We start from the raw sequence: 46965 nt of genomic DNA, 5'->3' as shown, positions 1-46965 counted from the left end.
GGGGTTCTGCTTGGGGGTTGGGAACGGCTTGAGGGGTGGGCCGGCTCAGCCGGTGACGGCCCCGGCGGTGAGGCCGGCCACGAGCCGGCGCTGCAGGACCAGGAACACGGCAAGCATCGGGAGCGTCAGCAGTGTGGTGGCGGCCAGCAGCACGCCCCAGTTCTGGATGCCCTCGAGGTCCTGGAGGTGGGTCAGGCCCACCGGCAGGGTCATCAGGTCAGGGCTCTTGGCCACCAGGGAGGGCCAGAGGTACTCGTTCCACTCGCCGACCAGGGTCACCAGGGTGACCGCGGCGATGGTGGGGACCGAGATCGGTACGACCACCCGGAACAGCCGGCGCAGGTGCCCGGCACCGTCCAGCTCCGCGGCCTCGAGCAGGGACCTGGGCAGCTGCATGAACTGCTGCCGGAACAGGAACGTCCCGAACGCGCTGGCCAGGCCGGGCAGGATGATGCCCAGGTAGGTGTTCGTCCAGTCCAGGCCGGCCACCAGGACGTAGTTCGGGATGATCGTGATCTGGCCCGGGATCAGCAGTGTGAACAGCACGAGCATGAACGCGAGCTTCTTGAACGGGACGTCCACGAAGACGAGGGCGTAGGCACAGGCCAGGCCGAGAACCACCTTGAGGAAGGTGCTGGCCACCGTGATGAACACGCTGTTGAAGATCATCCGGCCGATCGGGATCGAGTTCGCGACTGCGATGAAGTTGTCGAAGTTCCATTCCTGCGGCAACCACTGGATCGGCCAGGTGGAGATCTCCGGGTTCGACTTGAAGCTGGCCAGCAGCATCCAGATCAGGGGGAACGCCATGACTAGCGCGGCCAGTACGAGCGTCACGTAGAGGCCGCCGTCCAGGGCGATCGCGCCCGGGCTGCGCCGACGTCGACGGCGTTCGGGCGGCTTGGGTGGTTGCGGCGTCTCCGCTCTGGTGCGCTGATCGCCCGCTGTGGCCGGAACGACCGGAGCCGCCGGGGTGTCGGTGGTGCTCGTGCTCACTGGTAGTGCACCCGCCTCTCGACGAACTTCATCTGGATGGCCGTGACCACGAGCAGGATCACGAAGAGGATCGTGGCGACCGCGGAGCCGTACCCGCCGCGGCCGATCTGGAAGCCCTCGACGTAGACCTGGTACATGAGCGTCTTGGTGGAGCCGAGCGGGCCACCGTTCGTCATCGAGCGGATCAGGTCGAAGGACTGCAGCGCGCTGAGCGTGAGCGTGATCAGCAGGAAGAAGGTGATCGGCCCGAGCAGCGGCAGCACGATCGCCCGGAACACCCGCCAGGTGCCTGCGCCGTCGAGTGCGGCGGCGTCACGCAGGTCCTGTGGCACGGACTGCAGGCCCGCCAGGTAGATCAACGCGACGTACCCGATGTGCTTCCACAACGTGACGATGATGATCATGATCAGCGGCCACGGCTCCTGCGTGAACCACGGCGGCGAGGAGAGCCCGAACCAGCCGAGCACCGTGCGGAGCAGTCCGATGTTCGGGTTGAAGATGTACATCCAGAGGAACCCGACGGCGATCCCGGACAGGACCTACGGGGCGAACGTGACAGTGCGGACGATCCCGCGTCCGAACAGCTTGCGGTTCAGGGCGAGCGCCAGGGCCAGGCCGATCGCCATGCCGCCGGCCACGGTGGCGACCGTGTAGAGCAGGGTCGTGAAGACGATCCGTGCGGACTCCGGGTCGTTGAACCATTCGACGTAGTTCCCGAACCCGATGAATTGCGCGAAATCGGAGCCGATGTTCCAATTGAGCATCGAATAGTAGAAGCTCAAGAACATCGGGCGATATGTAAATATCAGAAGCAGCGCAAGGTTCGGTCCCGCGAGCAGCGCGAAGACGCCAATATTACGCCAGAGTTTCTTTCTCCGAGCCGTCCGCCGCCCGGGCGGTGCAGCACTGGAGAGCGCGTGCGAACTCATGGAGATGCATTCCGATCGTGACGGTGGTGTTTCTCGATGGCGCCGCAATCAGAAGGCGCGCCGTGCAATTCCAGTGAGGACGCTACCCCCGGCGTTCGCGCGGGGTCGACCTTCCGAAGCCCTTCGGACCGCTTGTTCCGTCAACGTTCACCTGCCGTCATGGATCGGACACCGTGCCGTCGACGTCGTCCCGCGAATCGGACCGGCACCGCGCTCCCGTGCCACGACGCGCTCCCCGGGGAAGCGTCCTCGACCGCGATAGCCTGCGTTGGTGAGTGTGATCGCGGACCTCCGCACCGTCCTCGTCCACCGGGACTTCCGCAAGCTGTTCTCGGTCCGCCTCGTCTCGCAGTGCGGCGACGGCATGTTCCAGGCAGGGCTGGCCACACTCTTCTTCTTCTCGCCGGAGAACCTCGCGACGGCGGGGGCCGTTGCCGCTGCCTTCGCGGTGCTGCTGCTCCCGTTCACGATCGTCGGCCCGTTCGCCGGGCCGCTGCTCGACCGGTGGCGACGGCGTCAGGTGCTTGCCGTCGGCAACGCCATCCGGGTGGCGCTCGGCCTGACACTCGCGATCCTTATGGCCACGCAGGGCGTCGGCCCGGCGGTGTACGTCCTTGCGCTGCTCACGCTCGGCGTGAACCGGTTCCTGCTCGCGGCGCTCTCGGCAGGGCTGCCACGGGTGGTCCCGCGCGAACAGCTCCTGATGGCGAACACCCTGACGCCGACCCTCGGCGCGGTCTCGGCCGTGGTGGGCGCCGGGATCGGCTTCGGGATCGGCTGGCTCGTCCCGTCCGGCCCGGGCAAGGACGGCCTCGTGCTCGCCACCGCTGCGGTCCTGTTCGGCTGTGCCGCTCTGCTCGCGCTGCGGATGGGCCCGGATCTGCTCGGTCCCACAAGGGCGGCACGCACTCGTGGCGGGTTCGCGGCGCTCTCTGCAGATGTCCGCGCCACGGTCCGCGACCTGGTTGACGGCGCCACCTACCTGGTCCGCCGCCGCACCCCTGGCATGGCGCTGGCGGTGATGGCGCTGCACCGGTTCCTGTACGGCCTGAACTTCATAGCGCTCATCCTGATCTCCCGGAACCTGCTCTCCGATCCCACCGACGCCGACGCCGGCCTGGCGATGTTCGGGGTGCTCGCCTCGGTCTCGTTCGCCGGGAACGGGCTGGCCATCGTGGCCACCCCGATCGCACACGAGCGGATGTCACCCTCGACCTGGATCGTCGTATGCCTCGGCCTGGGCGCCGTCAGCCAGATCCTGATGGCGGCGGCACCCGAGTTCGCCGTGATCGCAGCCGCTGCGGTACTGATGGGCCTGGCCGTCCAGGGCGCGAAGATCGCCGTCGACACGATCGTGCAGCGGGACACCCACGACTCGTTCCGCGGCCGCGCGTTCTCCCTCTACGACATGCTCTACAACGCCGCGTTCGCCGGGGCCGCGGCACTGGCCGCGGCTGCGCTGCCGGACACCGGCTGGTCGAGGCCGGTGTTCGCGGCCCTCGCGGTCGCCTACGTGGCGATCGCCGTGGCCTACCGGCGTGGGGTCCGCCGGGTGCACGATCGTCCGGTGCCGGTGCTCGACGGCGAGCGCACCTCGGTCTGACGCCGCACCTCTGCCGGCGCATCCGCGGGGCGCGGCCGACGATGAGTTCGCCGCGCTCGATCGGTCTACCTCGACAACCGACCCGATCGAGAGCAGGCAGGATGACCATGCGGCTGACCGTGCACGAGTTCCTCACTCTGGACGGCGTGATGCAGGGCCCGGTGGCCCGGACGAGGACGCCACCGGCGGCTTCACCCAAGGCGGCTGGATGGTGCCGTTCGGCGACGAGGACTTCGGTGCGATCGTGGACACGTGGTTCGCCGCGACCGGCGCCTTCCTGCTCGGCCGGACCACCTACGACATGATGCAGGAGTACTGGTCGAGGATCACCGACCCGGACAACGCCGTCGCCGTCGCGCTGAACACGCTGCGCAAGCACGTGATCACCTCGCATGGCACGACGGCCCGGTGGGCGAACAGCGACGTGGTCCGGGCCGACAGCGACGCCGACGTCGTCGAAGCGGTCCGCGCGCTCAAGGCCGGGCCGGGTCAGGGTGAGCTCCAGGTGCACGGCAGTCATCGGCTCGCCCGGACCCTGCACGTCGCCGGGCTCGTCGACACCTACCGGCTGATCACGTTCCCGGTCGTCGTGGGCAGTGGCAAGCGCCTGTTCGAGCCGGGGGACGACCCAACGGCGTTCACCATCCTCGAGACCCGGACCACTTCGGCCGGCGGCGTCTACCAGGTGCTCGAGCCCAGCGCCGCCGCACCTGCGCGCGCGGAGTACGTCGTAGGAGAGGACGGCAAGGAGTCCATCCGCTGGGATTGAGGCGACCCGACGCTCTCAGGACACGTCCACGCCGGCGTCCCGGAAGGGAGCGAGCGCGATCTCGAACACCTCGGGCGCCACGCGGTCGCGGTGCCAGATCAGCCGCGCAGCCAGCATCGTCGTTGCGATGGCACCGCTGATCGTCGCGACCCCGGCCTGCGTCCTCAGCTCATCGCCGCGTGGGCGGAGCCGGCTGCGAACGTACGTGTCGAGCGCGGAGGACTCGGAGGCGGACAGCAACGGACCTCGTGTCCCATAGAGCTCGGCCACCTCATCGGAGTCGAGGTGGGCGTCTTCGATCACCTGGAAGCGAGTGCCGTCGAGCGTCGTGGCCCGATCGATGAAGTCGGTCACAGCGAGGGGAAGTGCAGCCATTCCGGTCTCCTCTTGGCGGTCCGGGGGCGCGACGTCACGCCTCGTGGACTGGTCAGCCGGCCCCGCGGGCCGCCCACCAGGAGCGCAGTTCGGCCTCGGCCCGCTCGGGGCCGAGCGGGCCGTGCTCCATCCGGAGCGCGAGCAGGTGCTTGTACGCGGCGCCGACGTCCCGGCCGGCGGGGATCTGGAGGATCTCCATGATCTGCGTGCCGTCGAGGTCCGGGCGGATCGCCTTGAGCTCCTCCTCGGCGGATAGTGCCGCGATCCGGCGCTCGAGGTCGTCGTAGGCGTGTGAGAGCCTGGCCGCCTTGCGCTGGTTCCGGGTGGTGCAGTCGGCCCGGGTCAGCCGGTGCAGGCGCTCGAGCTGATCGCCGGCATCGGTGATGTACCGGCGCACCGCCGAGTCCGTCCAGGCCGCCTCCCCGTATCCGTGGAACCGCAGGTGCAGCGCCACCAGGTGGGAGACGGCCTTGATGGTCGCCTTGTCGAAGCGCAGCTCCCGCAGCCGCTTCGTGGCCAGCTTCGCGCCGACGACCTCGTGATGGTGGAAACTCACGCCGCCGCCCGGCTCGAGCCGCCGGGTCGCCGGCTTGCCGACGTCGTGGAGCAGCGCCGCGAGGCGCAGGACCAGGTCCGGACCAGGTACGGGGCCGTCCGGACCGGTCTCGAGGTCGATGGCCTGGTCGAGCACGGTCAGCGAGTGCTCGTAGACGTCCTTGTGCCGGTGGTGCTCGTCGATGGTCAGCTGCATGCCGGGCAGCTCGGGCAGCACGTACTCGGCCAGGCCGGTGTAGACCATGAGTTCGAGGCCACGCCGAGGAGCAGCCGACATGAGCAGCCGGACGAGCTCGGCCTGGACCCGCTCGGCCGAGACGATCGTGATCCGCTCCGCCATCGCCGTCATCGCCTTCAGCACAGACTCGTCGACGTCGAACCCGAGTTGGGCGGTGAACCGGGCCGCGCGCATCATCCGCAGCGGGTCGTCGTCGAACGACTGTTCGGCGGTGACCGGGGTGCGCAGCAGCCCGTTCGCGAGGTCGGTGAGTCCGTCGAACGGGTCCACGAACGTCAGGTCCGGAAGCCGGACCGCCATCGAGTTGACGGTGAAGTCCCGGCGGGAGAGATCGCCGTCGAGCGAGTCGCCGTACGCCACCTGCGGCTTGCGGGACGTCGGGTCGTAGGCCTCGGTGCGGTACGTGGTGACCTCGACGATGACGTCCCCGCGCCGGGCTCCGATGGTGCCGAACTCCCGGCCCATGTCCCAGTGGGCGTCCCCCCACGCGGCCAGGATCCGCTCCGTGTCGTCCGGGCGCGCGGAGGTCGCGAAGTCCAGGTCGACACCGGCCCGGCCGAGGAAGGCGTCCCGCACCGGGCCGCCGACCAGTGCGAGCTCGTGGCCGGCGTCCGCGAACGCCGTCCCGAGCTCGATCGCGTCGGGTGCGTACGCGGCGAGCACACCGAGGGCGACGCGCAGCAGTTCCGCGGGAGACTCTCGGGGCGGTATGGGTGACGTGGGGGGCACAACCGTCAAGCGTGCCACGTGCGGGCCCGGCGCTGCCAGCCGGTGCCGACCGATCCGCCGCAGATCGGTGCCCACGCGGCCCGAAGACGCGTGCCGGGTACCCCACCTTCGCGTGGCCTTGATTACAGTGTCGTTATGTCCGCCGCAGCTCCGACCCCTCGACCGCGGGCGCCACGGCCCCCGGTCACGCGTCTGCGGCGCACCCACGCGCACTCGCTTCCGGTGGTCGACGAGACCTCCGCCGGCGGCCTCGTGGTGCGGGTCGTCGGTGGCGAGGCGTACACCGCGGTGATCGCGCGCCGCAACCGCGCGGGCAGGCTGGAATGGTGCCTGCCGAAGGGGCACTTGGAGGGCGCCGAGACCGCGGAGGAGGCCGCGGTCCGCGAGATCGCGGAGGAGACCGGGATCGAGGGACAGGTGCTCCGTCACCTCGCCACGATCGACTACTGGTTCGCGGGCTCGGACCGGCGCGTGCACAAGGTGGTCCACCACTATCTGCTCGAGGCGCTCGGCGGCGACCTCACCACGGAGAACGACCCCGACCATGAGGCCGAGGCGGTGGCCTGGGTGGCGCTGACCGATGTCGCGGCCCGGCTGGCCTACCCGAACGAGCGCCGGGTCGTGGCAACCGCCCGGGACATGCTCACCGGGCGCTCATGACGATCCACCGCGTGAGCCTGGGATGACGCGCCGAGAACCCCGCACCTTCCACGTGCGGGCCGCGCTCGTGGCGTGCCTGCTCGGGATCCTCGCCGCGGTCGGCCCACTCGCTCCCGCCGTGACCGTGCCGGCCGCCCATGCCGCGCCCGGGGACGTCACCGTCGACATCACCGGCACGACCCCGGCCGTGCTCCGACCCGGTCTGGATCTCGTGGTCACCGGCACGATCACGAACGAGACGGACGAGGTTCTCACGGATCCGTTCGTGCGGCTGCGGATGCAGACGCAGGTCCCGGACTCCCGCAACGGCCTGGCCCGGTGGCTGAACGATGACGCCACGTCCGGCCGGGTCGAGACCCTGACCCTGGCGAACCTCGGCCAGGACGTCCAGCCCGGCGCCACCGCACCCTTCACGGTCTCGATCCCGGCCGACCGCTCACCGTTCGGCGGCACCCCGGCCTGGGGTCCCCGCGGCTTCGAGATCGTCGTGTCCGACGGCGGCGTCACCGGGCGAGCCAGGTCCGTCCTGCTCTGGTACCCGGAGGCGATCGAGTCCGCCGGACCCACCGAACTGACCTTGCTGCTACCACTGACCCCCACGGCGCAGGAGTGGAGTACCGCCGCCGAGGAGGGGGTTCTCGTCGGACAGGTGGCCGCGGATCGGATCACCGCCCTGGTCGAGGCGACCCGGGACCTGCCGGTTGCGTGGGGCCTCGACCCCGTCCTCCTCGAACTGCCGACCGGCCCGGCACCGTCCGGCGAGGGTTCCGACGGGCAGGAGCCGACCCAGGGCGCCGGTCAGACCGAGCCGACGGACGAGGAGACCACGGGCACCCCGGACGACGGGGCGACGACCGACACCCCAGGCACGGCGGATCCGACGACCGAACCCCCGCCGTCGGGTACTGCGCCCGACGACGGCGCCACCGAGGGTGACGACGAGGAACGTGACGACCCGATCCTGACCGCCGCGCAACTGCCCGCATTCGTGCAGCTGCTCTCCGGCGCCAGCGCCCAGCGGGACGTCGTCGCCCTGTCCTACGGGGACGCGGACGCCATCACCATGGCCCGCGCGGACGAGCGCACGCTCATCGACGCGGCCGCCGACCGGACCGCCGCGCTGCTGGCCGAACGAGAGGTGACCGTCCTCGACGACGTGATCTGGCCGGCGGCCACCGATGAGTCGACGCTCGACGCGATCGCCCGGTCCGGGTCGGACACGGTCGTGCTCCCCGCCGACGAGGTGCCGACCACCGGGGATCTGACCTACACGCCGTCGGGCCGGACCGAGCTCACCACAGCGGGCGGGGACGCCGAGGCGGTGCTCTGGGACGGACCGCTCTCCGACACCCTCACCGACCCGGCCCTGACCACGGCGGAGGCGCAGCAGTCCTTCCTCGCGCAGACCGCCGTGATCACGCGGGAGCGTCCGAACGATCCGCGCGGGCTCATGGCCGCACTGCCGCGCGATCTCGGCACCGACCCGTCCGAGATCGAACGCCTGAGCACCATCCTCGACTCGCTCGCGGAGGCGCCCTGGCTCGAAGTCACCAGCCTGCGCAGCCTGCTCGGCCGCTCCGTCGGCACGGAGGGCCGGTCATACGAGCCGGCCCCACCCGACGGTGACCGTCTGACCACCGCGGAACTCGCCCGGCTGGGCGAGACGTGGACGGAACTCGATGCCTTCAACCAGGTGCTCGCCGATCCGGGCGCCCTCACGAACGGGCCGGCCGTCGCCCTGCTGAGCACGCCTTCGGCCGCGCTCATCGAGGTGCCGCGGGTGCGCACCGCGCTCGCCGACGGTGCCACGGACGCCGTCGCCGAGCTGCGCTCGATGATCACCGTCCAGGCCGGTAGCAGCGTCCTGCTCATCTCGGACGCGAGCGAGGTGCCGATCACGATCGACAACGCGCTCGACGCGGACGCGGAGGTCGTGATCCAGCTCGACCCGAACGATCCGCGCCTGCAGGCCGACGACGTGGTACCGGCGACCATCCCGGCGAACGGCACCACCACGGTGCGGATCCCGGTGACGGCGGTCGCGAACGGGGACGTCACCGTGGTGGTCCTGGTGCTGCCCGAGGCGGGTGGCACGCCCGTGGCCGAACCATCGTCGTTCGACGTCCGGGTCCGCGCCGACTGGGAGAGCACCGGGCTGACGGCAGCCGTCGTGGTGCTCGGCGTGGCGTTCGTGTTCGGTCTGTCCCGCACCATCCGCCGGGGCGGGCGGCGGTACCCACCCGAGGCCGCGGCCGCACTCGCCGAGACCGAGACCCAACCACCCACAGACACCGAGGACCCCCGATGAGCGAACCGCGCGGAGGACTGGCCGGTTCGGCAGCGCTGATGTTCTCCGGGACGCTCGTATCCCGGATCCTCGGCCTGGTCCGCAACGCCCTGCTGGTGGCGGCGATCTTCTCGGCCGGCGGCGCCGCGGACGCGTTCTCGGTGGCGAACAAGCTTCCGAACATCATCTACATGCTGCTCGCCGGCGGGATCCTGAACGCCGTCCTGGTGCCACAGATCGTTCGGGCGATGCGCCGCAAGGACGGCGGCCAGGAGTACGTGAACCGGCTACTCACCCTCGCCGGGGCGTTCCTGCTCCTTGTGACGGTGGTCCTGACCCTCGCCTCCAGCCTGCTGGTCACCCTGTACGCGGCGCAGTTCCAGAACGGGCCCTGGGGAGCGCTGTCGGTCTCGTTCGCGTTCTGGTGCATCCCCCAGCTCTTCTTCTACGGGATGTACGCACTGCTCGGACAGGTCCTGAACGCCCGCTCGGTGTTCGGCCCGTACATGTGGGCCCCGGCCGCGAACAACGTCATCGCGATCGCCGGGCTCGTGACCTACCTGATCGTCTTCGGCGGCTTCGACGAGGCCAACCCGCCCCCGGTCGAGGCCTGGGACGCCGGCCGGATCGCGCTCCTCGCGGGGAGCGCGACGCTCGGCGTTGCCGTACAGGCACTCGTCCTGATCATCCCGCTGGCTCGCAGCGGCTTCCGGTTCCGGCCGGTCTGGGGTCTGCGCAACACGGGCCTGGCCACCGCCGGCCGGGTGGCGACGTGGGCGTTCGCCGCACTCGCCGCAGGCCAGGTCGGGTACTTGGCGGTGTCCAACCTGGCGGCGTCGGCCGGTGTCGCCAGCGACAACGACCTCGGCGTGGCCGGCAACGCGGCCTACGACAACGCGTTCCTGATCTTCATGCTGCCCCAGTCGCTGATCACCGTGTCCCTGGTGACGGCGATGTTCACGCGACTGTCGGAGCAGGCCGCGTCCGCCGACACCCGCGCGGTCCGGGACAGCCTGTCCTTCGGGCTGCGTACCCTGGCCGTGTTCACGGTCTTCGCGGCGGCAGCGCTCATGGTGCTGGCCATCCCGGTCACGCAGGTGATCCAGTTCGACACCGCCTCGTTCCCGGCGTACCGGGGCGTCGGCGGCGTGCTCGTCGCGATGCTCGCCGGCCTGCCGGCGATCGCGATCTGGACGATGGCCCAGCGGGTCTACTTCGCGTTCGAGGACACGAAGTCGCTGTTCCTGATCCAGGTTCCGATGGCGGTGATCCTCATCGTCGGCAGCGTGCTCAGCTACTTCCTGCTGGACGTGCAGTGGTGGGTCGCCGGTGCCGGTGCGGCCACGACCGTCGCGAACACCGTCGGCGCCCTGGTCGCCTACCTGGCACTGCGCCGGCGGCTGCCGAGCCTCGACGGCAGCCGGGTCTTCCTCACCCACCTGCGGGTGTTCATGGCCGCCGTGCCCGCCGCCCTGATCGGGTGGGGTCTGCTGCACCTGTGGGGCGTCGAGACGGGGTTCGCCGGGGCGCTGCTGCGGGTGCTCGTGCTCGGCGCGCTGATGCTGGCGATCTACCTGATCCTGCTGCGCCGGTTGCGGGTGGGAGAACTCGATGCACTGATGCGCCGGGTGTCCTCGATGGCGGCCCCCGCGACCCGGCCACTCGCCGCGCTGGCGACGCGCGTCCCGATACCTGCGCCGTTGCGTACCATGTGGGGAAAGATCAGCGGAGTTCCACAGCGTATCGGAGGCGCCCCCGTGAATCGAGGCACCGCCACGGACCTGGTGGTCGGATCAACCATCGCGGACCGGTACGTCCTGCTCGCGCGGCTCACGGCCCCCCTGGCGCAGAGCAGCTACTGGACCGCACGGGACGAGATCCTGCAGCGCGACGTCCGGATCGTCACCCTTGGCGGGCCGCATCGCGAGGAGGCGCTCGACGCCGCCCGCCGCGCCGCGCTGGTCGGGGACGAACGCCTAGCCAGGATCCTGCGCGTGGGTACCTCCGACGGTTTGGGCTACCTCGTCACCGAGTTGTCGGACACCCCGTCCCTCGCAGACCTCGTCCGCTCCGGTCCGCTGCCCGCGGCCGCGGCTCGCGCCATCGCAGGGGAGGCCGCCGGTGCGGTGGAGGCGGCCCGCAAGCGCGGCGTCCACCACCTGCACCTTCGACCGGGGTCGCTGTTGGTCGGCGAGCGCGGCGTGGTGCTCACCGGTCTCGCCGTGGACGCGGCCCAGCTCGGCATCGACGGCGGCGACGCGCGCACGGCGGCACGCACGGACAGCGTCGACCTCGTCGCACTGCTGTACACGGCGCTGACCGGCACCTGGCCGGGCGAACCCGCTCGTGCCGGCGGGCTGCCCCTCGCGCCGCGTCACGGCGGCGCGCCGGTGCCGCCCGGAGACGTGGTCGAGGGCATCCCGCACGACCTCGACACGCTGTGCTCCGTCACGTTCGGTCCGCACGAGGACGGCCCGTACACCCCGGGCGAGCTGGTCCGTGACCTCGCGCCGTGGGACGACCTCGACCCGAGCGTGCTCGCGGCGGCTCGAACCGCGGACGACGGCGGACCTTCCGTGCCGCCGTCGGCCGTGGGTCGTGGAGTCGCGCCGCAGGGCGCGGTACCGGATCGGTCATCGTCGGCCGGCGCGGCTGGCGGGGCCGCCGTGGCCGGCGCCGCGGGTGCGGCTGCCGTCGGCGCCACCGCTGCAGCTGGCGCGGAAGCGCCGGTCGGACCCGGGAGCACCGCACGCTACGCAACTACCGGGGCCGACGCCGGTCAGACCGACGCCGGTTTCCCGGTGCCCGACGCGGACCCTGGAACAGTCGGCCCGCCGGACGCGACCACCCAGCTGTTCCCGGTGCGTGGACCCGTGGACCCGAGTACGTGGACCTTGAAGCCGCCGCCCGAGCCAGGCCGGCAGCGCCCCTTCGACGATCTGGTGCGAGTGGACGAGCAGACCCCCGACCGTACCCAGATCATCGACAGCTACCACGCCCGTCATGAGCACGCGGGCACGGGCGCGGCAGACCCGGTCTCGCAGGAGTCGTCGCTGTGGCAGCGTCTCGGCGCCAAGGGCCGTGCCCTCGTCGGCACGGTCACCGGAGCGCTCGCCGGCGCCGGAGCCGGCGCGGGCGCCCGCTCCGCCGAGACCGGGGCAGACGCCGCCGGCGCGTCCGGGATCGCGGGCGCCACGACGCCGTTCGACGGCGGGCCGGCTGCCATCGACGGCGCTCCCGCCATCGGGGCCGGACCACGTCCCGCACCGGCTGCCGTGCAGGCGGGCTGGGACCTGCCCGCCGAACCCGGGGGCGGTGCCGACGTCGACGGGGCACAGGCCGGGATCGACGGCGCGCCACTCGCTCCCGCGATCGGCGCCGGTCCGCTCCCGACCCCCGGTGCGCCGTTGGCGGGCTGGGACCTGCCACACGAAGGGGCGGACGATGCCCTCGACGGTGCCCCGGACGCAGACCGCTCCCGCTCCGCCGTCGGCGCCGGGGCCGTGGCCGCCGTCGCCGGTTCGCAACGCGCCATCGGTGCCCTGAAGGAGAACGCGCGAGCGGTCGGAGAACGGTTCCGACGTCCCGAGACCGACGCAGACGCCGAGCCGAGCGAGCCCCGCCCACGGTTCAACCCGACCCCGATCGTCATCTTGCTGATGATCGCCCTCGTCATCCTCGCGGGGTTCCTCGCCTTCAACTCGCTCAACGAGGCACGCACGTCCTACGCACCTACGACCGACCCGACGGCGACAGTGCCGAGCGAGGGCACCGACCCCGCGGCCACGACGGAGCCGACCCAGGAACCGACCACACCACCACCGCCCGTCGTCGCCACGTTCGTCTCGGCCCGCTCGCTCGACCCGGCCTCCGGTGTCGGCGACAACGAGGACACGGCCGGCCGGGCGATCGACGGCAACCCCGAGACCACCTGGAACTCGCTCCGGTACAACAACCCGAACTACGGGATCAAGGACGGCCTCGGGTTCGCCGTCGAGCTCGAAGCTCCCACGCTGATCACGACCGTCACCCTCGACGTGCACGGCAGCGGCGGCATCGTGCAGATCCGCAACACGGACCCGAGCGCACCCAATGGCGGCGAGGTCCTCGCGGAGGGCCCGATGGGACCGAACACGACGTACACCCTGTCCACACCCACCGAGCTCAGCTCGATCGTCCTGTGGTTCCCTGAACTGCCGGTCGCGGAGTCCGACGGCCGGAACCGGATCGAACTCGCGGAGATCACGGTCGGCTGAGCCGCTCCAAGGAACAATGCCGGGGCGGCCGTGGTTCACCTCAACAGCACCACCCACCACCCACCGAAGGACCGAGCATGACCGAAGCCACGCCCACCGTCCACGACGTCGTCATCATCGGCTCCGGGCCGTCCGGCTACACGGCTGCCGTCTATGCGGCCCGCGCCGGCCTCGCCCCGATCGTGTTCGCCGGCTCGGTGACCGCGGGCGGTGCCCTGATGAACACCACGGACGTCGAGAACTTCCCCGGCTTCCCCTCGGGCGTGCTCGGGCCGGAGCTCATGGAGAAGATGCAGGAGCAGGCCGAACGCTTCGGTGCGGACGTGCGCTACGAGGACGTGACCTCGGTGCGGCTCGCCGGTGACATCAAGACCGTCACGACCGAGGAGGGCGAGGACGTCCTGGCCCGCGCGGTAATCCTGGCCACCGGCTCGGCGTACAAGGAGATGGGCCTGCCCGAGGAGAAGCAGTTCTCCGGTCGCGGCGTCTCCTGGTGTGCCACGTGCGACGGCTTCTTCTTCAAGGACCAGGACATCCTGGTGGTCGGCGGTGGCGACTCCGCGATGGAGGAGGCGCTGTTCCTGACCCGGTTCGGCAGGACGGTCACGGTGGTGCACCGCCGCGACGAGCTCCGCGCCTCGAAGATCATGGCCGAGCGGGCGCTGAACGATCCGAAGATCACCTTCGCCTGGAACAGCGAGATCGTAGCCATCCACGGCGACGCCAAGGTCAGCGGGGCCACGCTGCGCGACACCGTGACGGGTGCGATGCGCGAGGTCGGCGCGAGCGGCATCTTCGTGGCGATCGGGCACCTACCGCGCACGGAGCTGCTCGCCGGGCAGATCGACCTCAACAGCGAGGGCTACGTCGACGTCGAGCACCCGAGCACCCGCACGAACCTGCCGGGCGTTTTCGCGGCGGGCGACGTCGTCGACCACCACTACCGCCAGGCCATCACGGCCGCCGGGACCGGCTGCGCCGCGGCACTCGACGCCGAACGCTACCTGGCCGCGCTGGACGCGACGAACTCCGGGGACCCCGTCGGCGCGTTAGCCGCGGCCCTGGCCGAATGACCACTCCCATTCCCACACTCGAGATCCGAGGACACGCATGAGCAACAACGTCACCCACGCCACCGACGACTCTTTCGGTCAGGATGTCCTGCAGGCCGACCAGCCGGTGATCGTCGACTTCTGGGCCAGTTGGTGCCCGCCCTGCCTCCAGTTCGCCCCGATCCTCGAGGAGATCGCCGACGAGTACGCCGGCAAGATCAAGGTCGTCAAGGTGGACGTGGACGCCAACCCCGATGTAGCCCGGGACTACAACGTGGTCTCGATCCCCACGATCAACGTCTACACCGGCGGTGAGCTGTCCAAGTCCCTGGTGGGCTCGCGCCCGAAGAAGAAGTTCCTCGACGAGATCTCCGAGTACATCGCCTGACCTGCCGGGCCGTGGCGCCCGCCGAGCCGTTAGCTCTCCGACCCCCCGAGACGTGAAACACTCGGGGGGTCGGTCGTTCCCGGACCGGCGACCCATTTTCCGGAAGGCAACCGCAATGAACGAACGCAGCCAGCAGGCACCCGTCGAGCCGACGCCCACCGTCGCCGCCGCCGCCGCTGCTGCCTTCGCTCCCGCGGCCCGGCCCGCAGCCGCGGCACCGACCGACGCCCGCGGCAACACACCCGCCCGCGGCACGCGCCTGGACCCGTGGTTGGGCAACTACGCCGACCGGACCCACGGCATGAAGGCCTCCGAGATCCGGGCCCTGTTCGCCGTCGCGAACCGACCCGAGGTCGTCTCCCTTGCCGGCGGTATGCCGTTCCTGGCCGGGCTCCCGCTGGACAACATCGCCGACCTGACCCAGCGCCTGCTCACCGAACGGGGCGCCGTCGCGCTGCAGTACGGCTCGGGACAGGGCGAGGAGGCGCTGCGTGAGCAGATCCTCGAGGTGATGTCCCTGGAGGGCATCCAGGCGCACTCCGACGACGTCGTGGTGACCACCGGCTCGCAGCAGGCGTTGGATCTGGTCACGCGAATCTTCGTCGACCCGGGCGACGTCGTCGTCGCGGAGGCGCCCAGCTACGTGGGCGCTCTCGGCGTGTTCCGTGCCTACCAGGCGGATGTCGTGCATGTGGACATGGACGACGCCGGGCTCATCCCCGAGGCCCTGGAGGAGACCCTCGCCCGGCTCGGCGCCCAGGGGCGCCGGGTCAAGCTGCTGTACACGGTCCCGAACTTCCACAACCCCGCGGGTGTGACGCTCTCCCTCGAGCGACGCCCGCGGATCGTCGAGATCGCCAAGCGGCACGGCGTCCTGGTGCTCGAGGACAACCCGTACGGGCTACTCGGCTTCGACGGCGACCCGTTGCCTGCGCTGCACTCATACGACCCGGAGGCGGTCGTCTACCTCGGCTCGTTCTCGAAGACGTTCGCACCCGGGTACCGGGTGGGCTGGGCGGTGGCCCCGCACGCCGTCCGCGAGCGCCTCGTCCTGGCCAGTGAGTCGGCGATCCTGTGCCCGTCGATGATGAGCCAGCTCTCGGTCTCCACCTACCTGAGCACCTGCGACTGGCGAGGGCAGGTCAAGTCCTTCCGTGAGGTCTACCGGGATCGTCGCGACGCCATGCTCGCCGCCCTGGCCGAGCACATGCCGACCGCCACCTGGACCGTGCCCGCCGGCGGGTTCTACACCTGGGTCACGTTGCCCGCCGGCCTCGATGCGCAGGCGATGCTCCCGCGCGCCGTCACCGGCCTCGTCGCGTACGTGCCGGGCACAGCCTTCTATGCGGATGGTCAGGGCCAGGACCACATGCGGCTCTCGTTCTGCTATCCCACACCCGAACGCATCCAGGAAGGCGTCCGCCGCCTCGCGACCGTCGTCAACGACGAGTACGACCTGGTGCGGATGTTCGGAACCGGGGCCGCCACCCAGGTGGTCCGCGGGACCCAAGCCCCCTCCCCGAACCAGGCCTGAGGACGCATCACCATGGACGCCGCCGCACCCGACGCTGCCGGAGCACCCCTCGAGCTGCTGATCCTCGCAGGGGGCTTGTCCCACGAGCGGGATGTCTCGCTACGGTCCGGGCGACGGGTGGCGGAGGCGCTTCGGGCGCTCGGGATGTCCGTCAGCGTCCGCGACGTCGATGCGGGGTTGCTCGGCTACCTGGAGTCGGCGCGGCCGGACGTCGTGTGGCCGATCCTGCACGGTGCCACGGGCGAGGACGGCTCGATCCGGGACCTGCTCGAGCTGGTCGGCGTGCCCTACGTGGGTACCGACTCGGCCGGCTCCCGGATCGCCTGGAGCAAGCCGGTCTCGAAGACGCTGATGGCACGGGCCGGCGCGCGCACCCCGGAGTTCGCGAGCCTGCCACAGTCGCTGTTCCGGGAGGTCGGCGCACAGGCGGTTCTCGACATCGTGCTCGATCAGCTCGCGCTACCGCTGGTGGTCAAGCCGGCCAAGGGGGGCTCCGCGCTGGGGGTGTCCGTGGTGACCGATGCCAAGGAACTGCCGCGGGCGATGGTCACCTGCTTCTCCTACGGGGAGAACGCCCTGCTCGAGCGCGTGATCGTCGGTACCGAGCTGGCGGTGTCCGTGGTCGATGTGGGTGATGGTCCCGTCGCACTGCCCGCAGTGGAGATCTCCACCGAGGGTGCCTACGACTACGACGCCCGGTACAACCCCGGCCGGACCGAGTACTTCGCGCCCGCGCGACTGACCCCGGAGGCCGAGCGCGCAGCGGCCGACCTTGCCGTGCTGGCGCATCGCACGCTGGGCCTGAGCCACCTCTCCCGGACGGACATGATCGTGGACGCGAACGGCGTGCCGTGGTTCCTCGAGGTGAACGTCGCCCCGGGCATGACCGAGACCTCGTTGCTCCCGCAGGCGGCCCAGGCCGGCGCCCGGCCACTGGGTGACCTGTATCGGAGCATCGTGGCCGCGGCCCGGGTCACCCAGCGGGACTGACAGCGGCTCGGGTCAGCCCCGCAGTGTCACTCTGCACTCGGCTGGAGCACGCCCGGGTCGTCGGGGGTGAGCGCGTTCAGGATGCGATTGAGATCTTGCACACTCGCGAACTCGATGTTGATGCGGCCTTTACGTTGACCAAGATGCACCTTGACCTTCGTGTCGAGGCGGTCCGAGAGCCGGCTGGCGAGGTTGTCGAGGGCCTCGCTGTGGTCGCCCGCCCGCGGGCGACGGCGCATCTCCGGCTGGGTCGGATCGTCGCCGAGGGTGACTATCTCCTCGGTCGCTCGGACACTCAGCCCTTCGGCGACGATCCGTTGCGCGAGGCGCTCCATGGCGCCACCGTCGGGCAGCCCGAGAAGGGCGCGAGCATGGCCTGCGGACAGGACCCCGGCCGCAACCCGTCGCTGTACCAGCGGCGGCAGCTTCAGCAGTCGGAGAGTGTTGGAGATCTGTGGCCGTGACCGGGCAATCTTGGTTGCCAGCTGGTCGTGAGTGCACCCGAAGTCGTCCAGGAGCTGCTGATAGGCGGCTGCTTCCTCGAGCGGGTTCAGTTGCGCGCGGTGCAGGTTCTCCAGGAGCGCGTCCCGGAGCATGTCATCCTGGGCCGTGTCCCGGATGATCGCGGGAACAGTGTCATTGCCGGCAAGCCGGGATGCACGCCAGCGGCGCTCACCCATGATCAGCTCGTAGGTGGGACGCCCCTCGACGTCGTAGCCCGAGGGGCGCACGACGACCGGCTGCAGGACGCCGACCTCACGGATGGAGCCCGAGAGCTCCTCGAGCTCGTCCTCGTCGAACACCTGACGGGGCTGACTCGCATTAGGCCTGATCGCATCCAGCGGGAGTTCGGCGAACCTCGCGCCGGGGACCGGCTGCAGCTCACCATCGTCGAAGGAAGCTTGAGGCACGACTGCCTCGGTCGCCGGGTCCGCGACCTCGGAGGTCTGGCCGACCGGGCCGGGGGCCGACTCGGACGAACCCACCGTGCCGTCGTTCGTGCCGAGCGCGGACTCGGCGTTCGATTCGGGCGCGACGGTCTCGGAGCCGACCAAGTCGGATACCGACGCGACGGGCGGGTCGCTCGGGCTCGGCACCACCGGGGACTGCGGACTCGTCGCTGACTCCGAAACGGGGTCCGGTGGCGTCGCGACCGCCGTTGCCGCTCCACGGGAGTCCGGGAAGAACACATCGACCGGACGGCCCGGTCCGCCACTACCCGATGGGGGTGCGGTCGGGATCAGGGCCCCGAGCCCTCGGCCAAGTCCTCGTCGACGCTCACTCATCGGTTCGCTCCTTCTACCTCGGGCGCCTCGGTGGACGCTTCGCCGTCTCCCTGGTCTACGGACGGTTCCTCGGTGGCACCCTCGCTGCCCGACTTGCCCAGGGTCGGCTCCGGGGGCAGCGCCCCGCGCTTCGCGATCTCCCGAGCGGCCTCGAGGTAGGCGAGGGCACCGGAGGAGCCCGCGTCATAGGTCAGCACGGTCTGCCCGTAGCTCGGTGCCTCCGAGATACGGACCGACCGCGGGATGGAGGTATGGAGGGTCTGGTCCGGGAAGTGCTCGCGGACCTCCTCGGCCACCTGGTGGGCCAGGTTCGTCCGACCGTCGAACATCGTCAGCAGGATGGTGGATACGTGAAGTGCCGGATTCAGGTGGGCCCGAATGAGGTTGATGTTGTTCAGCAGCTGGCTGAGGCCCTCCAGTGCGTAGTACTCGCACTGGATCGGGATCAGCACCTCACGCGCCGTGACGAACGCGTTCACGGTGAGCAATCCGAGGCTGGGCGGGCAATCCACAAAGACGTAGTCGATCCGTGGTTGACCTTTCCGTGACCGTTCCTTGAGGTAAGCGGCCAACGCGTTGCGGAGGCGGTTCTCCCTCGCCACCACCGAGACCAGTTCGATCTCCGCGCCGGAGAGATCGATCGTGGCCGGAACGCAGTACAGGCCCGGGATCGCCTCGCTCTCCTGAATCACCTCTGAGATCGGGACGTCGTTGATCAGGATGTCGTACGTCGAGGGGACACCGCTGTGGTGTTCGATCCCAAGCGCAGTGGAGGCGTTTCCTTGAGGATCATTATCAATAACGAGAACCCTCAAGCCGGCCTTCGCGAGCGCCGCGGCCAGGTTCACGGTCGTCGTCGTCTTCCCGACGCCACCCTTCTGGTTGGCCACGGTGAAGACCCGGGTCTGCCACGGCGGAGGGAACCTCCGGCCTGCCAGTTCGATCCGCCGACGGGCGTCAAGCGCCAGCTCGGCCGCGAGAGGAGTCGTCTCGTCCATGATCGGAATGGCCGACATCAACTCGAGTCGGCGCTCCTCCTCGGGCGAGAGCGGTGATGTGACATCCGTGGGTGTCTGACCGACGACACCGGTGTCTTCCTGGTCCACGTGGAGCGTCCATTCGAGGGGGATTGGCGTACCGTCACAGCCTAAGCGTGATCCGGTGTCGTTCAGACCATCCACACCCGCGCGTCGTGTCCGCAACGTCACGCATCGGTTCACGTTGCCAGCGGTTTCGTTTCACGTGAAACTGACTCACACCTGGCAAGCGGAACCTGTGGGACGGGGCGACACGACCGAACGTACGCGAGACCCGTGGGCTACGTTCGGAACGCAGCGTCTACCCAGGTCCGGTACGTCCTTGCGAACTGGGCGGGACCGTCACCAACAGGGATTCGGCGAGAGGCGACGGCGCCGCATCGATGTGGATTGGTACCGTGAGGCGATGTGGATGGGTACCGGGAGGCGCGAGCAGCCTGCGCGCGATCGCGGTGGCGGGAGCACCGAGAGGCCCACACGCGGATCACTAAGGGGACGGCCGGTTTCACGTGAAACACGGTCATTCCTCGGCGTCGTGTGCCGGCTGTCGCAGAACCAGCGGCGATAGAGCAAGGGACCCGGCACGGACGAGGACCAGAATTGCCGGAGTTGCCCGTGTCACCGGCGAAGGCTCCTGCCACCAGCCGGCGTGGGCAATCGACAGACGTGGCGCCACGAGCATTCACTCATGGCACGCGAGGTGGACGAGTCACCGAGCTCGGACCGACTTCCTGCGGCTCGTGGCGTTTCACGTGAAACCTCCTCGAGCGTGACCGCGTATTCAGCAAGAGTCCGATCCGAAGCCGTACAGGCATAGCGCCAATCCGATGCGCAACCTTGCGCCTACCACTTGCGACCTCGCGTCCCACAGGGCCAGGCGGGGTACTGCGCCGAGTTTCACGTGAAACCGAGGTCTCTGGTTCATACCCGGCGACCTCCGTCCCCGGTCACACGACGACGTTCTCGACGTTTCGATATACCCGCGGGCCGGTCAAGGCAGTAGCGGAACGAGTCTCTGTCCAAGAGCTCACCTGTCGACGCGGCAACCCAGCGGGCGGCATCCGTCTGTGCGAGCACAAGGGTTGCGCTGAGCACAACTCACGACACGGCATCACGCCGAACAGATACCGGGTAGGGGTCTGCTTCACGTGTACGGGTAGGGTCAGTTTCACGTGAAACGGAGTGCACCTGACGGGTCGGCCTCGAAGGCAAGTAGCTCCCGCAGATTCTGTTTCACGTGAAACGTGAGTACCCGGGGGATCCCCAACCCTCGCGCCCAGCGGGCCCCCAGGTGCTCACCACAACGGCACTTCCCAGCAAGAGCTGCATACATCGCGGCCACCGTCCGTCCGCGCTGTCACCACAGCGACTCGCAGGCCGGCCGCACGGCGTTCCACCCGAAAGGGACGCGACTCAGCAAGGGGTCCACCGCGCTAGCGTGCCACCAAACCCGAGTCGCAACGAGCCGGACAAAGGGTGTCCGCTCGCCGCCACGGAACCCGACAAGCCGGACCGTAGCGACAGCGACAGCTACAGCTACACCGACACCGACACCGACACCGACACCGACACCGACACCGACACCGACACCGACACCGACCGTTTCACGTGAAACGCGGCCCCTTCGCAACGTCGGAGCGAACCTGGCACGCCCCGCCAGCCGTTCACGCGAGCTCCAGTCGAAACGAAGGCACCTACCAACACCAGCCGCAACTAGCGACATCCCCGAACGGCCCGGCCTAACCAGGACGAACCAGTGGGCTCTTCGCGGCGAGCGCCGTCCCCGGGCGATCGTGCCACCAACGCGCACAAGGCGCCGAGATCGGAAGGATGGATCGCGGGAGACGCCCGCCCAAAGCCAGCAGCTATCGAGTCCACCAATGGCCTGTTTCACGTGGAACGCCCAAGCGTCAGGCCGTCGAACCCAGACGCCACGGCCCGGTCCAAACCGTGCTCACGCGCTTCGAGGACGTTGCTCTCGACTCCGACATGACGGCAGTTGCACCCGGCCGACCAGCGGACACGACTCGCGGATCGTCACCGCAGACCCTACACGGCGAGAGAGATCGAAGTCCGCCACGCACCCATTCAGTCGGCGCAGTTCAATCGCTGTTGGACGTCCCACAGCGCGAGCGGCGCACACGCAGGGCTCACCCTGCCGCAGCCACTGCAGAAGCGCCGCCGTCCGCGTCGTGCGGCGCATCGAGGCCAGCCCACCGAGTCCTGCATCGCCTATGCACCGCGTCGACGGCGTGACCCTCGCCCGAATCGATCGCGGTTCCACCCGATGGCGGCCCGCTCGAACCCAATGCCCGATTCGCCGATACAGGCGACAGACCAACACGGTTTCACGTGAAACGAAGCAGCAACCGCGCAGTGCCACGTCGCGTCCGAGAGACCGGGCGAGCAACTTCAACCGGGACACGCCACCTGCACCCGGCGAGCCACGGTGTGCGGGCCGCACGTGGCCGAGTCGCGCCGGCACGCCGTGTGGGCGTAGTAGACCGGACCGACGCGCGCGCCGCACACAGGACACGACGAACGGACCGGTGATGGTCAGGTCGGAACCCGCTACGACTAGAACACCAGCCAGCACCGTTTCACGTGAAACGCCGACCCGCTCAGACCAGGTACGCACGGTCGCTCGAGACAGTGCCGCTCAGGCATACCTGCACCCGTCCCGGCAGATGCGACAATCGCGGACTCGGCGCGTCACTGGTGCACAAACCTCGATCGGGGCACGGCCATCTGGTCCGCAACCTAAGCCGAGTCGCACCGCGGGCGACCGCCAACGCTACGTGCGACTGGTCGTTCCGACCCCTTGTCGGAGCGACGCGAAGATCGCTCAGGTCACGCCATTGGGCACCGCGAGTACGACTCGAAGTCAGCCGGGCCCACAGGCAATCGAACGTACGTACTACGGCCCTACTTCCGGACTTCGACAACCTTCGTCGACTCGCCATCACCGAGCAGATCGACGTCGTGCACCGAGAAGGACTTCGCGCCGAGCTTTCGCAGCACAGGAGCCGCCTCAGCAAGCTCCTCCTGCGCGCGGCGGCCCTTCTGCGCGAGTAGTACCCCGCCACGTTCCACCAGAGGCAACGTAAGCCGAGCGAGCTTTCCGAGAGCAGCCACCGCGCGTGCAGTCACAGCGCTCACCCGAAGACGACCGTGCAACTCCTCGGCGCGAACCTGATGGAGCGTGACATTGTCGAGATCGAGCTCTTCGACAACCTCCGCCAACCAGGCGATCCGGCGCTCCATCGGCTCGATCAGATGCACGTCGAGATCGGGGCGCATCAGGGCCAGGACCACTCCCGGCAGCCCCGCGCCGGATCCGACATCGGCGAGCGACCCGGTGGCCGGAAGGAATCGGGCCACCGCTGCGGAGTTCACGACGTGCCGGGACCAGAGACGTGGAACCTCACGCGGACCGATCAGCCCCCGCAGCTCACCCTCGTCCGCGAGCATCTCTGCGAACCGCGCCGCACCGGACCAGGCCAGACCGAGAACGGCGCGACTGGGCGCATCGTCCACGACCACTTCGGCATCCTCGGGAGGCTCAGCACCGTCCGATTCCGGACCCGACACGTGCCCGCTCAACCCGCAGCAGGAGCGCGGACCACAACGTGGCGCTTCGGCTCCACACCTTCGGAATCACTGATCAATGAAGCCGCCGCGACCGCGTCGTGAACGACCTTGCGCTCGAACGGGTTCATCGCGGGGAGCGAGACATCGGCACCCTCGGCCCGTGCGCGGTCGATGGCCTCCTGTGCGATCGCCGTCAGCTCGACCTTGCGGGCCTGCCGGTGGCCGGCGACATCGAGCATCAGTCGGCTGCGCTCACCCGTCTTGGCCTGAACCGCCAACCTGGTCAGCTCCTGGAGCGCATCGAGGACCTCGCCCTCGTCACCGATAAGCGGCTTCAACGAGTTCGCATCCGCAGAGTCGGTCACGATCTCGACCGCGGCGCGACCGTGATCGACGTCGATGTCGATGTCGCCATCCAGGTCAGCGATGTCGAGGAGTTCCTCGAGGTAGTCGGCAGCGATCTCACCTTCCTCCTCGAGTCGGTTGCTGGGGCCGACCTCGTCGGTGACGGGCGTAGCCTCGGCCACCGCGTCAGCGGGCGAGACTGCAGTCTCGACCTGGTTGGTGTCGTTCGTCATCATCGAACCTCTCGGGCTGTGGGGTGCGCTCGGCGCTACTTCTTGGGCTTGGTGGACTTCGACGAGGGCGACGGGGCGGGCTCGGCGATGGACTCCGATTCGCTCTCCTGCTCAACCGCCCCGCCTGCCGACACGGCAGCCGGCCGGGTGCCGGCCCGCTTGGAGCGCGGGCTGTTCCGCTTCGGCTGCTGCCGCTGGCCACTGGTGCCGATGGTCAGAGTGTCGGTGCCAGCCTCGCCGGGTCCGGCGGAGCCGTCATCCTCCAACGTCTTGCCGCGTCGCTTGGCCTTACGGGCCTGACGATCCTTGTATGCCTTCTCGGCCTCGGAACCGGGCGCCGGCGAGTTCCTGATCACGAACCACTGCTGACCCATCGACCACAGGTTCGACGTGGACCAGTAGACCAGCACACCGATCGGGAAGTTCACACCGGAGAAGGCGAACACCAGGGGCAGGATGTACATCAGCATCCGCTGCTGCCGTGCCATCGGGTTGTCGAGCGCCGACTGCGGCATGTTCTTCATCGTCAGCTGCCGCTGGGTGAACAGCGTCGTGGCCGACATGATGATGATCAGCGCTGCGGTCACGAACTTCACGGCCAGATCGTCAGAGCCGAGGAAGGTCGAGGACAGAGACGCCCCGAAGATCTCGGAGGACTCCGCCTGGGCAGCGAGATCCTGCGTCAGCGGCCCGATGCTCTCGCGTGCGTACGTACCGGTCGCCACCGCCTCCAGGGAGGCGAGCACCCGGAACAACGCGAAGAAGATCGGCATCTGCGCCAGGATCGGTAGACAGGAGGCGAACGGCGACGTTCCGGCCTCCTTGTAGATGGCCATCATCTCCTGCTGCTGCGCCTGACGGGACGCCGGGTCCGTCTTGCCCTTGTACTTCTTCTGCAGCTTCTGGATCTCCGGCTGCACGAGCTGCATGCCGCGGGACGCCTTGATCTGGCGCACGAACAGCGGGATCAGCAGGATCCGGATGACGACGACCAGCGCCACGATGGAGAGCAGCCAGGTCCAGCCACCCGCCGGATCCATCCCGAGCCAGGTCAACACGTCGTGCGCGCGGACCATGATCCACGCGACCGCAACCTTGATCGGCCACAGCAAACTGTCGAAGAAGCCCATGAACTACTAAATCTCCAATGTCAGGCCCGCGGAGGCGAGCCCAGGCTGGCAGGTCTACCGACGAGGGTACGTGCTCGTCGGTCAGCGCTGCGGTGGGTGTGACCGTGATCGTCGCCGGATCGCCGGCTTGGTACGTGGTCGACGCCGCCTGCCGACCAGGGATTGCAGCGGAGCACCCGCCAGATCGCGAGCCCCGTCCCCACGATCGGGCCACGCTTCGTGAGCGCGTCGATCGCGTAGGCGGAGCAGCTCGGGTAGTAGCGGCAGGTGGGTGCGAACCAGGGTGACACGATCAACTGGTAGCCGCGGACGAGTCCCGTCAGCAACCACGTCAGCGGGTTTCGGACCCGTCGACGAACCGTCCCCGTGCCGGAGTCGTCCGTGCCGGAGGGCCCCGAGGTCTCGCCGTGCGGCCGCGTCATCGCTTCACCTCCGCACGTGCGCTCCTGTCCAGACAACGCACCACGTCGCGTTCCAGTTCCGGAAAGGTGGCGGCGGCGGCCGGCGGCAGCGCCCGCACCACCACCGAGCTCCCGATCGGGAACGTCTCCAAGCGGGACGCGCTGATTGCCCGGAGGCGACGCTTCACCAGGTTCCGCTGAACGGCGCCGCCAACCGCCTTGGACACGACAAAACCCACCCGAGCCGGCTCGGCTCGGGTGGATCCTCGATAGTGCACCACGACTCGTGGCGTGCCGCTGCGGGCACCGAACCGGATCGCGTCGGCGAACTCGTCACCGCGACGCATCCGGTGCTGTGCCGGCAGCACCGTGCTCAGGCAGACAGCGCGCTGCGGCCCTTGCGGCGACGAGCCGCCAGGATCGAGCGACCAGCGCGGGTGCGCATACGCAGTCGGAAGCCGTGCACCTTGGCTCGGCGCCGGTTGTTCGGCTGGAAGGTCCGCTTGCTCACGGGAATGCTCCAAAAGATGTTGGGAAGGGCGCCATCACCGGGGAAGCAAGGCGCAGAACCGTTCGAACACGAGCCTCCGGGCAGGAGCACACGCGCGTCCACACGACTGATCCACGGTACGCGAGGCCGGGTTACCCGGTCAAACCCGCCGTGGAGGCCTTCGCCACATTCCCTGACACCCGAGGGTACCGGGCCACCAGGCACGTTCCGCGAGGACCCGCCACACACGCGCCCGAACCGGACGGACCTCGATCCACATTCCTGTGGACGACCGGTGGCACCGGCCGCCCTGCGGGGTTACGCTCGCACCTCCCGACGGTGACACCCATGCCTCGCTGTCCGCAGGATCTCGCGCGTTCTCGAACCGAGACCGGTTGCACACAGACTGTGGATAGAGTTGTGGACGACACCACCGTCGATGCTGTCACCATCTTGCTGCAGGGGGTCATGTGTCCGAATCACCAGTCGATGCCGCAGCGCTCGGTCCTGCCTGGACCAGGGCCATCGAGATCCTCACCGACCGAGGCGAGCTGAGCGGGCCGCACCTGGGGTTCATCCGGCTCACCAAGCCGCTCGGCGTCATCGACGACACGATCCTGCTAGCCGTCTCCAACGACTTTGCCAAGGAGTTCATCGAAACCCGAGCCCGCGAGTCGATCACCGCGGCTCTGTCGGCTGCCCTCACGCACAACGTCAAGGTCGCTGTCACCGTCGACCCGTCGCTCGAGGAGACTCTGACGATCGACGAACCGCCGCGGCGAGCCGAACCGGTCCAGGACCGCGAGCAACGACCCGCGCCGAGGCAGGCGCCCAGGTCGGCGCCGCAACCGGACCACTACGCGACCGGCGTCGACCCGAACGCCCGCCTGAACCCGAACTATTCATTCGATACGTTCGTGATCGGGTCCAGCAACCGATTCGCGCACGCCGCGGCCACCGCAGTCGCCGAGGCACCGGCCAAGGCCTACAACCCGCTCTTCATCTACGGACAGTCCGGGCTCGGCAAGACCCACCTGCTCCACGCGATCGGGCACTACGCGAAGAGTCTCTACCCGGGGATCCGGGTCCGGTACGTGAACTCCGAGGAGTTCACCAACGACTTCATCAACTCGATCCGCGATGACAAGGCCGAGGCGTTCCAACGGAGGTACCGCGAGGTCGAGGTGCTCCTCATCGATGACATCCAGTTCCTGCAGGGCAAGGAACAGACGATGGAGGAGTTCTTCCACACGTTCAACACCCTGCACAACGACAACAAGCAGGTCGTCATCACCTCGGACCTGCCACCAAAGCTCCTCAACGGCTTCGAGGACCGAATGCGCTCGCGCTTCGAATGGGGCCTGATCACGGATGTGCAGCCGCCGGACCTCGAGACTCGCATCGCGATCCTACGCAAGAAGGCCGGCAGCGAGAGCCTCCAGGCACCGAACGACGTCCTGGAGTACATAGCGTCGAAGATCTCCTCCAACATCCGTGAGCTCGAGGGCGCGCTCATCCGGGTCACGGCGTTCGCGAACCTCAACCGGCAGTCCGTCGATCTCTCCCTCGCGGAGATGGTCCTCAAGGACCTCATCACCGACAACGACGGTGCCGAGATCACGCCGTCGTCGATCATGGCGCAGACGGCCACCTACTTCGGCGTGACCATCGAGGCCCTCTGCAGCGCGGACCGTTCGCGGGTGCTCGTGAACGCACGTCAGATCGCGATGTACCTGTGCCGGGAACTCACGGACCTGTCGCTGCCGAAGATCGGCCAGCTCTTCGGAGGTCGCGACCACACCACCGTGATGCACGCGAACCGCAAGATCCGTCAGCAGATGGCCGAGCGTCGGTCCACGTTCAACCAGGTCACCGAGCTGACGAACCGGATCAAGCAGCAGCAACGAGGCTGACCGACACGACCGCAGGGCGGCCGGTCCTCGAATCGCTGACCGCCGGTGCGGCGCTGGCTCGACCCGAACCGTTCACCCGTTTCAACCAATTCACAGTTGTGGATGAACCTGTGGACACCCGTGGACGCACGCCATGATCCCGTGGACGCAGGCCTGGCGATCGGTGGACGAGCCTGCGGAGGACTTTGTGATTACACAGGTTCCACAGGGCCCTGTGAAGCGCCGTCGAACCCTCGGTCCACACCCGGGTCGACGGGCTGACCTGCACGGACGTCAGTTGTCCACAGGATCCACAGCCCCTATGACGATGACTACATATCTCTATGGGATCCAGGTGTGAACAACCAACATCTGCCCGAACGCTGCTCCCGCCCCCAGCCCCGAACCAGAGGAGACCGATCTGCCAAAGCGGCTCCGCCCTCGACTAGTCTCGGCAGGGCGGCCCACAACAGCACACCGATGGGCAACCAACGGCTGCGATCGTGGTTCGAGCGCTCGAACCTTGTCACTATGCTCTGAGGACCCACGAGAGTTCCGACGCCGGGCCGCGCCGAGAGCCGAGCAGCACAGCCGAGCACCACCAGATCAGGAGAGAGGCCGACATCGTGAAGTTCAGGGTTGAGCGAGATGTGCTGGCGGAAGCCGTGACCTGGACGGCACGAACGCTGCCCAGTCGCCCGTCGGTACCCGTGCTCGCTGGAGTCCTCCTCGAGGCCAACTCCGACGGCACCCTCGTGCTCTCGACCTTCGATTACGAGGTGTCCGCCCGCTCGAGCGTTGCAGCCGAGGTCGACGAACCGGGTTCCGCACTGGTCTCCGGACGCTTGCTCGCCGAGATCTCCCGGGCCCTGCCGAACAAGCCCGTCGAGGTCAGCGTCGACGGCTCGAAGGTGGTCGTGGTCTGCGGCGCATCCCGGTTCACCCTGCTGACGATGCCCGTCGAGGACTATCCCGCGCTGCCCGACCTCCCGGACACCACCGGCTCCATCTCCGGGGACGCCTTCGCCCAGGCGATCTCCCAGGTCACCATCGCGGCCGGCCGCGACGAGACGCTGCCGCTCCTGACCGGGGTCCGCGTGGAGATCGATGGCGACAAGGTCACCCTCCTGGCCACGGACCGGTACCGGCTCGCCATGCGCGAGGTCGCCTGGACGCCGGCGTCGCCGTCGGTCAGCCGGGTGGCCCTGATCCGGGCCCGCACACTCTCCGACGTCGCCAAGAACCTCAGCAATGCCGGCTCCATCGACGTCGCCCTGGTTGAGAATGGTGACATCGTCGGATTCGAGGCCGGCGGCCGTCGGACCACCTCCCTGCTGGTCGACGGTGAGTACCCGCCGGTCCGTCGGCTGTTCCCGGAGCAGACCACCACGCACACGGTCACGAGCACCGCCGAACTGGTCGAGGCCGCCAAGCGGGTCGCCCTGGTGGCCGAACGGAACACCCCGATCCGGCTGTCGTTCAGCGAGGGCCAGGTGGTCCTCGAGGCCGGCCAGGGCGATGACGCGCAGGCCTCCGAGGTCCTCGAGTCCACGCTCGTGGGCGAGGACATCTCGACGGCGTTCAATCCGCAGTACCTGCTCGACGGCCTTGGCGCGCTGGACACACCATTCGTCCGGCTGTCGTTCACGCACTCCTCCAAGCCGGCCGTGATGACCGGTCAGGACAGCATCGACGGAGCCGACCACGCGGAGGAGTTCCGGTATCTGCTGATGCCGATTCGATTCGCGAGCTGAGAGACCGGCCCCCAGACTGGTCACCATCACCGCAGGCAAGGGAGATCGCGCATGCACATCGGATTGATCGGGCTCGGTCGCATGGGCGGCAACATGCGCGACCGCATCCGCAATGCGGGTCACGAGGTCACGGGGTACGACCAGAACCAGGAGATCTCCGACGTCGCAACCGTGCCGGACCTGGTCGCGGCGCTCCCGCAGGCCCAGCGGATCGTCTGGGTGATGGTCCCGGCCGGCGAGATCACGGACTCCGTCGTGACGCAGGTCGCGGCGCAGCTGCATGCTGGTGACATCATCATCGACGGCGGTAACTCCAAGTTCAGCGATGACACCCGCCGCGCCGCGGAACTCGCCGAGCGCGGGATCGGCTACGTCGACGCCGGCGTCTCCGGCGGCGTCTGGGGCCGTGAGAACGGCTACGGGCTGATGGTCGGTGGCCCGGACGACACGATCGCGACGCTGATGCCGATCTTCGATGCTCTTCGCCCGGAGGGCCCGGCCGAGGAGGGCTTCGTCCACGCCGGCCCGGTCGGCGCGGGCCATTACGCGAAGATGGTGCACAACGGCATCGAGTACGGCGTCATGCAGGCCTATGCCGAGGGTTACGAGATCCTGGCCGCACGTGATGACTTGATCGACGACGTCGGCGCCATCTTCACCGCCTGGCAGCGCGGCACGGTGGTTCGCTCCTGGCTCCTGGAGCTGCTGGTCAAGGCTCTCAACGAGGATCCTGACCTGGACGAGATCCGTGGTTTCGTGGCGGACTCCGGCGAGGGGCGCTGGACCGTGCAGGAGGCAGTGGAACGTGCGGTCCCCGCCCCCGTCATCAGCGCCGCCCTGTTCGCCCGCTTCGACTCCCGCCAGGACGACTCGCCGGCCATGAAGGCCGTCGCGGCGCTGCGCCAGCAGTTCGGCGGTCACGCCACGAAGGCCGCGGCGGACGGCTGAGCACGACCAATCGATGCATGTCTCCGATCTCGCGCTGACCGACTTCCGGTCCTACACCCAGGTCGTCGTTGCCTTCGAACCAGGGATCACTGCCCTCGTCGGCCCGAACGGGCAGGGCAAGACCAATCTCGTGGAGTCTCTCGGCTACCTGGCCACGTTCTCCTCGCACCGGGTGGCCTCCGATGCCGCGCTCGTGCGTCGTGGCGCTGGGCGCGCGGTGATCCAGGCGAAGGTGGTCCGTTCCGGGCGACCCGCGACGCTCGAACTGGAGCTTGTGGCCGGCAAGGCGAACCGTGCCCGGATCAACCGGTCCCCGCTGCCCCGCGCACGGGACCTGCTCGGCCGGTTCCGAACCGTGTTGTTCGCCCCCGAGGATCTGGCCCTGATCAAGGGTGACCCGGACGGGCGGCGCCGGTTCCTCGACGAGCTGCTGGTGCTGCTCAGCCCGAAGCTCGCCGGCGTGCGTTCGGACTACGAACGCGTGATCAAGCAGCGAAACGCCCTGCTGAAGTCGGCCGGCATGAGCCGCCGGTCGGGTTCCGGGCCCGACCTGCGGACCCTGGACGTCTGGGACGAGAAGGCCGCCACCGCGGGCGCCCAGCTCATCGCCGCGCGCGTCACGGCGGTTCGGAACCTGCGGCCACACGTGGAGAGCGCCTACGAGCGGGTCAGCTCCGCACAGAGCGCTGCCGAGATCGGGTACCGGTCGAGCCTTGAGCAGGCCATGTCCGACGGCGAGCGTCCGGCGGGTGCGGGTGTGGCGGCCGAGGAATCGCTCACCAATGCCGACCTGGTGCAGGCCCGCCTGCTGGACGCGATGTCTCGGCTGAGGTCGCGGGAGATCGAACGCGGGGTGTCGCTGGTCGGCCCGCATCGTGACGACCTGGAGCTGCAGCTGGGTGGTCTTCCGGCCCGCGGCTACGCCAGCCATGGTGAGTCCTGGTCACTGGCGCTCGCCCTTCGGCTGGCCTCCTACGAACTCCTCCGCGCCGACACCGACTTCGAGAGCGACGGCGAGCCAGTGCTCATCCTGGATGACGTTTTCGCGGAACTGGACAACCGCCGTCGGGCTCGCCTGGCCGAACTCGTCGCCGGTGCGGAACAGGTGCTGATCACCTCCGCCGTCGCCGAGGACGTTCCGGACGGCCTCGACGGGGCGCGGTACGACGTGATGGACGGTGCGGTCACCCGTGTCCGCTGACCGACCCGACGGCGCAGGTCCTGTTCCGAGGGGCAGTTCCCCCGAGTCCGGGGACAGGTCGGCGCGCTCGGCCGCGCCGACGGAACGTGAAACGGCGACAGACCGGGCTACGCCGACGGGGCCGGCGGAACCGGACGTGGACGCGGCTGCGCGGCACGCGCTCGCGCGTGCCCGGGACGCCGCTCGGTCGAAGGGCCTGGCGCCCGGCGGGCTCGGCCGGGCGGGACGGCGCACGCCCGGGCGGGACTCCGAGGCCGCGGCTCCCGCGCCGGGTCATGGGACGGGCCGCGATCCGCGCTCGATCGGTGTGGCGATGGACTCCTTGCGCGGGCAGCTCGGCTGGAACCAGCCCCTGTCCATCGGTGGCGTGATCGGCCGCTGGCGGGAGGTGGTCGGCGACCAGATCGCCGACCACTGTGTGCCCGAGACGTTCGACGAGGGCGCGCTTGTGGTGCGCGCGGATTCCACCGCGTGGGCGACGCAGATCCGGCTGCTGCTTCCCCAGCTGGAACGACGGCTCGTGGAGGAGGTCGGCGAAGGTGTGGTCACCTCGATCCAGGTCCTCGGACCGGGCGGACCGTCCTGGCGTCGAGGCCCACGATCAGTGCGCGGCCGGGGCCCACGCGACACCTACGGCTGAGATCCGGCCAACGCGCCACCGGGCTCCAACCGCCTTCGTCCACAGGTCGCGACACGCTGTGGATAACTTCTGTGGATATTCGGAGTTTGCGCGGTTTCGGAGTAGAATTGAGCGACCGTCCGGGGGCAAGTGGTTCATCTGCCTGTGGTCCTGGGCCGGCACGCAGGCACCTCACTCAACCGAGCGGTGCCGCGCGCGTGCCTCGATGACGATGAGGAGAGCCAGAACAACGTGGCTGACGACAAGACTGAGCCGGCAACCGAAGCACAGACCTCGGGCCCCACAAGCTACGACGCCAGCAACATCACGGTCCTCGAGGGACTCGAGGCGGTTCGCAAGCGTCCGGGCATGTACATCGGATCGACCGGTGAACGAGGCCTGCACCACCTGGTCTACGAGGTGGTCGACAACTCCGTCGACGAGGCGCTCGCCGGCTACTGCGACCACATCGACGTGACCCTGCTGGCCGATGGCGGCCTTCGGGTCCGCGACAACGGCCGCGGCATCCCGGTGGACGTGGTCGCGTCCGAGGGCAAGCCGGCCGTCGAGGTCGTGCTGACGGTCCTGCACGCCGGCGGGAAGTTCGGCGGCGGCGGGTACGCCGTCTCGGGTGGTCTCCACGGTGTCGGCGTCTCCGTGGTGAACGCGCTGTCGCGCCGCCTCGAGGTGGAGGTGCGGCTGCAGGGTAGCGTCTGGCGGCAGAGCTACGCCGACGGCGTCCCGATGGCCCCGCTCTCCCGCGAGGAGGACACGGACGAGACCGGCACCACGGTGACGTTCTGGCCGAATGCCGACATCTTCGAGACGACCGTCTTCGACTACGAGACGCTGCGGGCCCGGTTCCAGCAGTATGCGTTCCTGAACAAGGGCCTTGGCATCTCTCTGACCGACGAGCGGGTCATCGCCGAGGACACCGGTGACGAGGTCGCCGGGCCAGAGGTCGCGAGGGCGGAGCCGATCGGGGAACACTCGCGGTCGGTCACCTACCGCTACGACGGTGGTCTGGTCGACTACGTGAAGCACCTCAACGCGGCCAAGCGCACCGAGATGGTCCATCCGGAGATCATCGACTTCGAGTCCGAGGACACCGAGCGCAAGATCTCGCTGGAGATCGCGATGCAATGGACCGGTGCGTACTCCGAGAGCGTGCACACCTACGCGAACACGATCAACACCTCCGAGGGTGGCACCCACGAGGAGGGTTTCCGGTCGGCGTTGACGACACTGATCAACCGGTACGCCCGTGAGAAGAACCTGCTCAAGGAGAAGGACGACAACCTCACCGGGGAGGACATCCGCGAGGGCCTCACCGCCGTCATCTCCATCAAGCTCGGTGAGCCGCAGTTCGAGGGCCAGACGAAGACCAAGCTCGGCAACACCGAGGCCCGCACGTTCACCCAGAAGGTCGTGTTCGACCAGCTGGGCGGCTGGCTCGAGTCGCACCCCGCCGAGGCCCGGGACGTGATCCGCAAGTCCATCCAGGCCTCCGCGGCCAGGATGGCGGCCCGCAAGGCCCGTGAGGCGACCCGCCGCAAGGGACTGCTCGAGGGTGGTGGCATGCCCGGCAAGCTCCGCGACTGCTCCAGCCGGGACGCCTCGATCTCCGAGGTGTTCATCGTCGAGGGTGACTCGGCCGGCGGCTCCGCCGTGCAGGGTCGCAACCCAGAGACGCAAGCGATCCTGCCGATCCGCGGGAAGATCCTGAACGTCGAGAAGGCGCGGATCGACAAGGCCCTCGCGAACCTGGAGGTGCAGGCGCTGATCACGGCGTTCGGCACCGGATTCGGCGAGGACTTCGACATCACGAAGCTGCGCTATCACAAGATCGTGCTTATGGCCGACGCCGACGTCGACGGCCAGCACATCGCCACGCTGCTCCTCACGCTGCTGTTCCGGTACATGCGCCCGCTCATCGAGCGCGGCCACGTGTACCTGGCGATGCCGCCGCTGTACCGGCTGAAGTGGACGAACTCCCCGCACCAGTACGTGTACTCGGACCGGGAGCGCGACGCGTTCGTGGCCGAAGGGCTGGCGAAGAACCACCGACTTCCCAAGGACGGCGGTATCCAGCGGTACAAGGGTCTCGGCGAGATGGACTACCGGGAACTGTGGGAGACCACGATGGACCCGGCCACCCGCACCCTGCGTCAAGTCACCATCGGTGAAGCGGCGGGAGCCGACGAGATCTTCTCCATCCTGATGGGCGAGGACGTCGAGTCACGCCGGTCCTTCATCCAGCGCAACGCCCGCGACGTGCGCTTCCTGGACGTCTGAGTAAGGAATCGAACACGTGAGCGAACAGCCACCCATGCCCCCGACCGGCCCCAGCGACGACGACCAGCCCATCGACGCCGTCGTCACCCACGACCGCATCGAGCAGGTCGACCTCCAGCTCGAGATGCAGAGGTCCTACCTCGACTACGCCATGAGCGTGATCGTCGGCCGCGCCCTGCCGGAGGTCCGCGACGGCCTCAAGCCGGTGCACCGTCGCATCATCTATGCGATGTTCGACGGCGGCTATCGCCCCGACTCGGCATTCTCGAAATGCTCGCGGGTGGTCGGCGACGTGATGGGGCAGTTCCACCCGCACGGTGACACGGCGATCTATGACGCGATGGTCCGCCTGGTGCAGCCGTGGTCGCTGCGCTACCCGCTCATCAACGGGCAGGGCAACTTCGGGTCCCCGGGTAACGACCCCGCCGCCGCGCCGCGGTACACCGAGTGCAAGATGGCACCGCTGGCCATGGAGATGGTCCGCGACATCGAGAAGGACACGGTCGACTTCGGGGACAACTACGACGGCCGCACCCGCGAGCCGCTCGTCCTCCCGGCGCGCTTCCCGAACCTGCTGGTCAACGGCTCCTCCGGGATCGCCGTCGGGATGGCCACGAACATCCCCTCGCACAACCTCCGCGAGGTCGCAGAGGGCGTGCGGTGGCTCCTCGCGAACCCGGGCTCGAGCGCCGAGGAGTTGCTCGAGGCCCTGCTGGTGCGGATCAAGGGTCCCGACTTCCCGACCGGCGCCCAGATCCTGGGTCACCGGGGCATCGAGGACGCCTATCGGACCGGCCGCGGCTCCATCACGATGCGTGCGGTCGTCGAGGTCGAGGAACTCCAGGGCCGTACCTGCCTGGTGGTCTCCGAGCTGCCGTACCAGGTGAACCCGGACAACCTCGCCGCGAAGATCGCCGATCTGGTCCGCGACGGCCGGATCCAGGGCATCGCCGACATCCGTGATGAGACGTCCGGGCGAGCCGGGCAGCGCCTCGTGATCGTTCTCAAGCGGGATGCGATCGCGAAGGTCGTACTGAACAACCTGTACAAGCACACCCAGCTGCAGGACACCTTCGGCGCCAACATGCTCGCGCTCGTGGACGGGGTGCCGCGCACCCTCAGCCTCGACGCGTTCATCCGGCACTGGGTGCACCACCAGGTCGACGTGATCGTGCGGCGGACCCAGTGGCTGCTGCGCCGGGCCGAGGACCGTATCCACATCCTGCGCGGCCTCATCAAGGCACTGGACGCCCTCGACGAGGTCATTGCGCTGATCCGCGCCTCGCGCACCGTCGAGGTCGCCCGCACCGGGCTGATGGAGATGCTGGAGATCGACGAGATCCAGTCGAACGCCATCCTCGAGATGCAGCTGCGTCGGCTCGCCGCCCTCGAGCGGCAGAAGATCCTTGACGAGTTCGCCGCGATCGAGGCGGAGATCGCCGACTACAAGGACATCATCGGGTCCGAGGAACGCCAGCGCGAGATCGTCGGCAACGAGCTCAACGAGATCGTCGACCGTTATGGCGACGAGCGACGCACGACGATCCTGCCGTTCAACGGCGAGATGTCCATGGAGGATCTGATCCCCGAGGAGGACGTCGTCGTCACGATCACCCGCGGTGGCTACGCGAAGCGCACCCGCACGGACAACTACCGCCAGCAGCACCGGGGCGGCAAGGGTGTGCGTGGGGCGCAGCTGCGTGGTGACGACATCGTGGACCACTTCGGTGTCACGACGACGCACCAGTGGTTGTTGTTCTTCACGAACTTCGGGCGGGTCTACCGCGCCAAGGCCTACGAGCTGCCCGAGGGTGGCCGGGACGCGAAGGGCCAGCACGTCGCGAACCTGTTGGCGTTCCAGCCTGACGAGCGGATCGCCCAGGTCCTGGCCATCCGCGACTACGAGCAGGCTGAGTATCTCGTCCTCGCCACGCGCAGCGGTCTGGTCAAGAAGACCCGGCTCAGCGAGTACGACTCCACCCGCACCGGTGGTGTGATCGCGATCAACCTGCGCACCGATGACGAGGGCAACCCGGACGAGGTGGTCTCCGCCCGGCTGGTCGACTCGAACGACGACCTGCTGCTGGTCTCCCGCAAGGGTCAGTCGCTCCGGTTCACCGCCAGCGACGAGGCGCTCCGCCCGCTCGGCCGGGCGACGTCCGGCGTCACCGGCATGAAGTTCCGCGACGGCGACTCGCTGCTCTCGCTGGACGTGGTCCAGCCCGGGAACGACCTGTTCGTGGTCACCGAGGGTGGCTTCGGCAAGCGGACCCGGGTCGACGAGTACCGGGTACAGGGCCGTGGCGGCCTGGGAATCAAGGTCGCGAACCTCGTCGAGGCACGCGGAGACCTGGTCGGTGCCCTCATCACCGGACCCGACGACGAGGTGCTGGTCATCATGGAGCGCGGCAAGATCGTCCGGGTGTCGGTCTCCGAGGTGAATCTCACCGGCCGGAACACCCAGGGTGTGACCTTCGCCAAGCCCGACGCCGGCGACCGGATCATCGCGATCGCCCGTAATGTCGAGGCCGTCGTCGAAGAGGCAGCAGCCGAATCCGGCGACGTCGACGGGGCTGCAGCAGCGGTGGAGTCCTCCGATGGCGTACCGTCTTCGGGTGAGCACGGCGGCGCGAACACCGCGGACGCCGACGCCGAGCAGCAGGAAGGCAACTGATGACCGAGAACACCCAGGGGAACTCCACGGGTGCGCCGGTGCGCACCTCGACCCGGACGACCTTGGGTGGCCAGGCCCCAGGGCAGCGGCCGCCGAGCATCAAGCCCGCGGGCGAGGCGAGGACCGGCGCGGTCAAACTCGAGGTCGGCACCGAGAGTGCCGGCTCGGGGACCCAGCGGCCGGCCGCCCCGCAGGCGCGGACCGCCGGAAGGACCGCCGGCGCGAGCCAATCGTCCGGCAAGGCCGCCCCGGGCGCGCGTCGGGTCAGGCTCGCGATCTCCCGGATCGACCCCTGGTCGGCCATGAAGATCTCGTTCCTGCTCTCGATCGCGATCGGCATCGCGATCGTTGTTGCCACGGCCGTCGTGTGGGGCGTGTTGAACGAGATGGGTGTCTTCGCCAGTATCCAGGGCATCATCGCGGACGCCGAGGCGATGGCTCAGTTCGGCAACCTGCTGGAGTACTTCGAATTCTCCCGGGTGATCTCGGTGGCGACCGTGGTCGCGATCGTCGATGTGGTGCTGCTCACAGCGCTGAGCACCCTGGGGGCCTTCGTGTACAACATTGTCGCGGCAATGGTGGGCGGACTGCACCTCACCCTCACCGACGACTGAGCGAATCGGTTTTGGCGCAGCCGTGCGCCTGAGGTAGTCTCACTCCGGCGCCCCCGCGCGAATACGCGGGGATCCGGGCCTATAGCTCAGTCGGTTAGAGCGCTTCCCTGATAAGGAAGAGGTCGCTGGTTCGAGTCCAGCTAGGCCCACGTCTCGCAGATCAGGAAGGTGGCGGTGGCGATGAAGAAGCTCCTCACACTCCTGGCGGTGGCCGCCGCCGGGTACTTCGTCTGGCGGAAGTTCGCCGCGGACCGCGACGAGCGGGATCTGTGGGCAGAGGTCACCGACCCGCTGCCCTGAACCGAACAGGTCCCGGGCGAACCTCACAAACTACACACGGGGCCATGGCGCAATTGGTAGCGCACCTGCTTTGCAAGCAGGGGGTTGCGGGTTCGAGTCCCGCTGGCTCCACCATCGCGGTGTTCCCTCGGGTCCGGGTGAGCACTGGACCGGCGTCGGCGGCGCGTGGCACCATCGAAGCATGTGCCGAAACATCCGCCCGCTGCACAACTTCGAGCCGCACGCGACGTCCGGCGAGGTCCACGACGCCGCGCTGCAGTTCGTCCGCAAGATCAGCGGAATGAACAAGCCGTCCCAGGCGAACGCCGAGGCGTTCGAGCGTGCCGTCGCCGAGATCACCCACATCACCGAGCACCTGCTCGACGACCTGGTCACCACGGCCCCGCCGAAGAACCGCGACGAGGAGGCCGCCAAGGCCAAGGCCCGCTCGGAGAAGCGGTTCCCTCGGACTGAGCCGGCCGCCGTCGCCTCCTAGTCAGGGTCCACCTAAGGCAGCCGGATCCGAATATCCGTCCTGGTTCGGCGGCTGCGCCTACGGGCGCGGCGCGATCACGCCGGCGATGCCGGCTCGCACGAGCCTGCCGACGTCCGCACCGATCGGTGTGGGCAACGCATCCAGCGGCCACCAGCGCACGTCGTCGGACTCGTCGCTGACCACGGGCTCCGTGCGGCCCGCCGGGTCGACGCCCACGAACCGCAGATCCAGGTGCTCGGTGCAGTGGGAGTAGGCGCTCGTGGGCAACGCATGGCGGTCCAGGTCCACCAGCTCACCGAGTTGCACACCGGACAGTCCGGACTCCTCCCGGGTCTCCCGCTCCGCGGCGTCCCGGATCGAGATGTCCTCAGGTTCGAAGTGCCCACCGAACGGGAGCCAGAGGCCGATCTTCGCGTGCAGCGTCAGGAGGACGTGGGTACGGTCGGCGTCGAGCACGATGCAGCTCGCGGTCAGGTGGGCCGACGTGCCGTGTCGCCACATGGCGCGGGGCTCCGCGCTCAGGAGTGCCAGGAACTCGCGGCGGAGGTCCTCCTGACGCGAGCCCGGTGCGGTCCAGCCCGCCAGGAGGGCTGTGGCGTCGTCGTGCAGCCGGGCGTAGGGGGCGGGAACGGTGGTCAGGGGAATCTCCCGGTGTTCTCACGGTCGGTGCTCGCCGCCCTGCGGCGATCGACCACTTGGCGTGGTCCGCGCTACACGGTAGCGGTCATTCCAGGCTCGAGCGGGTCACGCGCTCCGAACAGGCGTCGCCCACCTCACGCACGACGGAACGCGGGTCCCGCGCCCGAGTAGCATCGGGAGGCGTGCCGGAACCCGATCGAGAACGCCGCCCACGCCCGTTGGGGGGTCTGCGTTGGACCATCCGGCCCCCGGTGCGGTGGCCCGTCGCGGCCCGAGCGGCGGTGGCGCTGGGGATCCCGCTGACCGTGACCACGCTCCTGGGTCACCAGACCTTCGGTCTGTTGATCGGAACCGGAGTGTTCACGGTCCTCTACGGTGCCGGCAGGCCGCTGCGGACCCGGCTCGTGCTCCTGCTGACCGTGGGGCTCGCGATGGTTGCGTCGGTGTTCGTCGGCACCCTCACCACAGGCAACCCCCTCGTTTCGATCGTCGTCGTGGCGGCGATCGGGATGGTCGCGACCCAGATCTCCCACGCGCTCCGGCTCGGCGCACCCGGAGCCTTCTTCTTCGTGCTCCTGGCCGGCGTCGGTGGCTATCTGCCTGCTCACGGGGTGCACCCCGGCACTCTCGTGGCCGCCACGGCGATCGGAGCGGCAGTTGCGGTCGTGGTCGCCATGTCCGACCTGGTCGTGCGTCCGCGAGGACCGCAGGAGGACGCCGTGGCCGCGGCTCGAACCGCCGTGGACGCGTTCGTGAAGGCCGGTTCCGCGGCGCCCGATGCCGAACTGCGTAGCGCCACGGCCACGGACGCCCTGCACGACGCCTGGACCACGCTGGCCGACGGCGGCGACCCCGTTTCGGGGGATGCTCGCGCCCGGGCGCTGGTCGCCGACCTGCACCGCGTCCAGCACACCTACTCCGGCTTCCAGCTGCCCGGTGACGTGCCGGACCCCGAGCTCCATGCGGAGGTGACCGAGGGACCGCTGGGCCAGCCGTCCGTCCAGCGCATGCTGCGGCGGTCGCTGCGGTGGCCCACCAGCGCGCTGCAGGCCGCAGTGCGCGTGGGTGCCGGTGTGACCATCGCCGGGCTGATCGCGTGGACCGCTGGTACCGACCACGTGTACTGGGCGATGGCGGCCGCGATGCTGGTGCTGCACAACGGGCTGGACCGCAAGAACACCATGATCCGGTCGGTGCATCGGCTGGTCGGGACCGTGCTCGGCCTTGGCCTGTTCCTCGCCGTCCACGCGCTCGTGGACCTCGGCGGCCCCTGGGTCCTGGTCATCACTCTCGTCGTGTTGCAGGGCGCCGTGGAGCTGCTGGTGGTGCGCAACTACGCGGCCGCGGTCCTGTTCATCACCCCGCTGGCGCTGACGATCGGGACCGCGGGCACCGGCGCCGCGGTCGGGGACGTAGCGCTCGAGCGGCTCCTCGACACCGCGATCGGGATCACGGTCGCGGTGGCAGTCCCCTGGCTGGTCTTCCGGCGCGGTACCCCGGGACTCGTCCGCGCACACCTTGCCCGGGTCCTGACTTCGGCGGCGGCGGCGCTCGACCATCTCGGCGCGGGCACCCACCGCCGGCCGGTGGGACGGGCGGGGCTGCGTGACCTCGCGGTGGACATGCAGGAGCTCTCGGGGGTGGTCCGCCGAGGACTGCAGGATGACCCCGACGGGATCGCCGAGCTGCTCGAGGTGCGGGAGGCGACCGCGTGGTTGGGGTTCACCGTGCTGGCACGTGGCTGCACACAGATCGAGCCGGCCTCCCGCATGGAGGGCGCCGCGGGGGCCTGCCGGCGGATGGCCGCACAGTTGCGGCAGGGCGTGGTTCCGGCCGCCGAGGAGGTCCGCGCCGTTCGCGCCGCGGCGGGGGCGCTCGGCGAGGACGACTGATCAGGCCGGTCCCGGGTGCCACTGGGCGAACCTGATCCGGGCCCGGAACCGTTCGGCGGCGAGCGCTGCCCGCGCCCGGGGATCGAGCCAGATGGCCGCGTGCTGGGGGAACGGGAGGATCTCGAGCGCGACCGACAGGGCAGCCCGCGCGGGCAGGCCCGCACGCTCGCGCAGATCGGCGCCGGTGATCTCCCACGCCGCGCCGGAGAAGTACTGATCGGCGAGCGGCCGGCGCTCACCCTCGTCACCGACCGATGCGCGCAGCACGTCCCCGGTCCACTCCACGCGCAGGAGTCCCTCCTGCGCGGGCACGTCGATCTCGAACCGGGCGGCGCCGGCGAAGTCCGCGTCCAGCGGCGCACTGAGCCGTCCGTTGCTCGCCGACCGGGACGCCGGCGGCACGCCCGACGGCGTCAGCTCGCGCACTCCCAGATCGGTACCGCCCGCGGCGGCCAGGTCCGCAACGTACCCGTCCGTGGGCGTCCGGCCGTGGCCGGACCCTTCCGTGCCGGATCCGTCGTCGCCGGCTCGCTCGGGGGCCGCCGTCTCCCGCCCTACCCATATCGGGCTCGTGACCCGCCCCAGCGGATCCTCGGCGTCCAGCAACGTGTCGAGGTCGCCGGCGTCGAGCACAAGCAGTTCGAGCGTGGCGCACCCGGTGGAGACCACGACGGGTTCCCGGCCCACCGTCACCACGACGTCGCGGCGCTGGGCCGTCACGACGTCGCCGTCCCCGGCCGGCCCGCCGTCCCGCTCGCCGTCGACGGCCGCGGCCGCGCCGGTCAGAATCGCCCCCGCGGGAAGCCGCAGCGCGAACTGCGTCTCGATACCGGGAGTGCGCAGGAACACCAGACTGACTGTGCCGGCTGCACCCGCCGATACCCCACCGACGATGCGGGCGATCGGCTGCGCCGTCGCCCACCCGATCCGCACGCCCGACTCGTCGAGGTTGAACGGCCAGGCGAAGTACGCACCGACTCCGACGTCGACCGTAGGCCAGACCACGGTGCCGGACTCGGTCTCGACGCTGAGCGTCACCTTGGGGTGCGCGGGCAACGGTTCGTGCGGCCGGTGGTTCGTCACGAACACGAACCCGCTCTCGCCGTCGGTGCGCACCGCCCACCGCAGCGTCGGCACCGACCCACCCTCGCCGTCGGGCGTCGGCAGTACCGACGCCATCGGTGCCAGCCGAGCCCCGAAGTCGGCCAGGAATCGATGCTGGCGCCGCAGTAGGACCAGGGACGGCCGCACCTGTCCGGCTGCACCGATCGGTGCGCCGAAGTCGTAGTCGAACTCGGGGAGGTCGTTCGGGTAGCCGGTCGCGTGAGACTCCTGCAGACCGCGGGTGGGCGGGTTGAGTCCGCCGTGGAACATGTAGTAGCCCTGCCAGACCGAGCCGGAGCCGAGCTTCGTGAGCGCGAGGGCAGCGACGTCGTCAGGGTCCACGAGAGGGCGGCGGTGATAGGCGGTCGCCATCCCCGCACCCAACTCGCACGTGACGACGGGGTAGGGATCGGGCGTCGGGAACCGGCGGTGCGACGACGTGGGCTCCGGTCGCGCCGTCGGCATCACATCGGCGCCGATCGAGGTGTCGTCGAACAGGTGCGTGTAGGTGAACTGGGACCGGCAGCCAGCGCTCCATGGCTCGTCGGCGTCAGTCCAGAACGACTCCGTGTACCCGCCGTACAGGGGTAGGAACCCCTGGCTCGGAAGCACGGCGGTGTTCCACGCCGTCATCGTCCACAGTGGCGCGCGCAGCCCGGCTTCGTGGGCGATCCCGCGAAGGGTGACCAGGTGCTCGGGAGCGTCGGCGAGCTCGTTCTCCACCTGGATCCCGATGATCGGCCCGCCGGAGGCGGCATCCAGGCCGTCCAGCTGGCCGGCGATCGCTGTGTACCAGCGTCGCACCTGTTCGAGGTAGCCCGGGTCGTCGGTGCGGATCCGCCACGGTCCGTGCTGGACCCAGTCCGGCAGCCCACCGTTGCGCGCCTCGCCGTGCGCCCACGGGCCGATCCGGACGAGCACGTCGAGCCCGGCCTCGGCGGCCAGCGTGACGAAGTGGCGAATGTCGAGGATCCCGGTGAAGTCCGGGATGCCATGTTCCGGCTCGTGGTGCAACCAGAACAGGTAGGTGGCGACGGTGTTCAGTCCCGCGGCGCGCAGCTTGGCCAGTTCCGCCGCCCAGGTGGACCGCGGCGACCGGGTGAAGTGGAACTCGCCCGAGACTCCGATCCAGGGCACACCGTCGCGCTCCAGGTGCGAGCCGTAGACCTCGATGCCCGCACCGCCGGGCAACACGGGCGCACCGCGTTCGAGCCGCAGGGCGGGGCGGGCATCGATGCGGTAGCGGCTCACGGGAGGCGACCCTACCGCCGGACCCTCAACCTCGGCAGATGCCGGGCGGCGAGTTCAGCGGACGCGTTCACATCCGTTCCGGCGCGGCGATCCCGAGGAGGTCGAGCCCCTTGGCGAGGGTGCGCCGGGTCAGGTCAACGATCGCGAGCCTACGGTCCCGGACCGCACCCTCGGAAGCGAGCACGGGGCACGCCTCGTAGAAGTCGGTGAACACCCGGGAGAGTTCGTACAGGTACCCGGCGAGCCGGTGCGGCTCGAGGTCGACGGCGACCTCGGCGAGGACGTCCGCGAACGCGTCCAGGGTCAGGATCAGGTCCCGCTCGGCGGTCTCCAACGGCGTGTCGACGGCGGCCGGCACCCGCTCAGGAACGGTCAGGCCACGCTCGGCGGCCCGGCGCAGGATCGAGACCATCCTGGTGTGCGCGTACTGCAGGTAGACACCGGTGTTGCCGTTGAACGCCGTCATCCGGGCGACGTCGAAGACGTAGTCCTTGACCCGGGAGCCGGACAGGTCCGCGTACTTCACGGCACCGATCCCGGCCTGCTCGGCGATCAGGTTGAGCGTCTCCTCGCCGACCTCGGTGCCCTTGGCCTCGGCGCCCTCGCGCACCACCGTGAGGGCCGCGGCGACGGCGTCGTCGAGGAGGTTCATCAGTCGCACGGTGCCGCCGGAGCGGGTCTTGAACGGCTTGCCGTCCGGGCCGAGAACACTGCCGAAGGGCACGTGCAGCGCCTGCACCCGCTCCGGGTCCAGCCAGCCCGCCCGGCGCGCTGCCTCGAACACCAGCCGGAAGTGCAGAGCCTGCCGCGAGTCCACCAGGTACAGGATCCGGTCGGCACCGAGGTCGCGGATCCGGTACCGGATCGTGGCGAGGTCCGTGGCGTCGTAGCCGTACCCGCCGTCGCGCTTGCGGACCATGAGAGCCACCGGCTCGTCGTCCGGGCCGGTCACCTCGTCGGAGAGCACCACGAGCGCGCCGTCGCTCACGACCGCGAGCCCGGCCGCCTCGAGCTCGGCCGCGACGTCGTCGAGCATGTCGTTGTAGAAGGACTCACCCGCGGAGTCCGCCTCGGTCAGCTGTACCCCGAGGCGCTCGTAGACCTCGTCGAATGCGTACTGGGACTCCTTGACGATCTCTTGCCAGGTGGCCAGGGTCGCCTCGTCGCCGGCCTGGAGTGCGACCACGCGCGCACGGGCCCGGTCCGCGAACTCGGGGTCGGTGTCGAAGACGGCGCGGGCCGCCTTGTAGAGGGCGTCCAGGGCGGACACGGTGGAGGCGTTCTCACCGTCGGCGTCGGTGGCGGTGATCTCCGTGTGCCGCCACGGCTTCTCGGGGTGCTCGTCGATGTACTGGATCAGCATGCCGAACTGGGTCCCCCAGTCCCCCAGGTGGTTCTGGCGCACCACATCCGAGCCGAGGAAGGTCAGGATCCGGGCCAGCGCGTCGCCGATCACCGACGAGCGAAGGTGCCCGACGTGCATCTCCTTGGCGATGTTCGGGCCGGAGTAGTCGATGACGGTGCGCACCCCCGTCGCGACGGCCGGCACGCCCAACCGGTCACCGACGCGGCGCGCCTCGACCTGCCGCCACAGGGCGGCATCGGTCAGAGTGAGGTTCAGGAAGCCTGGGCCGGAGATCTCGACCTGCTCGACGACGTCCCCCACCGCGATCTGTTCGGTGACCCTCGTGGCGACCTCGCGCGGGTTCGCGCCCACCTTCTTCGCCAGTGCGAGCGCAGCGTTCGCCTGGCGGTCGGCGTGGTCGCTCGGGCGGATCAGCGGATCAGCGCCGCTCTGGGCGGGATAGGCCACCGCGATGGCGTCACCGATTGCGTCGGTGAGCTGGGTCTGCAGGGAGGCGACGGCGGTCGCTCCGGATTCAGTCGAGGTCTCGGACACGGGTGCCATTGTTCCACCCGCGCGCGCCGGGTCCTGCAGCGAGGGTGTGGCCGGGTGCACTCCAGACGGCGAGACCCCGCACACAACCGGTGTGCGGGGTCTCGTCCGGGCGAGGCGAGCGTCAGCCGTTCTTGGCGTCGTCGGCCTTGTCCTGGGCATCGTTGGCCACGTCCTGCGCCGCATCCTTGGCCTGCTCGGCCTTGTCAGCCACCTCGTCCTTGGCGTCGTCGGCCTTGTCGGCCGCCTTGTCCGCGGCGGCATTCGCCTTGTCCGCGATCTGGTTCTTCGCCCGCGTGGCCTTCTCGGCGACCTGGTCCTTGACCTCGCCGACCTTCTCCGCCGCCTGCGCGGTAGCGGCCTTGGCGTCCTCGGCGACGTGCTTCGCCTTGTCCGCGACGGTCGCGGCGGCACTCTCCCCGGCCGCGGCAGGGGTGGCGACGGCGTCGTCCCAGTACTCCTCGGCCCACGGGTCGTCGACGGGCTGGGTGCGGCGCCAGATCAGCACACCGGCACCGGCGACCGCACCGGCCACCAGGACCCAGCCGATCGTCCTGCCGACCTTGCTGCCGCCCTTGGCCTTCTTCTCCTGCTCCGCGACGGCCGCGGCGGCCGCGTCGAGGGCGGCGTTCGCCTTGTCCTGCAGGTTGTCCGAACCGGACTGGGCGGCCTTGGCGGCCTCCTCCATCGCCGCGATCACCCGGGGGATGACGTCGTCGACGACCTTGTCATGGGCGCTGTCCACGACATCCTTGGAGCGCTCGGCGTAGTCGGCGATCACGGGGGCTGCTGCGGTCACGCCGGTGCGCCACGCCTTGTCGACGCGCGGACCAGCCCACTCAAGCGCTGCCTCCACCTTCGGTGCTGCCCAGTCCTTGCCGTGGTCGGCGAGCTGGCGCGCCGCCTTGCCGGCCTCCTCGGCCTGCTCGCGGAGCTGCTCAGTGTTGGTCTTGTCCTTGCGCGACATGTGTCTCCCCTAGTTCCCTTCCCGCGGGTGTCCACGGAAGATCGGATTCGGATCGTCTGCGTTGATGCCTCTATCGTGCCACCCGCGTGGGCGATGTGCATACGGCCTTGGTCCCACCCTCGCCGAGGCCGGCCAGTAACGCACTCCGAGCCAAGGGTGCGAGGATGGTGGCATGGACGCCATTCTGCACACGACCGCCGGCGACATCGTCGTCGAACTCCTGCCCAACCACGCGCCGAAGACGGTGAAGAACTTCACCGACCTGGCCACCGGTGCGGGCACCTGGACGCACCCGGAGACCGGGGAGTCCAGCAACGAGCCGCTGTACAACGGCACGATCTTCCACCGCGTCATCCCGAACTTCATGATCCAGGGCGGTGACCCGCTCGGCACCGGCCGCGGTGGCCCCGGGTATGCCTTCGACGACGAGATCCACCCCGAGCTGCACTTCCGCGAGCCGTACGTGCTTGTCAGTGTCAGGGTGAGTGCGCCGCACTGGTTGCGGTGGTTGGATCCTGAGCACCTGGTGCCTGGCTCATACGTTCGTTGTCGTCCCTGGTTTGGGGCTG

Annotated in this window: 38 protein-coding genes, 2 tRNA genes and 1 pseudogene; 24 read left to right on the top strand and 17 right to left on the bottom strand. The window is 69.3% G+C overall.

Translation table 11 applies throughout. The features are described from left to right. Window positions 1-45: 45 nt before the first annotated feature. The 3 genes from HALOF300_RS00205 to HALOF300_RS27180 are packed head-to-tail and all read right to left on the bottom strand — an operon-like array spanning window position 46 to window position 1760. On the bottom strand, window positions 46-996 hold the full coding sequence (locus tag HALOF300_RS00205; RefSeq protein WP_231954930.1) for a carbohydrate ABC transporter permease: 951 nt from the start codon (window positions 994-996) through the stop codon (window positions 46-48). Then, a complete protein-coding gene (locus HALOF300_RS27185; RefSeq protein WP_231954929.1) occupies window positions 993-1502 on the bottom strand; it encodes a carbohydrate ABC transporter permease in 510 nt (169 codons plus the stop codon). Before HALOF300_RS27185 ends, HALOF300_RS00205 begins: the two co-directional genes overlap by 4 nt. Window positions 1503-1535: 33 nt before the next feature. Next, on the bottom strand, window positions 1536-1760 hold the full coding sequence (locus tag HALOF300_RS27180; protein ID WP_231954928.1) for a hypothetical protein: 225 nt from the start codon (window positions 1758-1760) through the stop codon (window positions 1536-1538). Between the two features lie 436 nt (window positions 1761-2196). Here HALOF300_RS27180 and HALOF300_RS00195 point away from each other — a divergent pair, with 436 nt between their 5' ends. Together HALOF300_RS00195 and HALOF300_RS00190 are read left to right on the top strand one after the other, a co-directional pair. Continuing rightward, window positions 2197-3528 (top strand): MFS transporter, encoded by a 1332-nt coding sequence (locus tag HALOF300_RS00195; RefSeq protein WP_156738639.1) that lies wholly within the window; start codon window positions 2197-2199, stop codon window positions 3526-3528. A gap of 208 nt (window positions 3529-3736) precedes the next feature. Beyond that, entirely contained in the window at window positions 3737-4297 is a 561-nt protein-coding gene (locus tag HALOF300_RS00190; RefSeq protein ID WP_231954927.1) for a dihydrofolate reductase family protein, read from the top strand. A gap of 15 nt (window positions 4298-4312) precedes the next feature. Here the strand turns inward: HALOF300_RS00190 and HALOF300_RS00185 are convergent, their stop codons facing one another. Together HALOF300_RS00185 and HALOF300_RS00180 are read right to left on the bottom strand one after the other, a co-directional pair. Continuing rightward, a complete protein-coding gene (locus tag HALOF300_RS00185) occupies window positions 4313-4672 on the bottom strand; it encodes a hypothetical protein (protein ID WP_156738638.1) in 360 nt (119 codons plus the stop codon). A gap of 52 nt (window positions 4673-4724) precedes the next feature. After that, window positions 4725-6194 (bottom strand): CCA tRNA nucleotidyltransferase, encoded by a 1470-nt coding sequence (locus HALOF300_RS00180; RefSeq protein WP_231954926.1) that lies wholly within the window; start codon window positions 6192-6194, stop codon window positions 4725-4727. 135 nt (window positions 6195-6329) lie between these two features. Between HALOF300_RS00180 and HALOF300_RS00175 the strand changes: the two genes are divergently transcribed. From HALOF300_RS00175 to HALOF300_RS00145, 7 genes are all read left to right on the top strand, one after another. Continuing rightward, entirely contained in the window at window positions 6330-6854 is a 525-nt protein-coding gene (locus tag HALOF300_RS00175) for an NUDIX hydrolase (protein WP_154796441.1), read from the top strand. 22 nt (window positions 6855-6876) lie between these two features. Next, window positions 6877-9162 carry a DUF6049 family protein gene (locus HALOF300_RS00170; protein ID WP_156738637.1) on the top strand — a complete coding sequence of 762 codons (2286 nt, stop codon included), beginning with the start codon at window positions 6877-6879 and terminating at the stop codon, window positions 9160-9162. Then, window positions 9159-13397: a murein biosynthesis integral membrane protein MurJ gene (murJ, locus tag HALOF300_RS27175; protein WP_231954925.1), complete on the top strand. Its 4239-nt coding sequence runs from the start codon at window positions 9159-9161 to the stop codon at window positions 13395-13397. Before HALOF300_RS00170 ends, murJ begins: the two co-directional genes overlap by 4 nt. A gap of 77 nt (window positions 13398-13474) precedes the next feature. Then, window positions 13475-14470: a thioredoxin-disulfide reductase gene (gene trxB, locus HALOF300_RS00160; RefSeq protein ID WP_156738636.1), complete on the top strand. Its 996-nt coding sequence runs from the start codon at window positions 13475-13477 to the stop codon at window positions 14468-14470. 37 nt (window positions 14471-14507) lie between these two features. After that, window positions 14508-14837, top strand: a complete 330-nt coding sequence (gene trxA, locus HALOF300_RS00155; RefSeq protein WP_154796444.1) for a thioredoxin — start codon at window positions 14508-14510, stop codon at window positions 14835-14837. Window positions 14838-15138: 301 nt separating this feature from the next. Further along, window positions 15139-16371: an aminotransferase-like domain-containing protein gene (locus tag HALOF300_RS00150; protein WP_231954932.1), complete on the top strand. Its 1233-nt coding sequence runs from the start codon at window positions 15139-15141 to the stop codon at window positions 16369-16371. 12 nt (window positions 16372-16383) lie between these two features. After that, window positions 16384-17361 (top strand): D-alanine--D-alanine ligase family protein, encoded by a 978-nt coding sequence (locus HALOF300_RS00145; RefSeq protein WP_156738634.1) that lies wholly within the window; start codon window positions 16384-16386, stop codon window positions 17359-17361. Between the two features lie 26 nt (window positions 17362-17387). Here the strand turns inward: HALOF300_RS00145 and HALOF300_RS00140 are convergent, their stop codons facing one another. Together HALOF300_RS00140 and HALOF300_RS00135 are read right to left on the bottom strand one after the other, a co-directional pair. Continuing rightward, window positions 17388-18647: a ParB/RepB/Spo0J family partition protein gene (locus HALOF300_RS00140; protein ID WP_156738633.1), complete on the bottom strand. Its 1260-nt coding sequence runs from the start codon at window positions 18645-18647 to the stop codon at window positions 17388-17390. Further along, on the bottom strand, window positions 18644-19663 hold the full coding sequence (locus HALOF300_RS00135) for a ParA family protein (protein WP_197522186.1): 1020 nt from the start codon (window positions 19661-19663) through the stop codon (window positions 18644-18646). Before HALOF300_RS00135 ends, HALOF300_RS00140 begins: the two co-directional genes overlap by 4 nt. Before the next feature lie 1459 nt (window positions 19664-21122). Here HALOF300_RS00135 and HALOF300_RS00130 point away from each other — a divergent pair. Beyond that, window positions 21123-21296 carry a hypothetical protein gene (locus HALOF300_RS00130; protein ID WP_156738632.1) on the top strand — a complete coding sequence of 58 codons (174 nt, stop codon included), beginning with the start codon at window positions 21123-21125 and terminating at the stop codon, window positions 21294-21296. Between the two features lie 1313 nt (window positions 21297-22609). Here the strand turns inward: HALOF300_RS00130 and rsmG are convergent. The 6 genes from rsmG to rpmH all read right to left on the bottom strand — a co-directional run bounded on the left by rsmG (window position 22610) and on the right by rpmH (window position 25895). Continuing rightward, window positions 22610-23221, bottom strand: coding sequence for a 16S rRNA (guanine(527)-N(7))-methyltransferase RsmG (gene rsmG / locus HALOF300_RS00125; protein ID WP_269455258.1), 612 nt, complete (start codon window positions 23219-23221; stop codon window positions 22610-22612). Window positions 23222-23283: 62 nt separating this feature from the next. Beyond that, window positions 23284-23853, bottom strand: a complete 570-nt coding sequence (locus HALOF300_RS00120; RefSeq protein WP_156738630.1) for a Jag family protein — start codon at window positions 23851-23853, stop codon at window positions 23284-23286. 35 nt (window positions 23854-23888) lie between these two features. Then, window positions 23889-24983, bottom strand: coding sequence for a membrane protein insertase YidC (gene yidC / locus HALOF300_RS00115; RefSeq protein ID WP_156738629.1), 1095 nt, complete (start codon window positions 24981-24983; stop codon window positions 23889-23891). A 20-nt stretch (window positions 24984-25003) separates the two neighbouring features. Next, window positions 25004-25405, bottom strand: a complete 402-nt coding sequence (gene yidD / locus HALOF300_RS00110) for a membrane protein insertion efficiency factor YidD (RefSeq protein WP_156738628.1) — start codon at window positions 25403-25405, stop codon at window positions 25004-25006. Continuing rightward, complete coding sequence (gene rnpA / locus HALOF300_RS00105; RefSeq protein WP_156738627.1) at window positions 25402-25752, bottom strand: ribonuclease P protein component; 351 nt, start codon at window positions 25750-25752, stop codon at window positions 25402-25404. The genes yidD and rnpA overlap by 4 nt, the downstream gene beginning before the upstream one ends. 5 nt (window positions 25753-25757) lie before the next feature. Further along, complete coding sequence (gene rpmH, locus HALOF300_RS00100; RefSeq protein WP_133105649.1) at window positions 25758-25895, bottom strand: 50S ribosomal protein L34; 138 nt, start codon at window positions 25893-25895, stop codon at window positions 25758-25760. A gap of 449 nt (window positions 25896-26344) precedes the next feature. Between rpmH and dnaA the strand changes: the two genes are divergently transcribed. The 12 genes and pseudogenes from dnaA to HALOF300_RS00045 all read left to right on the top strand — a co-directional run bounded on the left by dnaA (window position 26345) and on the right by HALOF300_RS00045 (window position 38646). Next, on the top strand, window positions 26345-27787 hold the full coding sequence (gene dnaA / locus HALOF300_RS00095) for a chromosomal replication initiator protein DnaA (RefSeq protein WP_156738626.1): 1443 nt from the start codon (window positions 26345-26347) through the stop codon (window positions 27785-27787). A 605-nt stretch (window positions 27788-28392) separates the two neighbouring features. Further along, entirely contained in the window at window positions 28393-29520 is a 1128-nt protein-coding gene (gene dnaN / locus HALOF300_RS00090) for a DNA polymerase III subunit beta (protein ID WP_156738625.1), read from the top strand. Between the two features lie 45 nt (window positions 29521-29565). Beyond that, window positions 29566-30468 (top strand): annotated as a pseudogene (gene gnd, locus HALOF300_RS00085) (phosphogluconate dehydrogenase (NAD(+)-dependent, decarboxylating)); the annotation flags it as partial. Between the two features lie 13 nt (window positions 30469-30481). Next, window positions 30482-31669: a DNA replication/repair protein RecF gene (gene recF / locus HALOF300_RS00080; protein ID WP_156738623.1), complete on the top strand. Its 1188-nt coding sequence runs from the start codon at window positions 30482-30484 to the stop codon at window positions 31667-31669. Window positions 31670-31805: 136 nt separating this feature from the next. After that, window positions 31806-32309 carry a DUF721 domain-containing protein gene (locus tag HALOF300_RS00075; protein ID WP_156738622.1) on the top strand — a complete coding sequence of 168 codons (504 nt, stop codon included), beginning with the start codon at window positions 31806-31808 and terminating at the stop codon, window positions 32307-32309. A gap of 231 nt (window positions 32310-32540) precedes the next feature. Beyond that, on the top strand, window positions 32541-34583 hold the full coding sequence (gyrB, locus tag HALOF300_RS00070; protein ID WP_156738621.1) for a DNA topoisomerase (ATP-hydrolyzing) subunit B: 2043 nt from the start codon (window positions 32541-32543) through the stop codon (window positions 34581-34583). A 34-nt stretch (window positions 34584-34617) separates the two neighbouring features. Next, window positions 34618-37257, top strand: a complete 2640-nt coding sequence (gene gyrA / locus HALOF300_RS00065; RefSeq protein ID WP_156738640.1) for a DNA gyrase subunit A — start codon at window positions 34618-34620, stop codon at window positions 37255-37257. After that, entirely contained in the window at window positions 37257-37871 is a 615-nt protein-coding gene (locus HALOF300_RS00060) for a DUF3566 domain-containing protein (protein WP_156738620.1), read from the top strand. The genes gyrA and HALOF300_RS00060 overlap by 1 nt, the downstream gene beginning before the upstream one ends. A gap of 75 nt (window positions 37872-37946) precedes the next feature. Continuing rightward, window positions 37947-38020 (top strand) — tRNA-Ile (locus tag HALOF300_RS00055). 31 nt (window positions 38021-38051) lie between these two features. Beyond that, a complete protein-coding gene (locus tag HALOF300_RS27170) occupies window positions 38052-38171 on the top strand; it encodes a DLW-39 family protein (RefSeq protein WP_210769272.1) in 120 nt (39 codons plus the stop codon). Between the two features lie 38 nt (window positions 38172-38209). Continuing rightward, window positions 38210-38285 (top strand) — tRNA-Ala (locus HALOF300_RS00050). 67 nt (window positions 38286-38352) lie between these two features. Next, window positions 38353-38646 carry a DUF2277 domain-containing protein gene (locus HALOF300_RS00045; protein WP_156738619.1) on the top strand — a complete coding sequence of 98 codons (294 nt, stop codon included), beginning with the start codon at window positions 38353-38355 and terminating at the stop codon, window positions 38644-38646. Between the two features lie 57 nt (window positions 38647-38703). Here HALOF300_RS00045 and HALOF300_RS00040 read toward each other — a convergent pair whose 3' ends face one another. Next, window positions 38704-39147, bottom strand: a complete 444-nt coding sequence (locus HALOF300_RS00040) for an NUDIX hydrolase (RefSeq protein WP_156738618.1) — start codon at window positions 39145-39147, stop codon at window positions 38704-38706. A 443-nt stretch (window positions 39148-39590) separates the two neighbouring features. Here HALOF300_RS00040 and HALOF300_RS00035 point away from each other — a divergent pair, with 443 nt between their 5' ends. Further along, window positions 39591-41177: an FUSC family protein gene (locus HALOF300_RS00035; protein WP_231954923.1), complete on the top strand. Its 1587-nt coding sequence runs from the start codon at window positions 39591-39593 to the stop codon at window positions 41175-41177. On the opposite strand, the gene HALOF300_RS00030 is transcribed toward HALOF300_RS00035, so the two are convergent. From HALOF300_RS00030 to HALOF300_RS00020, 3 genes are all read right to left on the bottom strand, one after another. After that, entirely contained in the window at window positions 41178-43532 is a 2355-nt protein-coding gene (locus HALOF300_RS00030) for a beta-galactosidase (RefSeq protein ID WP_156738616.1), read from the bottom strand. 67 nt (window positions 43533-43599) lie between these two features. After that, a complete protein-coding gene (gene argS, locus HALOF300_RS00025) occupies window positions 43600-45432 on the bottom strand; it encodes an arginine--tRNA ligase (RefSeq protein WP_231954922.1) in 1833 nt (610 codons plus the stop codon). A 121-nt stretch (window positions 45433-45553) separates the two neighbouring features. Then, the gene (locus HALOF300_RS00020; RefSeq protein ID WP_156738614.1) at window positions 45554-46396 is read right to left on the bottom strand and encodes a hypothetical protein; all 843 of its coding nucleotides are present in this window, start codon (window positions 46394-46396) and stop codon (window positions 45554-45556) included. Between the two features lie 172 nt (window positions 46397-46568). Between HALOF300_RS00020 and HALOF300_RS00015 the strand changes: the two genes are divergently transcribed. Further along, window positions 46569-46965: peptidylprolyl isomerase (locus HALOF300_RS00015; protein ID WP_197522184.1), on the top strand; the 397-nt coding region annotated here is incomplete at its 3' end.

Source organism: Occultella aeris, from assembly GCF_902703175.1.
Taxonomy (GTDB): Bacteria; Actinomycetota; Actinomycetes; order Actinomycetales; family Beutenbergiaceae; genus Occultella; species Occultella aeris.
This window is presented reverse-complemented; position numbering and strand designations above follow the sequence as displayed.

Bases quoted from the DNA above. Each gene is read 5' to 3' on its own strand.
- HALOF300_RS27185 (WP_231954929.1), bottom strand. From the start codon at position 1,502: ATGTACATCTTCAACCCGAACATCGGACTGCTCCGCACGGTGCTCGGC.
- HALOF300_RS27180 (WP_231954928.1), bottom strand. From the start codon at position 1,760: ATGCTCAATTGGAACATCGGCTCCGATTTCGCGCAATTCATCGGGTTC.
- HALOF300_RS00190 (WP_231954927.1), top strand. From the start codon at position 3,737: ATGGTGCCGTTCGGCGACGAGGACTTCGGTGCGATCGTGGACACGTGG.
- HALOF300_RS00185 (WP_156738638.1), bottom strand. From the start codon at position 4,672: ATGGCTGCACTTCCCCTCGCTGTGACCGACTTCATCGATCGGGCCACG.
- HALOF300_RS00175 (WP_154796441.1), top strand. From the start codon at position 6,330: ATGTCCGCCGCAGCTCCGACCCCTCGACCGCGGGCGCCACGGCCCCCG.
- HALOF300_RS00170 (WP_156738637.1), top strand. From the start codon at position 6,877: ATGACGCGCCGAGAACCCCGCACCTTCCACGTGCGGGCCGCGCTCGTG.
- murJ (WP_231954925.1), top strand. From the start codon at position 9,159: ATGAGCGAACCGCGCGGAGGACTGGCCGGTTCGGCAGCGCTGATGTTC.
- trxB (WP_156738636.1), top strand. From the start codon at position 13,475: ATGACCGAAGCCACGCCCACCGTCCACGACGTCGTCATCATCGGCTCC.
- trxA (WP_154796444.1), top strand. From the start codon at position 14,508: ATGAGCAACAACGTCACCCACGCCACCGACGACTCTTTCGGTCAGGAT.
- HALOF300_RS00150 (WP_231954932.1), top strand. From the start codon at position 15,139: ATGAAGGCCTCCGAGATCCGGGCCCTGTTCGCCGTCGCGAACCGACCC.
- HALOF300_RS00145 (WP_156738634.1), top strand. From the start codon at position 16,384: ATGGACGCCGCCGCACCCGACGCTGCCGGAGCACCCCTCGAGCTGCTG.
- HALOF300_RS00140 (WP_156738633.1), bottom strand. From the start codon at position 18,647: ATGAGTGAGCGTCGACGAGGACTTGGCCGAGGGCTCGGGGCCCTGATC.
- HALOF300_RS00135 (WP_197522186.1), bottom strand. From the start codon at position 19,663: ATGTCGGCCATTCCGATCATGGACGAGACGACTCCTCTCGCGGCCGAG.
- HALOF300_RS00120 (WP_156738630.1), bottom strand. From the start codon at position 23,853: ATGACGAACGACACCAACCAGGTCGAGACTGCAGTCTCGCCCGCTGAC.
- yidC (WP_156738629.1), bottom strand. From the start codon at position 24,983: ATGGGCTTCTTCGACAGTTTGCTGTGGCCGATCAAGGTTGCGGTCGCG.
- yidD (WP_156738628.1), bottom strand. From the start codon at position 25,405: ATGACGCGGCCGCACGGCGAGACCTCGGGGCCCTCCGGCACGGACGAC.
- recF (WP_156738623.1), top strand. From the start codon at position 30,482: ATGCATGTCTCCGATCTCGCGCTGACCGACTTCCGGTCCTACACCCAG.
- gyrA (WP_156738640.1), top strand. From the start codon at position 34,618: ATGCCCCCGACCGGCCCCAGCGACGACGACCAGCCCATCGACGCCGTC.
- HALOF300_RS00060 (WP_156738620.1), top strand. From the start codon at position 37,257: ATGACCGAGAACACCCAGGGGAACTCCACGGGTGCGCCGGTGCGCACC.
- HALOF300_RS27170 (WP_210769272.1), top strand. From the start codon at position 38,052: ATGAAGAAGCTCCTCACACTCCTGGCGGTGGCCGCCGCCGGGTACTTC.
- HALOF300_RS00045 (WP_156738619.1), top strand. From the start codon at position 38,353: ATGTGCCGAAACATCCGCCCGCTGCACAACTTCGAGCCGCACGCGACG.
- HALOF300_RS00040 (WP_156738618.1), bottom strand. From the start codon at position 39,147: ATGTGGCGACACGGCACGTCGGCCCACCTGACCGCGAGCTGCATCGTG.
- HALOF300_RS00020 (WP_156738614.1), bottom strand. From the start codon at position 46,396: ATGTCGCGCAAGGACAAGACCAACACTGAGCAGCTCCGCGAGCAGGCC.